At 43.9% G+C, this 55,638-nt stretch carries 61 protein-coding genes and 12 tRNA genes (1 of these 73 only partly in view); 62 read left to right on the top strand and 11 right to left on the bottom strand.

Translation table 11 applies throughout. The features are described 5' to 3' along the window. Both glmS and CGZ90_RS18375 read left to right on the top strand, forming a co-directional pair. On the top strand, window positions 1-1,569 hold the 3' portion of the coding sequence (gene glmS / locus CGZ90_RS18380; protein WP_094253983.1) for a glutamine--fructose-6-phosphate transaminase (isomerizing). Its footprint begins 234 nt before the window's first position; 1,569 of the gene's 1,803 nt are visible here — the last part of the coding sequence; its start codon lies beyond the left edge, outside the window; its stop codon occupies window positions 1,567-1,569. A gap of 111 nt (window positions 1,570-1,680) precedes the next feature. Then, a complete protein-coding gene (locus CGZ90_RS18375) occupies window positions 1,681-2,256 on the top strand; it encodes a GNAT family N-acetyltransferase (RefSeq protein WP_240515482.1) in 576 nt (191 codons plus the stop codon). Between the two features lie 55 nt (window positions 2,257-2,311). Here the strand turns inward: CGZ90_RS18375 and CGZ90_RS18370 are convergent, their stop codons facing one another. Further along, window positions 2,312-2,890 (bottom strand): YdhK family protein, encoded by a 579-nt coding sequence (locus CGZ90_RS18370; RefSeq protein ID WP_094253982.1) that lies wholly within the window; start codon window positions 2,888-2,890, stop codon window positions 2,312-2,314. Window positions 2,891-2,997: 107 nt separating this feature from the next. Here CGZ90_RS18370 and CGZ90_RS18365 point away from each other — a divergent pair, with 107 nt between their 5' ends. Beyond that, a complete protein-coding gene (locus CGZ90_RS18365; protein ID WP_094253981.1) occupies window positions 2,998-3,219 on the top strand; it encodes a hypothetical protein in 222 nt (73 codons plus the stop codon). Between the two features lie 328 nt (window positions 3,220-3,547). Next, window positions 3,548-3,901, top strand: a complete 354-nt coding sequence (locus CGZ90_RS18360; protein WP_094253980.1) for a VOC family protein — start codon at window positions 3,548-3,550, stop codon at window positions 3,899-3,901. A gap of 54 nt (window positions 3,902-3,955) precedes the next feature. On the opposite strand, the gene CGZ90_RS18355 is transcribed toward CGZ90_RS18360, so the two are convergent. Beyond that, window positions 3,956-4,315: a DUF4383 domain-containing protein gene (locus CGZ90_RS18355; RefSeq protein ID WP_094253979.1), complete on the bottom strand. Its 360-nt coding sequence runs from the start codon at window positions 4,313-4,315 to the stop codon at window positions 3,956-3,958. Window positions 4,316-4,488: 173 nt separating this feature from the next. On the opposite strand from CGZ90_RS18355, the gene CGZ90_RS21240 reads away from it, so the two are divergent. From CGZ90_RS21240 to putP, 3 genes are all read left to right on the top strand, one after another. Then, window positions 4,489-4,623: a hypothetical protein gene (locus tag CGZ90_RS21240; protein WP_276206775.1), complete on the top strand. Its 135-nt coding sequence runs from the start codon at window positions 4,489-4,491 to the stop codon at window positions 4,621-4,623. Between the two features lie 92 nt (window positions 4,624-4,715). Continuing rightward, a complete protein-coding gene (locus CGZ90_RS18345; RefSeq protein WP_094253977.1) occupies window positions 4,716-5,141 on the top strand; it encodes a pyridoxamine 5'-phosphate oxidase family protein in 426 nt (141 codons plus the stop codon). 174 nt (window positions 5,142-5,315) lie between these two features. Beyond that, window positions 5,316-6,779 (top strand): sodium/proline symporter PutP, encoded by a 1,464-nt coding sequence (putP, locus tag CGZ90_RS18340; protein ID WP_094253976.1) that lies wholly within the window; start codon window positions 5,316-5,318, stop codon window positions 6,777-6,779. 73 nt (window positions 6,780-6,852) lie between these two features. Here putP and CGZ90_RS18335 read toward each other — a convergent pair whose 3' ends face one another. Both CGZ90_RS18335 and CGZ90_RS18330 read right to left on the bottom strand, forming a co-directional pair. Continuing rightward, a complete protein-coding gene (locus CGZ90_RS18335; protein WP_094253975.1) occupies window positions 6,853-7,017 on the bottom strand; it encodes a YjcZ family sporulation protein in 165 nt (54 codons plus the stop codon). 241 nt (window positions 7,018-7,258) lie between these two features. After that, window positions 7,259-7,618 carry an Mpo1-like protein gene (locus CGZ90_RS18330; RefSeq protein ID WP_094253974.1) on the bottom strand — a complete coding sequence of 120 codons (360 nt, stop codon included), beginning with the start codon at window positions 7,616-7,618 and terminating at the stop codon, window positions 7,259-7,261. Between the two features lie 87 nt (window positions 7,619-7,705). Between CGZ90_RS18330 and CGZ90_RS18325 the strand changes: the two genes are divergently transcribed. Continuing rightward, window positions 7,706-8,584: a metal-dependent hydrolase gene (locus CGZ90_RS18325; RefSeq protein ID WP_094253973.1), complete on the top strand. Its 879-nt coding sequence runs from the start codon at window positions 7,706-7,708 to the stop codon at window positions 8,582-8,584. A gap of 17 nt (window positions 8,585-8,601) precedes the next feature. Here the strand turns inward: CGZ90_RS18325 and CGZ90_RS18320 are convergent, their stop codons facing one another. Beyond that, the gene (locus tag CGZ90_RS18320; protein ID WP_094253972.1) at window positions 8,602-11,004 is read right to left on the bottom strand and encodes a transglycosylase domain-containing protein; all 2,403 of its coding nucleotides are present in this window, start codon (window positions 11,002-11,004) and stop codon (window positions 8,602-8,604) included. A 120-nt stretch (window positions 11,005-11,124) separates the two neighbouring features. On the opposite strand from CGZ90_RS18320, the gene CGZ90_RS18315 reads away from it, so the two are divergent. The 9 genes from CGZ90_RS18315 to uvsE all read left to right on the top strand — a co-directional run bounded on the left by CGZ90_RS18315 (window position 11,125) and on the right by uvsE (window position 20,971). Further along, window positions 11,125-11,424 (top strand): hypothetical protein, encoded by a 300-nt coding sequence (locus tag CGZ90_RS18315; protein WP_094253971.1) that lies wholly within the window; start codon window positions 11,125-11,127, stop codon window positions 11,422-11,424. A 59-nt stretch (window positions 11,425-11,483) separates the two neighbouring features. Then, complete coding sequence (locus tag CGZ90_RS18310; protein WP_094253970.1) at window positions 11,484-12,017, top strand: general stress protein; 534 nt, start codon at window positions 11,484-11,486, stop codon at window positions 12,015-12,017. A gap of 31 nt (window positions 12,018-12,048) precedes the next feature. Then, on the top strand, window positions 12,049-12,246 hold the full coding sequence (locus CGZ90_RS18305) for a CsbD family protein (RefSeq protein ID WP_094253969.1): 198 nt from the start codon (window positions 12,049-12,051) through the stop codon (window positions 12,244-12,246). Between the two features lie 231 nt (window positions 12,247-12,477). Next, the gene (locus tag CGZ90_RS18300; RefSeq protein WP_094253968.1) at window positions 12,478-13,389 is read left to right on the top strand and encodes a GNAT family N-acetyltransferase; all 912 of its coding nucleotides are present in this window, start codon (window positions 12,478-12,480) and stop codon (window positions 13,387-13,389) included. 77 nt (window positions 13,390-13,466) lie between these two features. Continuing rightward, the gene (locus tag CGZ90_RS18295) at window positions 13,467-14,081 is read left to right on the top strand and encodes a TetR/AcrR family transcriptional regulator (RefSeq protein WP_094253967.1); all 615 of its coding nucleotides are present in this window, start codon (window positions 13,467-13,469) and stop codon (window positions 14,079-14,081) included. A 475-nt stretch (window positions 14,082-14,556) separates the two neighbouring features. Next, window positions 14,557-15,102: an RNA polymerase sigma factor SigX gene (locus CGZ90_RS18290; RefSeq protein ID WP_094253966.1), complete on the top strand. Its 546-nt coding sequence runs from the start codon at window positions 14,557-14,559 to the stop codon at window positions 15,100-15,102. Then, window positions 15,089-16,249 (top strand): hypothetical protein, encoded by a 1,161-nt coding sequence (locus CGZ90_RS18285; protein ID WP_094253965.1) that lies wholly within the window; start codon window positions 15,089-15,091, stop codon window positions 16,247-16,249. Before CGZ90_RS18290 ends, CGZ90_RS18285 begins: the two co-directional genes overlap by 14 nt. 266 nt (window positions 16,250-16,515) lie before the next feature. Further along, complete coding sequence (locus CGZ90_RS18280) at window positions 16,516-19,554, top strand: efflux RND transporter permease subunit (RefSeq protein ID WP_094253964.1); 3,039 nt, start codon at window positions 16,516-16,518, stop codon at window positions 19,552-19,554. A gap of 451 nt (window positions 19,555-20,005) precedes the next feature. After that, the gene (gene uvsE / locus CGZ90_RS18275; protein ID WP_094253963.1) at window positions 20,006-20,971 is read left to right on the top strand and encodes a UV DNA damage repair endonuclease UvsE; all 966 of its coding nucleotides are present in this window, start codon (window positions 20,006-20,008) and stop codon (window positions 20,969-20,971) included. Window positions 20,972-20,987: 16 nt separating this feature from the next. Here the strand turns inward: uvsE and CGZ90_RS18270 are convergent, their stop codons facing one another. Further along, complete coding sequence (locus CGZ90_RS18270) at window positions 20,988-22,862, bottom strand: LTA synthase family protein (RefSeq protein WP_240515481.1); 1,875 nt, start codon at window positions 22,860-22,862, stop codon at window positions 20,988-20,990. 221 nt (window positions 22,863-23,083) lie between these two features. On the opposite strand from CGZ90_RS18270, the gene lepB reads away from it, so the two are divergent. From lepB to CGZ90_RS18255, 3 genes are all read left to right on the top strand, one after another. Continuing rightward, window positions 23,084-23,671, top strand: a complete 588-nt coding sequence (lepB, locus tag CGZ90_RS18265; RefSeq protein ID WP_094253962.1) for a signal peptidase I — start codon at window positions 23,084-23,086, stop codon at window positions 23,669-23,671. A 64-nt stretch (window positions 23,672-23,735) separates the two neighbouring features. Then, the gene (locus CGZ90_RS18260) at window positions 23,736-24,242 is read left to right on the top strand and encodes a DNA-3-methyladenine glycosylase I (protein WP_094253961.1); all 507 of its coding nucleotides are present in this window, start codon (window positions 23,736-23,738) and stop codon (window positions 24,240-24,242) included. Between the two features lie 38 nt (window positions 24,243-24,280). After that, complete coding sequence (locus CGZ90_RS18255; RefSeq protein ID WP_094253960.1) at window positions 24,281-24,616, top strand: L,D-transpeptidase; 336 nt, start codon at window positions 24,281-24,283, stop codon at window positions 24,614-24,616. A gap of 129 nt (window positions 24,617-24,745) precedes the next feature. On the opposite strand, the gene CGZ90_RS18250 is transcribed toward CGZ90_RS18255, so the two are convergent. Continuing rightward, window positions 24,746-26,740 carry an IucA/IucC family protein gene (locus CGZ90_RS18250; protein ID WP_094253959.1) on the bottom strand — a complete coding sequence of 665 codons (1,995 nt, stop codon included), beginning with the start codon at window positions 26,738-26,740 and terminating at the stop codon, window positions 24,746-24,748. Window positions 26,741-26,940: 200 nt separating this feature from the next. Here CGZ90_RS18250 and CGZ90_RS18245 point away from each other — a divergent pair, with 200 nt between their 5' ends. Together CGZ90_RS18245 and CGZ90_RS18240 are read left to right on the top strand one after the other, a co-directional pair. Beyond that, window positions 26,941-28,662, top strand: a complete 1,722-nt coding sequence (locus tag CGZ90_RS18245; RefSeq protein ID WP_094253958.1) for an IucA/IucC family protein — start codon at window positions 26,941-26,943, stop codon at window positions 28,660-28,662. 2 nt (window positions 28,663-28,664) lie between these two features. After that, entirely contained in the window at window positions 28,665-29,762 is a 1,098-nt protein-coding gene (locus tag CGZ90_RS18240; protein ID WP_205727422.1) for an alanine/ornithine racemase family PLP-dependent enzyme, read from the top strand. 186 nt (window positions 29,763-29,948) lie between these two features. On the opposite strand, the gene CGZ90_RS18235 is transcribed toward CGZ90_RS18240, so the two are convergent. Beyond that, window positions 29,949-31,202, bottom strand: a complete 1,254-nt coding sequence (locus CGZ90_RS18235; RefSeq protein ID WP_094253957.1) for a helix-turn-helix domain-containing protein — start codon at window positions 31,200-31,202, stop codon at window positions 29,949-29,951. Window positions 31,203-31,427: 225 nt separating this feature from the next. On the opposite strand from CGZ90_RS18235, the gene CGZ90_RS18230 reads away from it, so the two are divergent. From CGZ90_RS18230 to CGZ90_RS18175, 12 genes are all read left to right on the top strand, one after another. Continuing rightward, entirely contained in the window at window positions 31,428-32,312 is an 885-nt protein-coding gene (locus tag CGZ90_RS18230; protein ID WP_094253956.1) for a hypothetical protein, read from the top strand. Window positions 32,313-32,388: 76 nt separating this feature from the next. Next, entirely contained in the window at window positions 32,389-32,805 is a 417-nt protein-coding gene (locus tag CGZ90_RS18225) for an NUDIX hydrolase (RefSeq protein ID WP_094253955.1), read from the top strand. Between the two features lie 47 nt (window positions 32,806-32,852). Then, window positions 32,853-33,155, top strand: a complete 303-nt coding sequence (locus tag CGZ90_RS18220; RefSeq protein ID WP_094253954.1) for a hypothetical protein — start codon at window positions 32,853-32,855, stop codon at window positions 33,153-33,155. 25 nt (window positions 33,156-33,180) lie between these two features. Next, the gene (locus CGZ90_RS18215; RefSeq protein WP_094253953.1) at window positions 33,181-34,122 is read left to right on the top strand and encodes a magnesium transporter CorA family protein; all 942 of its coding nucleotides are present in this window, start codon (window positions 33,181-33,183) and stop codon (window positions 34,120-34,122) included. Window positions 34,123-34,359: 237 nt separating this feature from the next. Further along, the gene (locus CGZ90_RS18210; protein ID WP_094253952.1) at window positions 34,360-35,595 is read left to right on the top strand and encodes a D-alanyl-D-alanine carboxypeptidase family protein; all 1,236 of its coding nucleotides are present in this window, start codon (window positions 34,360-34,362) and stop codon (window positions 35,593-35,595) included. 164 nt (window positions 35,596-35,759) lie between these two features. After that, window positions 35,760-35,945, top strand: coding sequence for a hypothetical protein (locus CGZ90_RS18205; protein ID WP_094253951.1), 186 nt, complete (start codon window positions 35,760-35,762; stop codon window positions 35,943-35,945). 156 nt (window positions 35,946-36,101) lie between these two features. Continuing rightward, window positions 36,102-37,169 (top strand): HD-GYP domain-containing protein, encoded by a 1,068-nt coding sequence (locus CGZ90_RS18200; RefSeq protein WP_094253950.1) that lies wholly within the window; start codon window positions 36,102-36,104, stop codon window positions 37,167-37,169. Window positions 37,170-37,226: 57 nt separating this feature from the next. Beyond that, window positions 37,227-37,712, top strand: a complete 486-nt coding sequence (locus CGZ90_RS18195; protein ID WP_240515480.1) for a DinB family protein — start codon at window positions 37,227-37,229, stop codon at window positions 37,710-37,712. Window positions 37,713-38,505: 793 nt separating this feature from the next. Next, complete coding sequence (locus CGZ90_RS18190; RefSeq protein WP_094253948.1) at window positions 38,506-38,811, top strand: antibiotic biosynthesis monooxygenase family protein; 306 nt, start codon at window positions 38,506-38,508, stop codon at window positions 38,809-38,811. After that, window positions 38,808-39,194: a hypothetical protein gene (locus CGZ90_RS18185; RefSeq protein WP_094253947.1), complete on the top strand. Its 387-nt coding sequence runs from the start codon at window positions 38,808-38,810 to the stop codon at window positions 39,192-39,194. The genes CGZ90_RS18190 and CGZ90_RS18185 overlap by 4 nt, the downstream gene beginning before the upstream one ends. A gap of 3 nt (window positions 39,195-39,197) precedes the next feature. Further along, window positions 39,198-39,848, top strand: coding sequence for a cobalamin B12-binding domain-containing protein (locus CGZ90_RS18180; protein ID WP_240515479.1), 651 nt, complete (start codon window positions 39,198-39,200; stop codon window positions 39,846-39,848). Next, window positions 39,838-40,614, top strand: coding sequence for an STAS domain-containing protein (locus CGZ90_RS18175; protein WP_094253945.1), 777 nt, complete (start codon window positions 39,838-39,840; stop codon window positions 40,612-40,614). The genes CGZ90_RS18180 and CGZ90_RS18175 overlap by 11 nt, the downstream gene beginning before the upstream one ends. A gap of 11 nt (window positions 40,615-40,625) precedes the next feature. Here the strand turns inward: CGZ90_RS18175 and CGZ90_RS18170 are convergent, their stop codons facing one another. After that, the gene (locus CGZ90_RS18170) at window positions 40,626-41,222 is read right to left on the bottom strand and encodes a rhomboid family intramembrane serine protease (protein ID WP_094253944.1); all 597 of its coding nucleotides are present in this window, start codon (window positions 41,220-41,222) and stop codon (window positions 40,626-40,628) included. Window positions 41,223-41,301: 79 nt separating this feature from the next. Here CGZ90_RS18170 and acpS point away from each other — a divergent pair, with 79 nt between their 5' ends. From acpS to CGZ90_RS18100, 14 genes are all read left to right on the top strand, one after another. Beyond that, window positions 41,302-41,661, top strand: a complete 360-nt coding sequence (gene acpS / locus CGZ90_RS18165; RefSeq protein WP_094253943.1) for a holo-ACP synthase — start codon at window positions 41,302-41,304, stop codon at window positions 41,659-41,661. A 105-nt stretch (window positions 41,662-41,766) separates the two neighbouring features. Then, window positions 41,767-42,780: an outer membrane lipoprotein-sorting protein gene (locus tag CGZ90_RS18160; RefSeq protein ID WP_094253942.1), complete on the top strand. Its 1,014-nt coding sequence runs from the start codon at window positions 41,767-41,769 to the stop codon at window positions 42,778-42,780. A gap of 233 nt (window positions 42,781-43,013) precedes the next feature. Continuing rightward, the gene (gene alr / locus CGZ90_RS18155; protein WP_240515478.1) at window positions 43,014-44,186 is read left to right on the top strand and encodes an alanine racemase; all 1,173 of its coding nucleotides are present in this window, start codon (window positions 43,014-43,016) and stop codon (window positions 44,184-44,186) included. 146 nt (window positions 44,187-44,332) lie between these two features. Then, window positions 44,333-44,614 carry a CopG family ribbon-helix-helix protein gene (locus CGZ90_RS18150; RefSeq protein ID WP_094253941.1) on the top strand — a complete coding sequence of 94 codons (282 nt, stop codon included), beginning with the start codon at window positions 44,333-44,335 and terminating at the stop codon, window positions 44,612-44,614. 3 nt (window positions 44,615-44,617) lie between these two features. Next, a complete protein-coding gene (gene ndoA / locus CGZ90_RS18145) occupies window positions 44,618-44,968 on the top strand; it encodes a type II toxin-antitoxin system endoribonuclease NdoA (RefSeq protein WP_094253940.1) in 351 nt (116 codons plus the stop codon). Window positions 44,969-45,561: 593 nt separating this feature from the next. Further along, window positions 45,562-46,392: an STAS domain-containing protein gene (locus tag CGZ90_RS18140; RefSeq protein WP_094253939.1), complete on the top strand. Its 831-nt coding sequence runs from the start codon at window positions 45,562-45,564 to the stop codon at window positions 46,390-46,392. Between the two features lie 16 nt (window positions 46,393-46,408). Further along, window positions 46,409-46,765 (top strand): STAS domain-containing protein, encoded by a 357-nt coding sequence (locus CGZ90_RS18135; RefSeq protein WP_094253938.1) that lies wholly within the window; start codon window positions 46,409-46,411, stop codon window positions 46,763-46,765. Window positions 46,766-46,767: 2 nt separating this feature from the next. Beyond that, window positions 46,768-47,169 (top strand): anti-sigma regulatory factor, encoded by a 402-nt coding sequence (locus CGZ90_RS18130; RefSeq protein ID WP_094253937.1) that lies wholly within the window; start codon window positions 46,768-46,770, stop codon window positions 47,167-47,169. Window positions 47,170-47,180: 11 nt separating this feature from the next. Beyond that, the gene (locus CGZ90_RS18125; RefSeq protein WP_094253936.1) at window positions 47,181-48,188 is read left to right on the top strand and encodes a PP2C family protein-serine/threonine phosphatase; all 1,008 of its coding nucleotides are present in this window, start codon (window positions 47,181-47,183) and stop codon (window positions 48,186-48,188) included. Between the two features lie 61 nt (window positions 48,189-48,249). Continuing rightward, window positions 48,250-48,582 carry an STAS domain-containing protein gene (locus CGZ90_RS18120; protein ID WP_094253935.1) on the top strand — a complete coding sequence of 111 codons (333 nt, stop codon included), beginning with the start codon at window positions 48,250-48,252 and terminating at the stop codon, window positions 48,580-48,582. Further along, window positions 48,579-49,061 (top strand): anti-sigma B factor RsbW, encoded by a 483-nt coding sequence (gene rsbW, locus CGZ90_RS18115; RefSeq protein WP_094253934.1) that lies wholly within the window; start codon window positions 48,579-48,581, stop codon window positions 49,059-49,061. The genes CGZ90_RS18120 and rsbW overlap by 4 nt, the downstream gene beginning before the upstream one ends. Next, window positions 49,027-49,818 (top strand): RNA polymerase sigma factor SigB, encoded by a 792-nt coding sequence (gene sigB, locus CGZ90_RS18110; RefSeq protein ID WP_094253933.1) that lies wholly within the window; start codon window positions 49,027-49,029, stop codon window positions 49,816-49,818. Before rsbW ends, sigB begins: the two co-directional genes overlap by 35 nt. Beyond that, entirely contained in the window at window positions 49,815-50,426 is a 612-nt protein-coding gene (locus CGZ90_RS18105; protein ID WP_094253932.1) for a PP2C family serine/threonine-protein phosphatase, read from the top strand. The genes sigB and CGZ90_RS18105 overlap by 4 nt, the downstream gene beginning before the upstream one ends. Before the next feature lie 105 nt (window positions 50,427-50,531). Then, window positions 50,532-50,726: a hypothetical protein gene (locus CGZ90_RS18100; protein ID WP_094253931.1), complete on the top strand. Its 195-nt coding sequence runs from the start codon at window positions 50,532-50,534 to the stop codon at window positions 50,724-50,726. Window positions 50,727-50,912: 186 nt separating this feature from the next. Here the strand turns inward: CGZ90_RS18100 and CGZ90_RS20840 are convergent, their stop codons facing one another. After that, complete coding sequence (locus CGZ90_RS20840) at window positions 50,913-51,071, bottom strand: hypothetical protein (RefSeq protein ID WP_165766907.1); 159 nt, start codon at window positions 51,069-51,071, stop codon at window positions 50,913-50,915. 138 nt (window positions 51,072-51,209) lie between these two features. Between CGZ90_RS20840 and CGZ90_RS18095 the strand changes: the two genes are divergently transcribed. After that, on the top strand, window positions 51,210-53,405 hold the full coding sequence (locus tag CGZ90_RS18095; protein ID WP_094253930.1) for a Tex family protein: 2,196 nt from the start codon (window positions 51,210-51,212) through the stop codon (window positions 53,403-53,405). Between the two features lie 19 nt (window positions 53,406-53,424). Here the strand turns inward: CGZ90_RS18095 and cmpA are convergent, their stop codons facing one another. Continuing rightward, on the bottom strand, window positions 53,425-53,559 hold the full coding sequence (cmpA, locus tag CGZ90_RS18090; protein ID WP_094253929.1) for a cortex morphogenetic protein CmpA: 135 nt from the start codon (window positions 53,557-53,559) through the stop codon (window positions 53,425-53,427). 92 nt (window positions 53,560-53,651) lie between these two features. On the opposite strand from cmpA, the gene CGZ90_RS18085 reads away from it, so the two are divergent. The 13 genes from CGZ90_RS18085 to CGZ90_RS18025 all read left to right on the top strand — a co-directional run bounded on the left by CGZ90_RS18085 (window position 53,652) and on the right by CGZ90_RS18025 (window position 55,514). Further along, on the top strand, window positions 53,652-54,110 hold the full coding sequence (locus CGZ90_RS18085; protein WP_094253928.1) for a SprT family protein: 459 nt from the start codon (window positions 53,652-53,654) through the stop codon (window positions 54,108-54,110). Window positions 54,111-54,263: 153 nt separating this feature from the next. Beyond that, a tRNA-Asn gene (locus CGZ90_RS18080) sits at window positions 54,264-54,338 on the top strand. 6 nt (window positions 54,339-54,344) lie between these two features. Further along, window positions 54,345-54,435 (top strand) — tRNA-Ser (locus tag CGZ90_RS18075). Between the two features lie 3 nt (window positions 54,436-54,438). Continuing rightward, a tRNA-Glu gene (locus CGZ90_RS18070) sits at window positions 54,439-54,513 on the top strand. A 32-nt stretch (window positions 54,514-54,545) separates the two neighbouring features. Beyond that, window positions 54,546-54,621: transfer RNA gene (locus CGZ90_RS18065), tRNA-Asp, on the top strand. 29 nt (window positions 54,622-54,650) lie between these two features. Then, a tRNA-Gln gene (locus tag CGZ90_RS18060) sits at window positions 54,651-54,725 on the top strand. Window positions 54,726-54,804: 79 nt separating this feature from the next. Continuing rightward, window positions 54,805-54,880, top strand: a tRNA-Lys gene (locus CGZ90_RS18055). A gap of 15 nt (window positions 54,881-54,895) precedes the next feature. Continuing rightward, window positions 54,896-54,979 (top strand) — tRNA-Leu (locus CGZ90_RS18050). A 64-nt stretch (window positions 54,980-55,043) separates the two neighbouring features. Further along, window positions 55,044-55,129: transfer RNA gene (locus tag CGZ90_RS18045), tRNA-Leu, on the top strand. Between the two features lie 58 nt (window positions 55,130-55,187). Continuing rightward, a tRNA-Arg gene (locus CGZ90_RS18040) sits at window positions 55,188-55,264 on the top strand. A 3-nt stretch (window positions 55,265-55,267) separates the two neighbouring features. Beyond that, window positions 55,268-55,344, top strand: a tRNA-Pro gene (locus CGZ90_RS18035). 8 nt (window positions 55,345-55,352) lie between these two features. Further along, a tRNA-Gly gene (locus CGZ90_RS18030) sits at window positions 55,353-55,426 on the top strand. An 11-nt stretch (window positions 55,427-55,437) separates the two neighbouring features. Then, a tRNA-Ile gene (locus tag CGZ90_RS18025) sits at window positions 55,438-55,514 on the top strand. Window positions 55,515-55,638 lie beyond the last annotated feature (124 nt).

Here is a 55,638-nt window from a genome sequence, read left to right as displayed (position 1 = left end):
CCAAGCAAAGTGAATTCTCACCCGCATCAAAGCACAACGAGCCGCTTTACGCTCGTTCACAACGGAGTTATCGAGAACTACGAACAGATCAAGAAACAGCAGCTTGCTGGCGTAACGTTTGTTTCTGATACAGATACAGAAATCATCGTTCAGCTTGTTGAGAAATTCGTAAATGAAGGCATGGAAGTAGAAGCGGCATTCCGCCAAACTCTTTCTGACCTGAAAGGTTCTTATGCCATCGCTCTTCTTGATAACGAAAACCCGGAAACCATCTATGTTGGAAAGAACAAGAGCCCGCTTCTCGTCGGACTTGGCGAAGGCTTTAACGTTGTAGCAAGTGACGCTATGGCGATGCTTTCTCAAACTGACCAGTATGTTGAGCTTAATGACAAAGAAGTAGTTATTTTAACAAAAGACGGCTACACAATTCTTACGCTTGACGGCGAAACTGTAGAACGCGCACCGTACACAGCTGAGCTTGATGCGAGCGACATCGAAAAGGGAACGTACCCTCACTTCATGTTAAAAGAAATTGACGAGCAGCCATTCGTAATGCGTAACATCATCAATAAATACCAGAACGAAAACGGCAAGCTTAAGCTTGATGACGACATCCGCAAAGCAATGACTGACGCTGACCGTGTATACATCGTGGCATGTGGAACGTCTTACCACGCTGGTCTTGTCGGCAAGCAGCTGATCGAAAATATCGCAGAGATTCCGGTTGAAGTGCACATCGCTTCTGAATTCGTGTACAACATGCCGCTTCTAAGCAAAAAGCCATTGTTCATCTTTATCTCACAGTCCGGTGAAACAGCTGACAGCCGTGCCGTACTCGTTGAAATTAAGAAACTTGGCCACAAAGCATTAACGATCACAAACGTTCCAGGATCCACGCTTTCACGTGAAGCGAACTACACGCTGAACCTTTATGCTGGTCCTGAAATTGCGGTTGCATCAACAAAAGCATACACAGCTCAGATCGCTGTTCTTGCTATCCTTGCTGTTGACTCTGCACACGCGAAAGGCATCGAGCTTGATTTCAACCCGATGCAGGAGCTTGCAATCGTTGCGAATGCGATGGAAACACTTTGCAACCAAAAAGAGCAGATGGAAAACATCGCACGTGAATACTTGGCGGTTTCCCGCAACTGCTTCTTCATCGGCCGTTCTGCTGACTTCTATGTATGTCTAGAAGGAGCACTTAAGCTGAAAGAAATCTCTTACATCCAGGCAGAAGGATTTGCCGGTGGAGAGCTTAAGCACGGAACAATCGCGCTTATTGAAGAAGGAACTCCAGTAATCGCGCTTGCAACGCAAGAGCACGTAAACTTGAGCATCCGCGGAAACGTAAAAGAAGTTGCAGCACGCGGCGCTTACACTTGCATCATCTCTATGGATGGAATGCAGGATGAAGAAGACCGCATCGTACTTCCAGCGGTTCACGAATACTTGACACCGCTCGTATCTGTACTGCCATTGCAGCTCATCTCTTACTACGCAGCGCTTCACCGCGACTGTGACGTAGATAAGCCGCGTAACCTTGCGAAGTCAGTTACAGTTGAGTAAAAAACAAATATGATTTTAATAGCACACACTTTTGAGCATCAGTTGAAGCTTTAAAGTGTGTGTTTTTTCGTTTGAAATGAGAATGCTCAAGAATGAGAAAAGGGAACAAACATGCAATACATGAAAGAATCACCCACTTTAGCAGGGGACAAGGTTACCTTACGAAAGATCGACCCTGAAAAAGATAAAAGGGATTTTTATAAGATGTTCAAAGAAGCAGATATGCATCTATGGACGGGGAACAAGATTTTTAAAAATGAAGAGGAAGCTCATAATGAATTGAAAAAATATCGTGATTTAGAAGGATTAATTGCATGGGCGCTAATTAAAAATGAAACAAATCAGTTTATCGGGACCTATTGGATTGCTCCGGCTATTATAGACGGTAAAAAAATTATCTCTGCGGAAGCACAGAGAATAGATAAAACCTATTGGAGAAAGGGATATACGAAAGAAGCACGGAAGCTTGTATATGATTATGCATTTCACGTATTAGAAGTTGATGAAATCTACGCGCAGGCATGGGAAAACAATCGAAATTCATGCCTTTCCATGGAGAAAGCAGGGTTTGTTTTAACAGACTCAGTGGAAAGGGAATTCTCAAAATACGGAGAAAGATACATAGAAAATCATTATGTTTTGAAAAAAAGATTATGGTTAAAAATGAAGGAAAGCCTCCAAGGATAAGGCTAACGTTAAAGAAAGCTCTGTCTAGTAACGACAGAGCTTTCTTTAACGTTTTTTATTCAGCTGACAATTCGCTCTCTGTCACCCATTTATGATTCTTGACCTTTTTTCCGCCTGTGGTCGGTGTATAATCTACCATGTAAACCGTTGTCTGTTCAGCAGAGTCGATTACTGCTTTTGCTCCCTTCATGCCTTTCATATGATCTGCATCAAGAGTTACTTCTGAACCCGGTTTTAAAGGCTGATCACCAGCATCCTTCAGTTCTTCATGGATGACCCATTTGTGGTCAGTGACTTTTTCACCGCCTGTTGTCGGTGTATAGGTAACAGTGTAGACGGTTGTATCAAATGCACCGGAAATCGTTGCTTTTGCTCCGTCCATTCCTGCCATATGGTCGGCGTTTATTACTGCTGTACTGCCAACTTTAAACTCAGGATTTTTTGCCTTCTCAAGTCCTTTCGGAACATCCCCTGAACCGGAGTGATTCATTTCACCATGATCCATTGATCCATGATCTTGCTCAGCGTCTTCGTGTTTCTTTTTTTTTTCATCCATTCCTTTTTCATTGTTCCCACATGCAGCGAGAAGTAAGGAAAGTGCAAGAAATACAGAGCCAAATGCCTTTTTGTTCATATCAAGAACCTCCTAGTCGACCTTATTAAAATGCTTAGATTATAAAGAGTTAAAAATGAGACAAAACTCTTTACTTGTTCATTATAATTAGCAGTTATGAAGAAGTTATGAAGAAAGAGGAGATTGACCGTTTATATGGAAGTTTATTTGAAGAGAAGAAGTTCTCTGGGCGATTACAAGTTCAGCAAGAAATTCAACTGGCTGAATTGTTGTTCAGTTCGGGGGATCATGGCAGTTTTTTCTTCTTAAAGACACAAGGAGCGGGTAGAAATAAACAGTCCGATAAAGAACCAAATCAATACAATATTCGTTCATGTGAGCAATCTTGAAATCGGTTCAATGGTATTGTGCACTGCTCAGCCAGCTATGCTACAATGCCTACTCCTTAAGTATTGCTTTAAATCTATGTTTAATTGCCTTAGCTTACTTTAACATCACAAATTCATAATCATCTTGAATCCTTCATTGATAAAGTTGATCGTAGTGTAAGGTGCCGACTCCTGCGGGACGAGCGGGAAGGTGAGACCCTTTAGGACGCAAAGCGGCAAAGGGGCTCACCGCCTGCCCCGCGGAAAGCGTGCACCTGAAACGAAGATCAACCGCTTCTTTGAGTTCTTTAATATCTAGCTGCCAAAAAAAAATAAAAGGGTGAGGTTTATGAACAGTCCTGTTTTAGCTCAGATTGGAACAGTTTTCATGCCAGTAAGTAATATTGAGGCAGCACGCGATTGGTACTGTGATTTGCTTGGGATAGAAGCTGATGGAGAGGTTCAGTTCGGCCACATTTATGTGATTCCGCTAGAGGGAACGAACCTTGTATTGGACAGCAAAATTTATTCTGAGGAAAAGATAGTGCAGATCCCGCTGTTTCACTTTAATACGGAAAACATTGAAGATGCTTACCTGTTCATGAAACAGAAGGGGATGGACGTGATCAATGATATTCAGCATGGCCATTATTTTAACTTCAGAGATCCTGACGGTAATATGTTGATGATATGTAAATGCTAAAAGCCATTAAAAAACGAAGCCGTTAAAATAACGGCTTCGTTTTTATCATTTTTATTACTGTGAGACTGTTCTATTTGAGGATTTGGAAGCGCCGTAAATGAATCCAACATACAGGGATGCAAACGCGATAATAAAGTGCAGGATGTTATCGGCTACCAGGAACATGATGCCCATAAACTCATGCGTGAACAATCCAAGTATACCTACTAGCAAATAGACAAGGCCGAATACTTTTGAGAATAATACGGCTTTTGCTTCTGAACTGCTCATGATCAGTCCAACGATACCAGAAGCAAGGTGGACGATATTATGAACGGGCGTCAGGTGAAAGATACTCTCCATCGGGAAAACAAAACCAATAATACCTAAAGCGAGAAAAATAATGGATAACGTTTTAACAAATGTCTTTGCCATGTTTGTCGCCTTCCTTTCAAAAATTATTCTTTCATTAAAGCTAACGTAGGAAGTTTTATTTTGGATCACTAAAAAATAAAATAATTTTTAAGGAGTTTTTTAGATTGTTTATCGTTATCACTTTAGGGCTATATAACAATACGCAGCAAAATACCAAAGGAGGCTTAAAGCTAATGATTACATTTCTGAAAAGAGTGTTAGGGCCGAATGTGCTGGTGTTGATAACATTATTGTTGCTGCCTGTTTTTCTCGTCACAGATAACGTAGCTTTGTTGGAGCAGATGATTGAATATATGAACAAAGATTGAGCTCTCAAGAGAGAGCTTTTTCTATTTGTTCGTGTTTTATTTTTTAATAGCTAAGGAATAGTAAGAGGTAGAACAAAAAAGGAGTGGATTGTGTGAATCAGCAGGAGCTTAAAGAAAACATTTTAAAGGTATTAAAAGAAAGCCGAACCGGAACGCTGGCTACGGTAAAAGGAAACAAACCGCATTCGCGCTATATGACGTTTTTCAATGAAGAATTGACACTGTACACACCAACGAGCAGCGAGACGCATAAAGCGGATGAGATTGAAGCGAATCCAAACGTACATATCCTGCTTGGATATGATGGGGACGGTTTTGGCGATGCGTATGTGGAGGTTGAAGGGACAGCGGTGATTAAGGATGATCAAGGTCTGAAGGACAAGCTTTGGAACGAGCATATGGAGCATTGGTTCGACGGAAAGGATGATCCGAATTATGTGGTGCTGGAGATTAAGCCTTCTGCTATCCGATTGATGAACAAAAGCGGTGTGGATGACGAAAAGCTGCTTGAGCTATAACAAGGTTAAGGCTTCCCATTTACTTGGGAAGCCTTTTGTGTGAAACGAGATTCGACAAAAAACATTCCCTTTTCGACAGTATCTATTTATAATTAAAATTGTTACTTTTATGAAAGTACTGAAAATTGCAAGGGCTTTCATTCAGCGAGAGAGTTTCAGAAGGGGAGAGGGATAATGGAATTTGGGGTTGTTTTTTCAATTGCTGTTTATATGATCGGCATGCTTCTGATCGGCTGGTACGCGTATAAGCGAACGGCGGACTTATCGGATTATATGCTTGGAGGCCGTAATCTTGGGCCTGCTGTTACAGCTCTAAGTGCGGGTGCATCTGATATGAGCGGCTGGCTCTTGATGGGTCTGCCAGGCGCGATGTATGCCACAGGCTTGAGCGCAGGCTGGATCGTTGTCGGATTAACGGTCGGTGCTTATTTAAACTGGCTTTATGTAGCACCACGATTGCGCACATACACGGAGGTTGCGAATAACTCTATCACGATACCTGATTACTTTGAAAACCGCTTTAAAGATTCATCCCGTATTTTAAGGCTGACATCAGCTTTTGTTATTCTTGTCTTTTTTACCTTTTACTCATCGTCTGGAATGGTATCAGGAGGACAGCTGTTTGAAACTGCGTTCGGAATGAACTACCTGACAGGCGTGCTTATTACAGCAGGCGTTGTTATACTGTACACGTTATTTGGCGGATTCTTGGCTGTAAGCTGGACAGATTTCGTTCAAGGAGCAATTATGTTTGTCGCGTTAATTCTTGTTCCGATTGTTGCCATCATGAATGTCGGCGGATGGGATGCGACTTTTACAGAGATTGAAAGTGTAAAGCCGTCCCTTCTTGATGCGTTTAAAGGGACGAGCTTGATCGGTATGATCTCATTAATGGCGTGGGGACTCGGTTATTTCGGACAGCCTCATATTATTGTCCGCTTTATGGCAATATCATCTGTAAAAGAAATGAAAACTGCGCGCCGTATCGGAATGGGATGGATGATTTTCTCTATTGTCGGAGCGATGTTTACAGGTTTAATCGGAATTGCGTATTTCAGTGAACAAGGAGCACCACTGAAAAAAGCTGAAACGGTGTTTATCGTTTTGTCTGAAGTATTGTTTCACCCAATCATAACCGGTTTCTTGCTGGCAGCTATCTTGGCTGCTGTCATGAGCACGATTTCCTCACAGCTCCTCGTCACAGCTAGTGCAGTGACAGAAGACTTTTACAAGGCGTTCGTAAAGCGTTCAGCAAGCGATAAAGAGCTTGTCCTGATTGGGCGTCTGTCTGTTCTTGCGATTTCTATCATCGCATTTGTGATGGCATTGAACCCGAACGATACAATCCTGAACCTAGTCGGTTATGCATGGGCTGGTTTCGGAGCGGCTTTCGGGCCGGTTGTCCTGCTCAGCCTTTATTGGAAGCGCATGACAAAATGGGGCGCACTTGCTGGTATGATTACAGGTACGGTGACCGTTGTAGTCTGGGAGCTCATCCCTGCATTCAAGGATGTGTATGAAATCATTCCAGGCTTTATTGCATGCGGAATTGCTATTATAGTGGTGAGTTTGCTGACAGCGAAGCCATCTGCTGACATTCGAAAAGAATTTGAACAATCCGCACAATTGACACTATAGAAAAGACGCTGCCGGTTTAAACGGAAAATGTCAAAAAAGCTGATCTTAAAAAAGATCAGCTTTTTTGCATTCTTTAAAACTTCCAAGCTGCACCGACGATAATGAGAAGGATGAAAAGCACGACAATGATAGCAAATGACGAACCATATCCGCCGCCGTATCCGCATCCGTAATTACAGCCGTATCCATAACCATAGCCAGGGTAGCCCCAAGCACGCTGTTGTTTTTTGCCGAACATGCATTTAACCTCCTTTGTATCATGACATCACTAGCAATATAGTGTATGTCCTAAGGAGTGGATTGGCATAGACAAACTCCTAATTTCAGCAAAAAAATATGGCAGGCTGCTGTCTTGAGGATCGGGGGTCCGGTACTCTTTCTCTTAAACGTGATGATTACGGTGTTTATAAGAAAGAGTACCGGACCCCAATGTCGAATTTCCCCGGAAATAATAAAACAGACTCGAAAGGAGAGTCTGTTTAAAGTCCATGTTTCTTTAGTTCCTTCGGCAGCTGGCCGAAGAGTGTCAGGAAATACATCTTAAAGTCGGCGATAAGCGACCAGAATGGGTGGCCGAACGTGGCTGGCTTGTTGCCTTCAATAAAGAAGTGGCTGTACCAGGCAAGACCGTAGGCAGTCACGGGAGCAGCAAGCAGGAACAGCGGATGTTTCCATATAGCAAGAAAGATAAATAAAAATACTAGACTTGTGCCTATAAAATGCCAGAATCGGGTTTTCGGTTTGCTGTGCTGAGACAGGTAAAAGACCCAGAATTCCTGAAAGCTATGAAAAGAAGGGCGCGGTTTATGTACCGGTTGTCCTTTTTGTAATTCAGCCATATTAATAGTCCTCCTGTGTGGTTTTATTATACAATTCGAATGAAAGAGGATAATTCCTTTTACTAACTTGAAAAGCGGGAATAAAAAATGGATACAATCACACATACACTGTTTGGTTTGACCCTTTACGGCGCGATCGATAAAAAAGACATGTCTCCTCAGCTGAAAGCGAGCCTATTTGCGGCAACGCTTGCTGGCAGTCAGATTCCGGATATTGATGTGCTTGTTAATGTGACGGAATACGGCAGAGTGATGCAGCAGATGTGGCATAGAGGAATCACACATTCTATATTCCTTGTGCCTGTATGGGCATTCTTGCTTTATTTTATAGCTCGTTTAATCTGGAAGGTTGATGATAAGAGAGTATTCTGGTGGGCGATGCTCGCTGTGTTTATTCACGATACAAGCGATCTGTTCAATACGTGGGGGACCGGTTTTCTCGAACCGCTTTCTGCACATCGGATCACGTTTGGAGTTATTCCGATCGTTGATTTTGTGTTTTGGTTCATCATGCTCACAGCATTTATTGTCTCGAGGAAAAAAGCGGCTGAAAAACGCTTCAACGTATTCCGTATCGCCTGGCTGGCCATGCTTCTGCATGTCACGCTACAGTCGTTACAGGGGTATGTGCTGTATGATGAGGCTAAGGAGAAGTACGACGAAGTGGCGCTTGCTGCAGGTTTCGTTCCAACACAGTTTCAAGTAATTGGCAAAAAGGATGATACTGTTGAGATATCTAAGGACAGCATCTTTCTTGCTCCTGAAAAGCAGGCAGTGCTGAAGTCAAAAGATGACGCCGATCTGACGCCTCTGTTTAAGCAAAAACCAGAAGCAAAGACGCTTTATGACTGGTCTCCATTCGTTGTTGTGGTTGAAGATAACGGCAAGCTTGGTATATATGATCCGAGGTTTTACCGGAACGGAGAATCATTCCTATATGAATACATTGAAAAGCAGCCCCGCTAGCAGGGCTGCTTTCATGTTTATTCAGGCTTCTCATTGCCGCCTGTATCGCCTGGAGGTGGATCGGTTGTATCATCTGCAGGCGGAGGGGGATCAGCCGGTTCACCCGTATCGCCGCCGTCATCATCGCCACCGCCATCACCACCGCCATCATCCGGCGGCGGAGGTGGAGGATCTTCTGTATCAGGTGGAGGTGGAGGCGGATCAGCTGGTTCGCCTGTATCGCCGCCGTCATCTCCGTCATCGCCACCGTCATCATCTGGCGGAGGAGGAGGGGGTTCTTCTTTATCCTTCTTGTCGTCTGGTTTTTTCTTTTCTTTCTTAGGCGGCTCACTCTTAGGCTGTTCTTTCTTATCTTTCTTATCTTTCTTATCTTCTTTCGGCTTTTCTTGCTTCTTTTTTGGTTTCAGCGCTGGCTTCACAACGTCAGTAAGAGAAGTGCCTTTTACCATAAGCTCTCTTGAAACGTTTGAGTCGTAGCTGTTCTTACTGAGTGTGCCTGTGTCTTCGTTTACGTAAATTTCTTCAACCGAGCCTGGTTTTACAAATGGCTTCGTTTTTTTGTTTTTCGAAGCAAGTGTCATGATTTCACGGAAGATGTCTCGTGAAATCGCCTGATCGTTTTTCGTTAAATAATGATCTTTATCTGTCTTGTTATAGCCTGTCCAGACAGAAGTTGTGTAAAGTGTCGTGTAGCCAACGAACCAGGAGTCAGAGGCGCCTTTTTCATCGATGCCTTCTGGAAGGTTGGTGGTGCCAGTCTTACCAGCCACTTCAAGGCCAGGTATGCGGGCTGAATAGCCAGTACCTTCTTCTACAACAGTTTTCATCATATCAGTGATCATATAAGCAGTATAATCCTTCATCGCTTTCTTGCCTTTGTTCTCAATCTTTATTTCGCTGCCGTTAGGATAAGAAATTTTACGCAATGTTGTTGGCTTATGATAGATTCCTTCGTTTCCGAATGCGGAATACGCGCCAGCCATCTGAAGCGGTGAGACTCCCTCGTTAAAGCCGCCGATAGCATAGGAAGGATACAGGGTTTTAAATTCAAGGCCAAGACCAGATGCAAATGCTTTTGCCTTTTTATCTCCAACTTCCATAAATGCTTTAATGGCTGGGATGTTGTAGGACATTTTCAATGCATGGCGCATCGTTACATCGCCGTGGAATTCATCGTCCCAGTTCTTGAATTCTTTGCCGTTGATCTCAAGCGGCTCATCCTTCAGCTTTTTATAAGTAGACCATTTCAAGTGCTCGATCGCAGGACCGTAATCAAGGATCGGCTTAGCAGTGGAGCCAGGCTGCCGTTTGCTGTCGGTGGCGTAGTTAAAGCCTTTTTGGACCTTTGCGTTATCTGGCTGCCGGTTTCCGCCGAGTGCACGGATTGCACCAGTCTGTGTATCAATGACCGCAGTTCCTGCCTGAAACTCTGCATTTGGGTAAACAATGAACTTATCAGAAGATAGCACTTGTTCAGTGTGTTTCTGGATAACTGGATCAAGGGTTGTATAAATTTTCAGGCCGCCTTCGTAAATCTCTTTATCAGAGAGGCCCTTGCTGCGGAGGTCCTTTATGACCTGCTGAATAAAAGCTTCATACTTTCCTTCTGTTTTTGCGGGTTTTGAAAGCATTTCTTTAACAGGAATACTTGTTGCTTTCTCTTTTTCAGAAGAAGATATAAATCCGTGTTTGTGCATGAGAGAGAGAACAATATTTCTTCGTTTCTCTGCTTTTTCTGGGTTAACGTAAGGATTGTAATCACTTGGACGCTGTGGAAGGCCTGCGAGAAGCGCAGCTTCAGCGATCGAAAGGTCTTTAAGCGGCTTATTAAAATATGTTTTTGATGCGGTAGTGACGCCATACGCCGCTTCTCCAAAATAAATTTTATTCAGATACATCTCGAGGATTTGATCTTTGGAGTATTCCTGTTCAAGCTGTACAGCAAGATACGCTTCTTGAACTTTTCTTTTTATCGTTTTCTCGGAGCTTAACACGCTGTTCTTCACAACCTGCTGAGTGATAGTGCTCGCTCCTTCAGATCCAAACCCGTCTCGGACATTAGCCAGCGCCGCACCGAATACACGGCGGACATCAACGCCGTGGTGTTCACGAAAACGGACATCCTCTGTTGCAATAAACGCGTTTTGCACATGGTCCGGAATATCCTGTATAGGCGTGTATTCTCGGGTTTCAGTACCAGCAACATACGTTACGAACTTATTGTTCATATCATAAATCATGGATGAGCGGGGGATGCGGAGGTCATCCTCATTTAAGTTTGGCGTTTCATCCATATATGCATAAATCATGGCGCCGCCTGTCATGGCGCTTAATACCATCATCAGTATAGTGATGATGGCAGTACGGCGCACCCACAGGAGTGCTCTTTTTCTTTTCCTTATTGAGACCCTGTCAGCCACTCAGATTCCTCCTTCGTTTTAATATAAAAATGATGGCAGGGTATCTTTACCCTAGCTTCTGGAAAATCAAACCGTTTAACAAAGTGCTGAAAAAGGTATGGACTATTAAGAGGTGAGAATATGAAGACACAGACGAAAGAGCGGATACATCTGCTTATTCAAGACCTGGACAAGACTAAGAACAATTCGAGTGCTGATGAAGAAACGTGGAATACGATAACAGAGATTGCAAGGCTTCTTGAAGAGGACGTAGAAACAGGCAGCAGGACGCAGGGAGTTTTATCAGATATAAGTGCGTTTGGCGAGGATTTGCTGAAAAAGGATCAGACAGAAAGAGATCAAATGCTTCAGGAAAGAATGCCAGAGATTGATGAATATGTTTCCCATTTGAAAAAAGAAGCGGACCGCTCGGGTGTTTAAAGAAATATAAAACTGGGAAAGCATACCATAGAATTCATTACAAAAAAAGGAGTGACACGATGGAAAAGCAAAAGGTTGTTGGAATTTTCCGTACAGAAGATGATGCGATTCAAGCAATTAAACAGCTTCAGCAGCAGGGATACAGCTCAGAAGATATTTCAGTTATCGCCCGTGAAAAAGAAGAAGTAAGAGCGGTAGCGAAAGAAACGGGCACTCATGCAGCTGACGGAGCGGCAGCAGGTATGGCTACAGGAGGAATCCTCGGCGGTGTAGGCGGTCTGCTTGTTGGTCTAGGTGCGCTGGCTATTCCTGGTGTTGGTCCGATTGTTGCTGCAGGTCCTCTTGCAGCAGCACTTGGCGGGGCAGCTGTTGGAGCAGGAGCCGGCGGACTAGTCGGTGCGCTCGTCGGTATGGGCATACCGAAAGATCAGGCTGAAGAGTATGAGGATTATGTCCAGCAGGGAGATATTCTTGTACTTGTTGAAGCAGAAACTGACAGAAGAGCGAACGTCTATGACACGTTCCGTACGTACAAAACAAGAAATGCTCATCACTATGATGACAGGCTGAATGACCAGCCGCCAATCGTTTAAACACATTATAAAAAAGGAAGGGTGACGTAAAATGAATGAAGATCGTTTTCAAGGACAATGGAAACAGTTAAAAGGTGAGGCTCAAAAGCAATGGGGCAAGCTGACTGATGATGATTATGATCAGATCCAGGGTGACAAAGAAAAGATGATCGGGAAGATTCAGGAACGTCACGGTCATACAAGAGAGCAAGCCGAAAGAGAGTACGATGACTGGCATAGAAAACTATAGTATGGAATAAAGCGGCTGCCTAGGGGCAGCCGCTTTTTTATGAGTTCATTGAATGGGGGGGTACGGTACCATTTGAAGCAAAAGCGTCTCTGGCGCGCTTCCTTCAAAATGGTACCGTACCCCCGATATTATGCTTAGTTTTTGTCGAAGGATTTTTATAGCCATAATATTACATTTGTTTTATAATAAACTAACCAGTCGTTTTAGATTATAATTAGGGAGTTGAACAGTATGTTGATAAAGCGTTTTTCTGAGTTGTGTTTTGAAGAAGCACTTTCTTTATGGAACGAGGCATTCAGCCAGTACTATTCTGATCTGACAATGGATTTGGAACGTTTTCTTCTGAAAATCACGAATGAAGGATTGTCGCTTGAACATTCTGTTGCAGCTGTCCATGAAAACAAGCTAGTTGGATTAGTATTGAACGGTTTTCGCGAGATAGACGGCAAAATGTATGCATGGAACGGCGGAACGGCCATCCTGCCAGAATACCGAGGCATGAAGATCGGGGAAAAGCTCATTCAAGCTTGTTTGGACATTTATAAAGAGAAGAATGTAGATATCGCTCTGCTTGAAGCAATCAAAGAGAACAGCAGAGCTATCAGGCTTTATGAAAAGATGGGATACACAACATTTGAAGAGCTCGCTTTTCTGCACCATCAAGGTGAGCTTAATGCTCCTTTCCCTGTGTCATCAGACTTTATAACAATACCTGCACAGCCTGAAGAATTGGATAAGCTAACGTTTTTCAATAAAGTCACTGCCTGGCAGACACAGATTCCTAGCATAAAAGATGCCCGAGTCGTGCTGCTGAAGTATAGGGAAGAAACGGCAGGCTTCGCAGTTTACCGCCATGTGTATCAAGGCGGCGCGCTGTCAGGAATCATGCTGTATCAATGTGTTGTGTCGCCTGAGCTTCAACATCGTGAAAAAGAAGCGGCACAAACGCTGCTTGACAGCGTCTTTTCTCCAATCAATGCAAATTGCCGCTGCATTACAATGAATCTGCCTGTCACGAATAAAGCGGTCTATGACTCTCTCATCGAAGCCGGTTTTGCAGTAATTGTCGGCCAGGTTCATATGCAAAAAGCGATACAGCAAAAAAATGCTGCAGTCGCAGGAAGTGAAACAGCCGCTTTATAAAAAACGAAGCCAGGCATAAAATAGCCTGGCTTATTTGGTATACTAATGGTGTAATAAGCAATTAATGGAGGAACGTCATGCCCAAGGTATCAGAACAGTACAAGGAAGAAAAGCGGAATGCCATCTTAGAAAGCGCATTAAGGTGCTTTGGACAGAAAGGCTATCAGGCTACCATTATTGATGATATTGTTGCGGATTCAAAAATCAGCAAAGGCGCGATCTATAATTATTTTGCGAGTAAAGAGGAAATCTATCTGCAGCTGCTGCAGAAAAGATCAGACGAGTTTTTTACCGATGCGGAACAAAGATTTACAGATCTGCCTAATGCGATGAGCAAGGTCAGATTCTTGTTTGAACGGTTCAGAAAGCAAGTATTAACAGAACAGAACAAACAAGCCACCAGAGTGTACATTGAGTTCTGGCTATACAGCTCAAGGCAGGAAGACCTCAGGAACGTGATGGAACAGCGTTATGAACAGTTCATTTCATATATTAAAAGCATTATAGAAGAAGGACAGAAAACAGGGGAATTTAAACAAGACCTCGATTCAACACAAATGTCCCAAATATTCTGGGCGATGCGAGACGGCAGCGGTCTGCATTACTCATTCTTAGGCGACCAGAAAAAATACGAACAAACCTGGAAAGTCCTCGAAGAACTGTTCGTACAGTACATATCAGAACGCCCATAAGCAGCCAGCAGCAGAAAAAAGCAGCCCGCTGCTTTTTTCTTTGGCCCTACTCTATAAAGTAATTGCTATTAAAGGGTTTGTTTTGTTGTAGTGTTCAGCAAAGGTATTCTGAGAGTGTAAGTTAAATTGATATCGCTGATTCTTTCATCAAATAGCTGGGGTCATCTTGAATCCATCCTTGATAAAGTTGATCGGAATGTAAGGCGCCGACTCCTGCGGGACGAGCGGGAAGGTGAGACCTCTCAATGGCGCGTAGCGACGAGAGGGCTCACCGCCCGCCCCGCGGAAAGCGTGCGCCTGAAATGTAGATCAACTACCTCTCTGACTTCTACAATAACAACATGGTTTACGAAAATTATCGAAGACTTCTCCTTTCACCTCATGAACTTTAGCGTTACACTTAAAAAGCATAGACTTGTAACGTTTTTACATAATGTGTCGACAATCAATATAGAGAGACAGGGGGCTAATTCGCGTGCAGAATGTGTTCGACCGTTTGTATGAAGAATACCACCACTCACTGTTTCAATTTATCTTTTACATGGTCAGAAGCAGAGAAACTGCTGAAGACCTGGTGCAGGAAGTATATATCAGAGTCTTAAAGTCTTACGAAGGTTTTGAGGGCAAGAGCACTGAAAAAACGTGGCTTTATTCCATTGCCCGCCATGTCACCATTGACTGGCTCAGGACCCAGAACCGCCGTAAAAAAAGGTTTTTACTGTTTGATATTAAGGAGACAGAGAACTACTTAAAAGATGAAGATCCCCTGCCGGATGAATTCGTGGCGCAAAAGGAGTCGGTGAAGCAGTTGTATCAGGTGTTAAAAACGTGCTCTGTTGAGCATCAGCAAGTGCTTATACTGCGATTTATTCAATCCTTATCCATTGCTGAAACTGCCCAGATACTTAACTGGTCCGAGAGCAAAGTAAAGACTACTCAGCACAGAGCCATAAAAGGACTGCGAAACCTTCTAGAAAAGCATCCTGATATGGAGGAGGAGTTGAAAGATGGAACACTCTAAGTGGAATGAAGAACAAATTCAAAAACATCTGGAAAACATGCCTTCTTTCAGGGACAAACGTTCTAAGGAAGCAATTTTTCAGAAGGTGCAGCTTCGGCTCGTCCAGAGCGATAATAAAAAGAAAAAATCAATAAAAGTTTGGGGAATCCCCGCTTTTGCTTCAGCATGTGCAGTGGCTTTGATGATCATCCTTTCTCCTGCAGCAATTAAACCGTTCCAAGAGCGAGCTGAGAACGATAAGCAGGAAGCAAAATTTGTGAAGGAAGAAGTCAACCAAGCCACGAGCAAGAAGTCTGCAACAGGATTTACAATGAACAACCAAAAGGAGGCTGACTTGAAAGAAGCCCCAAAGTATCACGCCCCAATCTTAGCTACAGAACAGGAACAGGATTGGGTGACAATCGCTTATATGGATGAGCAGGCACAGCTTTTAGTGCCAGTATCCTTTTTCGTCGGAGGCGGAAATTCCTATCTCAGCCAGTTTCAAGAAGAACTGAAGAAATTTCAGCCGGGTCCAGCAGGTCTTGCACCATCTCCGTTTGAAAATATGAAGATTAGCGAAAAAGATGATTCTCTTGTTTTTGACATCGAGCCAGGAACTCTTACTGAAGCAGATACCAAGTTGTTTGAACAGATGATTGATCTTACCTTCGCAGATGAATATACGGATGCTTATCTGTTCAGTAACGGTGTGGCAGGATATGAGCTTGGCAACTATGGCAAGAAAGATAAATTTGAAAATTTAGGAGTCCCTGGTGGTCCGCATTTTATGTATGTATCAGGAACACAGGATGAATACCTTGTCAGCTCGTACGGCACAGGGTTTCATAAGGGATATAAAAGCCTGGAAGAAGCGCTGAACGCCATGGACGAATTGCCAGGAGATCCAATGCTAAGACCTGTACTTCCTGCAGGAATGGTCTTAAAAGCAGAAGAAACGAAGGGCCTGACAACGATCATTTTCCCAGAAGGAACAGAGCTTCAAGATAATGAAGAGACAAGGAAAATGCTTGATGCCATCATGCTTACTGCCAACAGCTATGGCAGTTCTGCCGTTATGTTCAAGAACAGCGGCGCCGAGCAAATCGGACCGTATCCGATGGAAAAGCCGTTTGATGGTGTTAAAGGCATCAACTTTATACAATAAATGAGCGCCGGGCAAATCCGGCGTTTTTTTATTTGGAAGAAACGCGCTGTTTAAGCGCAAAGCGCTGCTATAAAGAGGCTCGTATAATGTCTAAAGCGGGCTTATTTTTTTTATAAAAAATAGCGAAAAACGCTGACGAAAACTATTAAGTGAATAATTGGTAAAAACTTGGTTAAACCACTTGTATTTCCATTTATTGCATACTACAATATGCCTTGTGCTACATATTTGTAAGCCTTTAGTTTTATAGGGGCGAATAGGGGTGTATGAAGAAAATGTTAAAGCTTACCTGGTTTTCGCTTAAAAACCGATCGGCCATCGTAATCATGGTGTTCCTCATTTCCGTAATGGGAGTTATTGCAGGAACAAAGCTGCCGATGGAATTTTTACCGAGCATTGATAACCCGATGGTGACGATCACCACCCTTGCAGACGGCATGGATTCGGAGTCGATGACAGATACAATTACAGCACCGATGGAGCAGGAACTGCGCAAAGTAAAGAATGTGGATTCCGTCACATCCGTATCGGGGCAGGGAATCTCCAAGATTGACCTTATGTTTGACGCTGACACCGACATGAAGGAAGCGGCTGCCGAAGTAGAGCGCGTAACGAACAGCTTTCCGCTTCCAGAGGGCGTCCGCAAACCGTTCGTCATTCAGCTGAACACATCTATGATTCCAATCATGGACGTTACCGTTAATAAGGACGGTGAGTTCACAACAGAAGATTACAAGCTAATTGAAGAAGAAGTGATTCCTAAGCTTGAGGGAGTAGAAGGGATTTCAGATGTTGCGCTTTACGGAAAAGCAACACGAGAAATCACCCTGAAACTCGATCAGGCGAAAATGCTCGAGAAAAAAGTAGCTGCACCTCAGGTTATGGCTGCTTTTCAAGGCAAGGACATTTCTCTTCCTGCTGGAAACGTAACTCTTGAAGATAAAACGAACTCTCTTCGTGTCATCGGAGAAATGAACGATCTTAATGAATGGAAAGAACTTGTGATCGCACCAGGCGTGATGCTGAAAGACGTTGCTGTTCTTGATGAAGTAAACAGCTTGGAATCGATCACGCACGTTGATGGAAAAGAAGCGATGTATCTTTCTATTACGAAAGAAGCAAGCGCCAACGCAGTACAGATCAGCAGTGATTTCAAAGAAAAAATGAAGGGAATCAACAAGCAGTACGGCAATCAGTTTAATCTGACTGTGTTTTATGCAACCGCAGATTCGGTATATGATTCCGTGATGAGCATGGCAAAGGAAGTAGCGCTTGGAGCATTATTTGCCTCCATCGTAATACTGCTTTTCCTGCGTCACTTTAAATCTACGATTATTGCGGTTGTCAGTATCCCGCTTTCCATTTTCCTGACGCTGTTTTTGCTGCAGCAAACCGGAATTACGCTAAACGTCCTTACACTTGGCGGTCTAGCCGTAGCAGTCGGACGTCTCGTCGATGACAGTATCGTAGTTATTGAGAATATATTCAGAAGGCTGCAGACAGGGGAACGTTCGCAGGAACTGATCGTTGATTCTGTAAAAGAAGTGGCAAAAGCCATCACGTCTTCAACGATTACTACGATCGCGGTATTCTTGCCTATCGGGTTAGTAGACGGTGTGATTGGCGTATTGTTCATGCCGTTTGCTCTGACGGTTGTTTATTCGCTGCTTGCCTCGCTTATCGTGGCACTGACAGTCGTGCCGCTCATGAGCTATGGCATGCTTAAGAACGTGAAGCCGCACACACCAAAACCGCCTGTGCGCTATTTGAAAATCCTGTCTTGGTCACTGAATCATAAATTTATCGTCTGTCTTCTGAGCTTCTTGCTTTTCGCAGGATCGATCGGGCTTTACATGGCTCTTCCGGCCGGCACGATAGCATCAGCAGATGAATCAATCGTTCAGCTGAAGATGGAGTATCCGGAAGACACTTCGTTTGAGGATGTTAAGGAAGGTGCTTTTAAACTCGAAAAAGAAATGATGGACCAGGATGAAGTGGCAATGAGCTATTCTCAGATCGGTACATCCAGTGAAATGGCTCAATGGGGCCAGGCGCAGAGCAATAATATTGTAAGTGTCGTTGCAAAACTTAAAAAAGGTACAGATCAAGCTGCATTTACCGATAAAATGCTTGCACTGGAAAAAGAATATGCCCCTGCCGTCATCACTGGCGGAGCGCCAGATTTTATGGGGGGAAGCGGTGCTGCGGTAGCGCTCAACATAACAGCAGAAAGTCAGAGCGATTTGGCTCCTATGGCTGAGAAGCTTGTTCAGGAGCTGAAGGATGTAAAAGGACTTGAAAACGTTGAGTCCAATGCAGAAGACTTAAAGAACGAATGGGTGCTGAAGGTCGATCAGAAGAAAGCCGCGGCTGCCGGACTGACGCCTGCAGATATCGCACAGCAAGTACGCGGTCTGACTGGAAAGAACCCTGTCGGCCAGATCAGCCTTGACGGCGTGAAGCTCCCTGTAATGATGAGTTATGATCTGAGCGATGTGAGCGACAGAGAAGACCTTCTAAGCCTGCCTGTGATGTCAATGGTTAAAGGACCTGTCGCACTGAAGGATGTTGCAGATATCACACTAGAACCTGCTAAAGCTCAAATTTTCCGTAAAGATGGAAAAGAGTATTTGCAGGTCACAGCAAACATCACAGATAAAGACGTGAAAAAAGTAAACTTGGAAGTAGCAACCCTTATTAAGAAGCTCGAAAAACCGGATGGAGTGAAAGTAAGCCTCGGCGGTGCCGGTGAAGAGATGAACTCTCAGTTTGGTGATTTGTTCGCTACGATGGCTGCAGCGATCGGAATCGTGTATCTGATCATGGTCATCACATTCGGCCAGGCACGAGCGCCATTTGCGATTTTGTTCAGCTTGCCGCTTGCTGCTGTTGGAGCGATTCTCGCACTTGTTATATCGCGCATACCGCTCGATATATCGTCCATGATCGGCGCCCTCATGCTGATCGGTGTCGTGGTAACGAACGCAATCGTGCTGCTCGACCGCGTGCAGCAGCAGAAAGAAAAAGGATTGCCGCTGCGTGAAGCGATTCTTGAAGCGGGAGCGACACGACTTCGTCCAATCATCATGACAGCCGTTGCCACAGTATGCGCGATGCTGCCGTTATTGTTCGGTGAAGCGAATGGAAGTCTTATTTCGAAAAGCTTAGCAATCGTCGTCATCGGCGGACTGACCGTCTCAACACTGCTGACACTCGTTGTCGTGCCCGTTATCTACGAAATGCTGATGAACTTTAGAAATGTGTTCCGACGCAAAAAGAAAAAAGCCGTTACAGAGGCTGCTTAAACATTGAACCCCCTGGAGCTTGTGCTTCGGGGGTTTTTCGTGGCGGGAGCTGGACTGGGGGTCGTGTTGATAGACGGCGGGTTCGGGGAGAAAACGCTTCAATAATGAATCAATTATGGGAGCGATGCTTCAATAATGAATCAATTGGTGTAAAGAGTAGCTAAAATGGTTTAAAGGTTTGCTGAATTGCTTTAAAAAATACCCGAATTGCTTTAAAGATTTCCTGAAATGATCTGAACATGCCGTATTCGTTAATGAAGTGTCCGCTCACGATGGAATATCGATGCTAAATGTCTATATCGAGTACCGTACCCCAATAATCTCCAAGAATCCCCAAGAAATCCCCAAGAACTCCCCAAAAACCAGCCCGAAAATTAGTCAAAAACCTCATCACATGCTTCAAAACACTATAAGTTTGTCCATACTGTTAACAGAAAAGAGGTGACTCGTTATGACAATCGTCCGCTTGGGTTATGTGGCGATGAGCATGGAGCTTGTGAATGCATCGCCATCTCAGACAATGACACATGCGCAGTTCAGTAAAATCGAAGACAGGGAAGCGGCTATCCGGAAGCTGGAACGGATTGCCTCTTCTAATCTAAATAACATGTTGCGGCTGTTAAAGCATAACGCCGCACATGATATACACTTTTACAGGATGACATCCAGGCTGATCCCCCTTGCTGACCATCCGGACCTTCCAGGGTGGAACTATATCGCTCCTTTAAAAGAAGAGCTGAAGAGCATCGGCGATTTCGCGTCAAAGCATAAGATGAGGCTTGATTTTCACCCGGATCATTTTGTATTAATCAACTCGACAAAAGAAGATGTGCTGAAGAACTCGATCAAGACGCTGCAGATGCATCATCGCCTGCTCGAGGGAATGAACATTCCGCCTGAGCACCGGTGTGTTATGCATGTTGGCGGAAATTACAAAGAGACGGATGTCGCGCTTGAGCGGTTTGTGCATAACTGGATGTTTGTGCCGAACCACTTGCAGAAGATGATCATGCTTGAGAACGATGATAAGTCCTTCTCTATGACCGACACGCTCTATCTATGCGAAAAGCTTGGCATACCGCATGTGTTTGACTATCATCATCATCTTGCACATCACCAGGAACCGGATTGGGAAGCGCATTGGGAGCGGGCTATTGGAACATGGAGTCAGTCGCCGCTTCCTATTAAAATGCATATTTCCTCGCCTAAAAGCGATAAAGAGTTTAGAAGCCATGCTGACTTCGTGGATACCGACATGTTTTTCCGCTTTTTACAGGGCATTAAAGGAAGTGTGGAGCAGATCGACTGCATGATCGAGGCAAAGCGTAAGGATGAAGCGCTGTTTAAGCTGATGAAGGAAGTCCGAGAAAGAAATGATGTAGAAATAATAGACGGGGCAAGCTTCCGCCTAAAGTAAAAGGCTGCCGAACGGATTATCGTTCAACGGCAGCCTTTTTTTCATGTTGAGGATCTAAAAATCGGAGCAGATCTCCGTAAATGATTTCATCTGAACGGTCCAGTTCTTCCTCGCCTTTTGTTGCGAGCGGCTCGCACAGGGCGGAGTCGGTCACTTCGCCTGTCAATTTGTCGTAGCAGGCTTCATCCGTATAGATTAAATCCTTTGATATGACGGTTCCGTTGCGGAAGATGGCTATCTCATCGCGTTTTTTTGAAAACAGATCCGATCCGAAATGATAGTCGCCTTTTAAGTTAATGCCAAGCAAGTGAAGAAGTGTTGGCTTGAGGTCAATTTGTCCTCCGACTGTGTTGATCTTCTTGCCTTCCATACCAGGAACGTGAATGAACAGCGGAACTCTTTGAAGCTGAACATTATCAAACGGTGTAAGTTCAAGGTCTTCGCGGCCAAGAACTTCTGCCAGTCCTTCTTCATGGCGCTCTGAAATGCCGTAATGATCGCCATAAATGACAATAACTGAATTGTCGTAAAGACCCGCTTTCTTCAGTTTGCTGAACAGCAGCTTGATCGACTCATCCGCATAGCGGACGGTCGTGAAATAACGGCTTACTATAGGATCTATAGAAGGAAACGGGTCGATCATCTGCTCTTCTTCATTCAGCAAATAAGGATGATGGTTCGTCAGAGTAATAAGCTTTGCGTAAAATGGCTGCGGCAAATCCTTCAAGTACGGAACGGTCTGCTCGACAAACGGGATGTCCTTAAGCCCGTAGTTAATTGAATTTTCCTCAGTAATGTCATAGAATTCCTCGCTGTAATACTGGTCATATCCGAGCGTCTGATACATGACGTCGCGGTTCCAGAAGCTTTTGTTATTGCCGTGGAAAACAGCAGAATAATAGCCTTTATCTTTTAAAATTTCAGGTGTGGCTTCATATTCGTTCAGCGGGTGCGTCTGGAAGACTGCGCCTCTTGGAAGAGGATAAAGCGAGTTGTCTGTAATGAACTCGGCATCGGATGTCTTGCCTTGTCCTGTCTGATGGTAAAAGTTTGTAAAATAAAAACTGGAGCGTGCGAGCTTATTAAGAAAAGGCGTCACTTCTTTTCCGTTCACCTTATAATCAATAACAAAATTCTGAGTCGATTCGAGCGAGATAACAATCAGGTTCTTGCCTTTAGCCGCTCCAAACAGCTTCGGGTTGTTAACAGGATCCTTTTTAACCTGCTTCTTAATCTCGTCAGCATCGACACTGCTGGCCATGGCCTTCTTCATCGACGATTTAGAGTGCAGGACGATATCGTAAAGATGATAGTTAAACGTACCAAGGTTTTTCACGAGCAGCTGGCGGTCGAACGTCCTTGTTAATAGCTGCGGACGCTGTGTTTCTGCGAGAGCCAGATGAAGAGCAAGCAGAACGAGTCCTGACATAAAGAGAAGGCGTATGCTTTTAGCTGTTACGGGAGCTGCGCGGAAAAATGGTTTTTTTAACAGCACATAAAGCAGAACAGTATCTGCGAAATAGAACGTGTCGCTGAGATAAACGAGTTCATAAAGACTGTTGCCGATATCTCCCGCATTTTTTGTTTGGAACAATACCGGTACGGTTATGAAGTCAGTAAAGAACCGATAATACACGACGTTCGCATAAAGGATGATGCTGTATATGAGTGAAAACAGAAATACGGCTCTATTTCGCCGTTTAACAGATATAAAGTATGTAAGTCCAAAATAAAAGATTAAGAAGCTTACAGGATTAATAAACAATACCAGCTGCTGCACAGTGTTTCCGCCTGGCAGGTTAAAGGACAGCTGATAAACGATATATGTCTTAAGCCATAATAAGAGCACGGTGATACTTAACGCAGGATGTTTTCTTATAATTGCCGGCACAAATGCAGCCCTCCTGTCTATAGCAGCTTTAATAATATCGGATTCCTTAGCGGAAATTAAACCCAATGCCTATAAATATAGCTGGAATGTTCCTGCTGATAATCTCTTATACTAATAAAAGGGGCATCTCCTATATGATACCATCCATTAAATAGAGAAACACATAATTTTTCCAATTTTTGCTTTGGCGATAATACGTAAATCGGTTACAATATTCCTATATGAAAGTTTGGAGAGACAGGGCGAAAGGAGTGTTCAGCTTGGAAAAGAAAACAGAAAAGAAAAGTGAATGGGTAAGCTGGCTGAAGGCAATTGTTTTTGCACTCGTTTTTGTCTTTATTACGAAAACATTTATCATCGCGCCATATATGGTTGAAGGAGCTTCTATGTATCCTACGCTTCACGATCAAGAGAAGCTTTATGTGAATAAAATTGTTTATACGTTCAAAACACCTGAAAAAGGAGACATCATCATTATTAAAGGTGATGACAAACGATATGTAAAAAGGCTGATAGGTACAGAAGGCGATATGGTAGAAATGAGAAATGACATTCTGTACGTTAACGGCAGCCAAGTGAGAGAGCCATACTTAAAAGAAAATCGTGTGCAGGCAGAGAACCTGGGAATTTATTTGACTGGTGATTTTGGTCCGATTAAAGTTCCAAAAGGAAAAGGCTTCGTCATGGGGGATAATCGCTTAAACAGCAAGGATTCCCGAAACGGTCTAGGACTGATCGACCTTGATTCTGTCGAAGGCCGTTCAGAGGTTGTTATCGCACCGATTAAAGACATGCGGCAAACAAAATAAATAAACATACAAAAACAAGAGGTCCTGTTCCTCTTGTTTTTTAGTCAAGAAAGGGGTTATTTCATTGATACGCTGCAAATGGAGTGAAGAAAGTGAGCTTCTTCAGGATTACCATGACAACGAATGGGGAGAACCGGTAAACGACGATCAGAAGCTGTTTGAGTGCCTGATACTTGAATTGTTTCAATCTGGATTAAGCTGGCGGACGATTCTTCATAAAAGAGATAACTTCAGAAAAGCTTTCTCCCATTTCCAAATTGAATCGGTCAAGAACTATAGTGAAGCAGATGTCGAGCGTTTGCTGCTGGATGCGGGAATTGTACGCCACCGCAAAAAAATTGAAGCTGCGATCAAGAACGCGTCGGTCGTTTCTGAGATTGCTGCACAGTATGGCAGCTTCTATCAATATTTGGCACAGCTGCCGGATAACGTGGAAGAAAAGAAGAAGATCTTGCAAAAAGCTTTTCATCACTTTGGCATGACAACAGCCGAGAGTTTTCTAGAAGCAACAGGCTTCATCCCGGCTTCGCATGACTTGTCATGCCACAAATCGTTAAAGAACCCTTCCTAAACAGCCGCATATGCTGTGTTAAAGAGGGGGGATGGGCGATGCCTTATGAAATTATCATATCTCTGTCGAGGCATAGTCTGGCACTGCTGCTCGACGGAAAAGCCGTAAAGCGGTACCCGGTGGGAGTCGGAAAGATGCTAACGCCAACCCCGATCGGCACTTATACGATTATTAACAAAGCGCCTAATCCTGGCGGTCCGTACGGAGCCTTGTGGATGGGCCTGTCTAAGCCTCATTATGGCATTCACGGGACAAATAATCCCTCATCTATAGGAAAAGATGTATCAAAAGGCTGCATCCGCATGCAAAACAAAGATGTATTAGAGCTGTCCAGCAAGGTCCCAATTGGTACGAAGGTTTATATTCGGGCTTGAATGAGGCAGGCAGGCAGTTTGCGGGCAAAAAATAAAATTTGCAGGCAAAAATCAGGTTTTACGGGCAGATTTTAAAAATTGCAGGCAAAAACCGAAATTTACGGACAAAGTGTCATAATACAAAAAACCTTAGGAGCCAAAGCGTCCTAAGGTTTTTGTAGCCATCGGATTATCTACTTTCGTATAAAAATAAGAATGAGCCTCGCCAGTCATCCTCATTAAGGTGACGGCTTTGTAGTCGATCTCGCTTGCGAAAAACACGTTGGCATCCTCTTCGGCGGCGTCGCAGGAATGAGCGTCGTCCATCAGCTCCCCAAAAACGTTCACCATTATATCTCTCACAACTTTCCATAAATCTTTTTCCAAAATTCCAAAGTGCTTTGAAACTGAGAGGACAATCTCAGCAAAGTGGTTCTGAACGACAGAATAAAATACTTTATTTCTAACGCTTTTCATATCATCCACTAGAATCCGGGATTTGGGGTGAAACCGAGAGAGCGGGACGCCGGAATTGGCGAGTCTCTTGCTATGAACGCGGATACCTTCCCAATCACGCATAAGGACACGATCCGGAGTTCCGTCTTTTTTAAAAACGATGACCGAATTCTGCAGATGGCCTTCAACACCAATTCCGTACTTTACCATCAGCGGAATGCAGCCTGTAAGCATGTTTTCAGCATAACGGGTAAGGAACGCGGTAACGGCAGCTGAATCCCCAGAAATTTTATGCGTCTGCTTAAAACGTTCGATCAGCTCCGCGATAAGCGGACTAGCTGCACCATGTACTCGTGAAACAAGCGCAGAACCTACGATCGCCCATTCGTCCTCTTCAGCTAAACTCTCTATGTTCTCTCTGATTACAAACGAAAAACTTTCGCTGCGCTCTGTTTGGTGATCCTCTTCAACATCCTCTGGATGAAGAAAATAAGCCCCCGCCTTTTCCATAACCGGTACGAAACGCGTTTCATCAATATACCGGTCATTCTGGACAAAATCAGAGATCAACGCACTCATGAGCGGTCCGTTATGAATGGTTTGCTCAGAAAGCGTGCGGATTTCTCCGGTAAGGTGGACACTGACAGGCAGCTTGTAATGAGGCTTATGCTGATCGGCTGCAGCAGGAAACAACGTTCGGAACGACATGCCTGGGACATATGCAGAGGTATAAGGAATCATCACTATATCGCCACGCTCCAACTCCCGCTTATAAAGATCTGGAAGGATATGCTCGGCTTGCCAAGGGTGAACGGGGAAGAGGGTATACATGCCTTCCCAGTCGCTTCCTAACAGTTTGTCAGCCTCCTTCTTTATGCCAGGCTCGGATGTGAGCAGATCTTCGGTCCAGCTGCAGCACTCCATCTGCTTCATATAAACGAATTCATTTTTTACAGCCGCGAATGTCAGGGCAACAGTTTCCTTAAACTCTGCCGAGTAGCTCCAGTTTTCACGTGCAGAAAGACCTTTTCTCATTTTGGCGCCAGGATGTGTTGGATGCCCTTCAATAACGAGCTGCTCAAAAAATGAATAGTGATCACTTGATGCTTCTGCTGCTTCGAGTGTTGAGACACCGGACTGCTGCGCATGAAAGGCCATTGCGAGCGCCAGGTTGGCTGCAGAATTGGCCACATCATCCATAAACATCTCAAAATGCTCACGCGGACCGTCATAGCCGTCCTCAAGCAGAAGCTGCAGAATATCGTTTGGATGCTTTAACTCGCTTTCATTTCCGTCTTTTAACAAAATAAAAGGAGGTGATAGGATGGGACGGAAAAAGGAGGCAGTCTGCTCGGCAGGCACGATCAGCTTTGTATCCAGCTTTTGAAATTTCAGGATAAATAAGCTGCCAGTGTGCTTGAATAGCTGCAGTCTGTTAACGGTTTGCAAAACATCCTCTGGCAGTCCGCCCGGCTGATCTGCAGCGGCAAACAAAGCTCGTTCTCTATGGTTCATAATATTTTCTCTTAAAAGGGAGGAGATCAGACGGCTAAGAATGCCGTCGCGTCCTTTTTGAATGCAGCGCTCAAACTCCTCAACTAGCAACGGCTTTTCATTTTTTAAAAACGTTATAATTTGCTGTTCTTCTGGATGAAGTCTATTAATTGTTGTGTCAGCATTGGGTGTCATCTAACATTTCACCTCTAATATTCATGTATACAAACGCAAAGCATAAACTGATATGCACGGGTTTGCACTGTTTTTATTATATGCCCGCCAGCTTTAGTGCCGCTAGTTAAATTAATTTCTGGCAAGCTGCTAGTAAACCGTTTAGGATGACAAAGGTGTATGATAGAGTCATATTTTAAATTAAAGAAGGTGTGCAACACTTGCTGACATCAACGGAAATTATAATCTCAGCAAAAGCCAATCATGGCATCATGAACAGGCTGGGCAACGCTCTTGTACGAGAGAAGCTGCTGCCTGTTATTGAAGAAACAGAAAAAAAGCTGTTACTGCTGTTAAACAGCAGCTGCCAGCTTGTCTTACCCTATACATACAGTGGAGCTTTTTCCCGCTATCAATTTGAAACGCCTTTTTATATAGAGAAAAACGGGGAAACAATTCCTGTAAACACGTGCGAACAGCTGTTATTACTGCTGAAAGTGGAATCAAGTCTTCAGATTACTGATGAACTGAGGGAAGAACTGATCAACAGCCGTGATAATCTGAAGCTTGCATATAAAAGTTATGAACAGAAGGTACTTATGGCCGAGCGGGAACAGATAAAATCGATGCTTCAATTTTTATCAACGCTTCAAAATGGTGACCTTCCTTTTTCGGAAGCACTTGTGACAGAAGGACATCCGCTGCATCCTTCTACAAAAACAAAGCTGGGTTTGTCAGAGGATGAAGTCCAGCGATATGCGCCTGAGTTTCAGGAAGAGCTTATGCTAAAGCCGGTACTTGTTCATCGAAGCTATGTGGTGACGAGCGAACAGGGCGAGCCGCTTCTTTACCAGGAGTGCCCAGCTGTTAAAAGTGCTGCGGAACAAACGGTGTCTTTGCTCGGAGAAAGGATCGAAGACTATCACCCTTTTATTGTTCATCCATGGCAGTTTGAACATGTCCTGCCTGTTATTTTTTCAGAGGAGCTAGAAAAGGGTGTCATCATTCCGCTCGCAGCAGACATCCCATCATCCGCCACTCTGTCGTTTAGGACGATGTCATTAACAAGTACAAAAGTGCACGCGAAATTACCTGTAAATGTGCAGGCAACGAGTGCGGTAAGAACCGTCTCTCCGGAAATTTCCGTAAACGGACCGCTGCTAAGCGAACGGCTTGTGCCGCTGATGAACAGCATCGACGGGCTGACCTTTTTGCCTGAAGCAGCGGGTGCTTATTTTGGCAGCAAAGTGCCTGAACCCCGCAGCCGCCAGCTTTCTTATATTTTGCGTCAGTCACCGGATACGTACAGGAAAGAGGGAGAAGTGCTGCTTGTCGGTGCAAGCCTGACATCATTGAATCCATTAAGCGGCGAACCTGTTGTAATGGACTTGATCAGAGATTTTACAGGAAAAATAGAAGCTGCCGCAGAAGATGTATACACATTTGCGAGGCATTATAGCGAGAAAGCTGCGATTCCATTATTAAAAGCGCTGCTGCAATACGGAGCCGGCCTTGAGGCACATATGCAGAATACGATTCTTGCCGTGAAAAACGGACAAATTACAAATGTTATCATGCGTGACCTTGGCGGCGTACGGATACACAAAGAAACGATCAGCCATCATATCTCACTAGAAGGCATACGAGACGCTTCAATCTTTACGGATAACATTAGCGAGGCAAACAGCAAGTTCATACACGCCTTCGTTCAGAACCATCTGGGAGATTTATGGTTTACATTGTCTCTTACAATCAAGGGTGTTACCGAGGATAAGCTATGGGATATCACCTCGAAAACTTTACACTCAATTGCGGACGGCAGTCATGAAATTTTTGCGGAAAAAGTAAAAACGAAGGCACTTTTATCGATGAGGATGAAGAAAAGCGCTAGCGATTATGAATACAGCACATTTGCGAACCCATTAGACAGCAGGGAGGGATAAACGTGTACCCGGCCATTACAGTTAACGTGACGAAGCTCGTTCATAACGCATTATGGATTGATAAACTGTGCCAAACGAATGGTATTGAGAACTATGTGGTGACAAAAGGGATTGGCGCCGATATGACAGTTATAGAGGCTCTATTTCATGCAGGCATCCGGCGGTTTGCGGACTCACGATTGCAAAATCTAAAGAAAATACGAAACATGTTCGGTTCTCACGTCTCTCTCATGATGATTCGCACGCCATCACTGTCGGAAGCAGAAGAGACGGTGGAAATAAGTGATGTGAGCTTAAATACAGAGTATAAAACACTGGCGGCGTTAGGCAGTGCAGCAGCCAAGCAGGGAAAAGTGCATAAAGTGGTGCTGATGGTGGAAATGGGGGATCTGCGGGAAGGAGTTTTACCTGAAGAACTTCCGTTACTTGCAGCCTCTGCAGCCCAGACAGCAGGTATTGAATGCGCTGGGATAGGAGCAAACTTTACATGCTTTAGCGGTGTCATACCGACTGAGAAAGCGATGAAACAACTAACGCAGCATCTGGATACAGCAGAAATCGCTTATGGATCAAAGCTCTCTGTCCTCTCGGGCGGAAACAGCTCAACACTTCGGCTGCTGCTGCAAAATAAGCCAATAAACGGCGTCAATCAGCTGAGGATAGGGGAAGCGATATGGCTTGGAAAAGACCCGGGGTACGGTACTCCAATTAGCGGTCTATATCAGGATGCCTTTACCTTAAGTGCGGAAGTCATTGAAATCCAGACAAAGCCGACGATGCCAACGGGGCTCATAGGAGTAGATGCTTTTGGAAAAACGCCTGATTTTCAAGACCGTGGCGACAGACTTAGGGCGATTGTTGCAATAGGCAGGCAGGATATCGACATCGACAGCCTCACACCGCTTGGATTGAAAGCTGTGATCATGGGCGGAAGCAGCGACCATTTAATACTCGATATTACGGAGTGTCAGGAGCTTAGCGTTGGAGATACAGTAGATTTCGCGCTCGGATATGGGGCCCTGCAGAGCGGGATGCTGTCTCCTTTTATTGAAAAGAAGATTGTGCAGGATAGCGTGGGGCAGAGGGTGATTGCTCTATAGGATGGTTGTATAAAAATAAAAAAGCTCTCCTAACTTGGGAGAGCTTTTTCTTAAGAAAGCTTTACAGATTTTATTCCAGGTGTTGAATCAGTAGCAATATCTGAAGAAGTAAATGAAACGACAGATAGGATTCCTGCTACAACTAATAGACCTAAAAGTTTTTTACGCATTTTTCATCCCCTCCTTTCAAAAAATATTTTTTCGGGCATTATTAGCTAATCGGTAATAAAGACTAGCTTTTTTATATAGTGATTGATCAAAATATAAATCTGCTAATAGCTCACTGTAAGTTGAAATATGTTCAAATTGATCTTGATTTTCAAAGAATGGTATTGCTTCTTTTCTTAAAAATTCTTCTAATCCGGACTTATTATCATGTATTTGATAGTTCAGAATACTGAAATGGTGGAAAAATGAAGGGTTAATAGAATTTTCAACATGTTGTATTCCTTTTTCAATCCATTTTATAGATTCTTCTAAATTATTTATATAAAAATACTCTTTACTAAGTAACCAGAGTGTGTTCATAACATTATCAGGTGATTGGTGTTGTCTAAGTTCTACACTCTTTAGCAAATACTTTATTGCCTTTGAATGCTCGTTTTTTGTAGCGGCTATATTCCCTAAGTTATGATAAATAATTCCTTCAGTATTATCATCCTTAAATGTTTTAGCATATTTTAAAGCTTGGTCTAAATGATAAATTGCCTGTTCATAGTTTCTTACTCTTCTATTTGCAATAGCTAAAATTATTTGGCAATCCGCACTACGACTATAATTATATTCTTTATCAAAAATTGTAATTGCTTTGTAGGCATAAAAATTAACTATAGATACTTTTGAAAGTTCATTATAAGTAATAGCTAATTGAAAATAGATTACGGCAGCCTCGATGTCCCTTAAATTACTTTTTTGATGATATTCTTCTGCTAACTTATAATGTTTTAAAGCGTTTTGAGGCTGATACTTAGTAGAGAAACACATCCCCAAAAATTGATTGTAATAAAATTGCAAATCAAATAAATTATCTTTAGGGATAAGTCCATTTATTTTCTGAAGTAGTAGAAATGCCTCATCAAAGTTGTCATAACAAACCATAATGCATCTACAATTAAACAACTCATACCTCAGCAAGATATTCGGATCACTCACACCCTGCATCTTTTCCTGAACGGTCTTCTGAAACTCTCCAGCTTCATCGAACCTCTTGTTCACCATCATCATATTCCACTCATCAAGCATCTCGAGTATTTCGTCGTTGTTGGCTTCGTTGGGGGATATTCCTAACCGGTCGCAGAGAAGGTTAATGACTTCATCACTGGACTTGGCGTCTCCTTTCTCAATTTTACTTAAGTAGGAAACAGAGCAAATGCCTTGGGCCAATTCTTCCTGTGTAAGCCCTTTAACTTTCCTGTAATATCTTATTCGTTGACCGACCATAAAATCCCCCTTTCCTAACTTGGGAAAATTGTCATGGTAGACACATCCTGAGCAAGGTCCATTTCTACCACTTTTCCCAATACAGATTACTCGGTATGTTTGTTAAGATAAATATAACAGAAAATATAGAGTTTTTGCTAGAATTACACTATTTTTATAATTTGTGATAAGCAAGAGCCGCCTGACTTTGGCGGTACCGGCTGTAAAAATAAGGAGGAGAGTAATATGGCCAAAATGTATAAACTATCATCGAGAGCTGCAGACAAAACGGGTTTGGTATATGCCTCGCAAATTCCTGCAAATGCCGGAAGTGTAGTAAAAAATGCTGATGAACAGGAATTGTTTTCTGAGATCCTCATGGACAGCCATAAGAACTACTGGTTCGCAAAACAAAGCGAAGAAGGAAGCCTATCATATAAATTGTTTATTTTTGACCATCATAAAGGCGTTTTGAAGTCACATCCGATCCAGGGTCAGCCGAATTTTTATGAATTCGACTCATGTGTGGTTGTTGCCTGTGAAGGAGATGGGTCAAAAGGCTCGGTTCTTGTATTTAGTAAAAATGAGCCTGAGCTGATAAAAGAATGGAAAGTGAACGGATTTCTTTGGGAAGTGGAGATGGAAGGCGACAATCTCTTTATCTCTACTTATATTGCGGAAGAAAACCAAGCTGTACTATATATTATTGCTGACGGAAAGAAAAAGCGTGTGAATCTAGGAAGTAACTTCGCACCGACTGACATTCTGTGTGTTAACGGACGCATTCATATATCCTGTGCGCCAGTGCTGTCAGGAGATCCGAAAAAGATTATGGTACTCAACTGCAAAGGCAAACTGGTGAGCGAACATAAGCTTTCCATCTCGCCTAGAACGATTTATCAAGTTGGGGACGAAATCATGATTTATGAGCTCGATCTTGCAACAGGAAAGAGCGAGAAAATTGTTTATTTGAACATAGAGACAGGCGAGCAGAAGGAGCATACGATTCCTCACTCACAAGTGGTGGAATGTACAGGCCAGTCGCTTTCACTCATACAGCCTGACTCAAACACACTTTTCACATGGGATCACAGCAACCGTAAAATCGTTGAAAGCAGAAAAGTCATATAACAGACAAATCCTTCATCTACACGATGCAGGATTTTTTTTTGCACTTTTTGAAGTGTTTATAAAAGGGGGAGTCAGTATGGAAACGTGGGTAGGAGCGGCGTGTATATGTATTCAGGACAGCAAGCTGCTAATGGTGCTTCAAGGGAAAAAAGACGAAGATAAAAAGTGGACGATCCCATCTGGCGGTCTTGAAAGCTATGAAACAATCGAACAATGCTGCATCCGGGAAGTGTTTGAAGAAACCGGGTACGCAGTAGAGCTTACCGAAAAGCTGCACGTGAAAAGAGGCATTACGTTCGGCGTACCTGTTGAAGTTCATTACTACAAGGGCCGAGTGCTTTCAGGTGTTCCTGTTATACAAGATCCCGATGAGTTGATATATGAAATAAGATGGGTGGATGCGGCTGAACTTTGCAAGCTATCTCTCTCCTTTCCAGAAGATAAAGAGCTTCTTTTGCAACTATTAGGTGAAGCAAGAGACCATGCCGTTTAGGAATACCGTTTTAGGGGGAAAATCGGAATAGACGATGGAGGGATGGTATGGAGTTCCGAAAAGCAGGAAGAGGGGACCATGAATTGCTGACCCCGCTTGAAGGCGAAATTAAAAAGCAGACAGGTAAACATCTGGATTTTTACAGCGGCCGTGAAGATATCGGGCTGTTTGTTGCCGTGGAAAATGAACAGCTATGCGGTGCGCTGATCGCTAAGCTGCTTCCTTCGGAGAACAAGGGGCAAATCGTTTTCCGGCATGCCGTCAGTACCCATCCTGAAGCGGAGCAGAAGCTTATGCAAAATGCCCTTAAGTGGATGAGAGAACATAAAATAAACGATTTTCATTTCTAAAAGCACGGTATTAGGAGGAGACACTATGAGGCACACAATGCCCCACAACTGGACATGGCACGATTTAAAGGGTGACTGTGACAGTAAACAGCTTAGAGAATTGACCGCTAATAACGAAGGTTGTTCAAAATGGGCCGAGCATGCGGCCAGCCAGAAAACGAATTACCTTCAAATTGATCAGGACAGCAGCGGAAACTATATTTTAAGGGGTTCGCTGATCTATACACAGAATCCGGAAGATCAGGATGAATATAAAGTGGTTCACTTTTATGTGACAGAAAAACTTTTGATTACGGTAAACCTCGACCTCAATTCATTTGTGCGAACGACAAAAGAACAGCTCGCGTGCTTAATGGAGCAAGTGGAAACGGCTCCCGAGGGATTCTTTGTTCTGCTTGGGGAAGTACTAAATCATTTTCTTGATGGTGTTGATGAACTGGAAACAAAGTTAAAAGAGCTTCAAAGCGATGTGCAGAAAAACAATCATACAAACCTGCTGAACCAGATTTATGACCGCCGTATTGAACTGATCAACTGGAGCGACCTGGCGATTGCGGTTGAAGATACGAGACTGGCGGCTAAGGAAGCGTTTCTTGAAAAAGTAACTGAAACAGATGCTTATAAGAGGACGCATACAAGAATTGACCGGACACTCACACTTGTAAGAAACTATCGAATGGACATCGATACATTGCTTAATTTAGAGGAAGTGCTCTCTTCTCACCGAGGCAATGAAATCATGAAGACGCTGACCGTGTTTACAGTTATCTTCACACCAATGATGGGATTCGGCGCAATTTGGGGAATGAATTTTGAGAACATGCCTGAACTAAAATGGAAGCTCGGTTATCTTTATGCCATGCTATTGATTGGCGGTTCTACAATCGGTGTCTATGTCTGGCTGCGCATGAAAGGCTGGACAGGGGATCTGCTGCAAGGAAAAAAGAGAAGAAAACATTTTGATTAAAAATATTTTCATATGCTAAAAGGAATCAGGCAGAATTTGTCGAATAGGCAAAAAGCCTGATTTTTTTATTGGTAAGAAAGGCGTACAGCAGTTCCCGTAAAAGGACTCCGAAACAGGCTTATGCCGCTTTCTTAATTGGTTTGTAATGTTTGTTAAAGAAACGTAAGAATTCGACCAATATGACCGATACATACAGTGCGAAAACTTTAGAAGAATATTATATTGGGAGTGTCCGGAATGAAAAAGAACATCTTATTTCTGCTGCTGAGCCTTGCTGTCCTCTGTCTGCCGATCGAGCAGCGTGCTTTTGCTGAAGAGAATAGCAATGCACCGAAAATTGAAAGTGAAACCGCAGTTGTTATTGACGGAAAGACAGGCAATGTTTTATTTGATAAAAACAAAAGCAGACAGATGTATCCGGCCTCTATCACGAAAATTGTAACAGGAGCAATCGCTGTCCAATCAGGCAAGATGGATGAGATGGTGACGATCAGCAAAGACGCTACTTTTGCTGAAGGAACAAGAGTATACCTAGTTGAAGGCGAGCAGATGCCTTTAAGACAGCTTGTGCAAGGACTTATGGTTAATTCAGGGAACGACGCTGCCATCGCGATCGCAGAATTTTTAGCAGGTGATGTGGAAACGTTTGCCGGGCAAATGAATGAGTTTGCGAAAGAAGCGGGAGCTGTACAGACTAACTTTGTGAACCCGAACGGACTTTTTGATGAAAACCATTATACAACTGCAGAAGATATGGCCAAAATCACTCAGCGTGCCATGGAGCTGGAGGAATTCCGCCAAATTGTTGGTACGAAGCAGCTGGATTGGAAAGGCAAAGAATGGGAGACGACCCTGCAGAATCACCATCGTTTGCTTTGGGATTACGAAGGAACGACTGGCGTTAAGAACGGATATGTGGATGAATCAAAGCATACACTTGTCACGAGTGTCACGCGCAACGGAATGGACATTATTATGGTCGTGATGAAAGCTCCCTCTAAGAGAGCGGCATATTGGGATACAATGAGCCTTGGTGATTATACCTTTGCGAATTTTGAGCGGCAGACTGTTACAAAGGGTACAGAAATTGAAGCAGCGGACGGAAAAAGCTACCCTCTAAATAAAGATTTAACCGTTACACTTCCTAAAGGAGAAACACCGGTGCAGTCTGTCACTGAGGATGGTGAACTTGTTCTTCAATCAGCAGCAGGGGAAAAACTGGCCGCTGAATTGCTTTATGATCCAGAAAAGTTAAAGAAGAAAGCCATCGAGCATGCTGAGAAAACAACTGAAGAAGTAAAAGAGTCGACCTTTAGCGGTCATGCCGTTAAAGTACTGGTCTTCGGTTATGGCGGATTCCTGCTGCTCATGTCACTGCTTGTGATTAAAAGAATGAGAAACGGACGCCGCAGGGCCCGTGCTTTGAGAGAGAGCGCCAGCCGTTATTCCCGCTATCCGTATGTAGGCAAATAAATAGGAAACCCAAAAGCCGATTTTCGCATTTGCGATGATCGGTTTTTTTAGAAAGGGCTGACTTCAGGTTAGCCCTTTTCCGGTTTAAGAAATTCGCCTGACTTAAAGACATATAGTCAGGCGAATTCTCTTTATTAACAAGCGTAGAAATGAAGGTGAATAAAATGTCAGAAGAAAATAAACTCAAGGTAATGGTCGTTTTAGTTTTTCTGCTGCTGATGGTAAGTGTGCTGTATTTTTTTCCTTTTCAGCAGAATCACGGCGATGCGAATAAATTAAATACAGCGGATTTTTTAAAGGGACCAAACAGGGATAAAGCGCAGTATGAACCCGGCATGGGCAGAACTTAAAGCTGGCCATTAAGCTTAAGAAGAGGCTGGATGAAAAGTTTAGGATGACAGCTGTAGAGTACTGGGAATAATTATGAGGAAATTTTAGATATGGAAAATTAAACTAATAGGATATAATAGTATTAAATTACATTATTCGACAATTGATGGTGACTTATGAAACGTAATCTTATTATTGCACAGACTTTTATCATGATCAGTGCAATAACCCAGACATTGAACCATGTGTTTGTCCAGCCAGTGGATAACTATTATCCTTTTATTTTACTTTTCACAATCGGTTTCATTCCAGCATTTATTCTCAATGAACTATGGCCTTCTGCTACAAAATACGTATTTATGTTTAATAGTCTTTATATCGTGTGCTTATCTTATTATTTTATTGAACTGCCGGTCGTGGAATCTGCCTACTTCTTTTTGCCTGTCGCGGCATTGCTCATGAACGACAAAAAGGTATATTGGGCAGCATGTGTCAGCGGTATGATCGGATACTTAGTGATATCAGATAATCCGGCAGATGACCGATGGATGTTCGTTTCGATCTATATCATTTTTATTCTGCTGCTAGCTATTGTACAGAACAGAGTTGAGCGGAATATTGCAGAAAAAGAAGCGATACAGCAGGGAATCAAAGCATTCTCGATAGCTGTTGAGGCGAAAGACGTTTATACACAAGGTCATTCAAGGCGTGTTGCACAGTATTCTCTTATTCTGGCAAAACATATGAAGGAATCAATAGATTTGGCTGAACTTGAGCTCACTGGCGTACTGCATGATATCGGAAAAATCTCTACGCCTGATGCGGTGCTTTTAAAGGAAGGAAAGCTGACGCAGCAAGAGTATGACGTGATGAAGCGCCATCCGCGGGACGGTATGCAGCTGGCAAAATCGCTTGGGTTTTCTCAAAGGGTATTGAACGGCATCATGCATCACCATGAGCGCTATGATGGAAAAGGATATCCTTATGGGCTAGCTGGCGCAGACATTCCGCTTTACAGCCGTATTCTCGCTGTGGCAGATTCGTTCGATGCTATGACGAGCTGCCGCGCCTATCGTACAGCTATGACACCTTGGGATGGGAAAATGGAGATCGAGCGCAATAAAGGTCTTATGTATGACCCAGAGCTCGTTGAAGTCTTTAAAGAGGCGTACAGTGAGATGCTTGTTGTTTATGAGACGAACAATCAGAGGATAAAAGAACTCACAGAGGCTGTTCACAGCTAAAAAGGATTACTGTTTCTTTTGCCGAACAAATAGTCAAACCCTTTAGGAGGAATGACAATGACAAACGCAGTTGTGAGCCTTCGTGATACTTTGTTGGATGAATTCTATATAGCTGTCAGAACAACACATGCTTTATTGGAAAAAGCGAACCCTGAAGTATACAGCTATCAGCCGGCAGAAGGCATGAGGACGTTCATGGAGCTGGCTAATCATCTTGTACAGATTCCGCAGATCGACCTTGCTATTCTTCAGGAAAAGTCAGAAAGCGAAGTCAGGGAACTTGAGGCGCGCTTAAGCTCAGATACAGTCCGTGACCTTAAGCTTGTGATGGAAGAGGGTTACCACCTTTTAAAGTCATACTTTAACTCCCTGAACGACGAAGACTTCTTGACAAAAGAATCAAAAGCCTTCTATGCAGAAAAGCCGCACACACAGATCAAGTGGCTCACAGAAATCGTCACACACGCCTACCACCATAGAGCCCAGCTCTTCACATACCTGAAACAGACCGGCCATGAAGTGAATATGTTTGATCTCTACTAAAACATCCCATTTCAGTAGGGACACAAATAACAAGTTTGGTGCGGTGATTTCCGCGGGGCGTGCGGTGAGCCCCTTTGCCGCTACGCGACCTAAAGGGTCTCACCTTCCCGCTCGTCCCGCAGGACAAGGAAGGCTTCGGCAGCAAGACCTCGCACGAAGAAAATGCGATTTTCATTTTCGAGGAGTCTCGCACCCTTCCGCTCCAATCACGACATGTTTTCATGAAAAATTAATAGAAACAAACCACAATAAAGGGTCAAACTAACTCGGAATGTCGAGGAGGTATGCTCCTTTTTCTATATATTAAGGCAAAAAACAAGGCTCCGCATGAATATTCATGTGCGAGTCCCTTGATTTCCACTTGCTCTTGAATGATTTGTTTTGTAAGAAAGTTCAGCGGTTTTCCTCTGAAAATGATTTGGCTTATTTTTCACCACTATCGCTTAATCATCTTGAATCCATCATTGTTAAAGTTGATCGGAGTGTAAGGCGCCGACTCCTGCGGGACAAGCGGTCAGGTGAGACACTCAATGGCGCGTAGCGGCGAGTGGCTCACCGCCTGCCCCGCGGAAAGCGTGCGCCTGAAACGGAGATCAACTACTTCTCTGAATTCTTCATGGATATCTTTTTAACTGCAACAAGCATGATTTTCCATCCATTCCCTCAATGAAATAGCCCATCCAGAGAGCGGAAAACTTTTTTTTCATAACAAGTATGTCATAATGGATGGAAGCAGAAGGAAGATTGATAGTTTTGTGGAATATACGAAATACTCGTGAAAGAAGGTGGATGTATGTACATGGTCCATTCTACGTTTCTCGTCCCAGATGAGAAATCCGAAGAAGTGGTGAACATTTATAAAAATCGCTCGCGCAAGGTTGATGATGCAGAGGGCTTTATTGACTTTCTTTTATTGCAAAATGATAAAAGACCGGGTGAACTGACTGTCCAGCTTACTTTTCAATCCAAAGAAAGCTATCTGAAATGGGTACGAAGCGAAGAATTTAAAAAAATTCACGACTTAGAAAAGAAATATCCAGATCAAGAACTTGCTGCAGTCATACCGACTGTATCTCAATATAAAGTGGTGGCACGATGAAAAAGCTGCCAATAGAAGAATTAGCGATTTCCGTAACGGAAGTCATGTATGAAAATGATCCGACACTGATGGACCGGTACGGCGATAAAGGCAGAAGAAAATGCATTGAAGACAACGAGCATCACTTTAAGCATCTCCAGACTGCTTATGAGCTTCAAAACGGGCAGTTTTTCACAGAATATGCTTTATGGCTGAACGGCATCCTGTCAAAGTACGGCATGACAGAGGAGCTGCTCATTGAAAATTTCAAACTGATTGATGACCTTCTAGAACGGGAATATAAGGAATACGAAGCAACAAACGATTTACGGAATTACCTGGCATCAGCCGTTCAATCTTTGCAGGAAAGTGCCTTAACAGCTGCAGAAAAAGGGAGAGGGTAACTGGTGAACCAGAACTCAAGGGAATTAGCAGGCTTTTTCTTGGAAGGAAATATAGACGAAGCTCTTCGCATTGTGCGTGAATGCCAGCGAGACTCAACTAGTCTGGAGGTTTTCTCAAGTCTCTTCACTCCAGCAATGAATTATATAGGGGAGCTTTGGGAAAACAGCGAGATTAACGTTGCAGATGAACATCTCGCCACTGCAGTATGCGATATGGTTCTTTCGCAAGTTTTTCCAGGTTATGTTAAGGGTGAAAAAGTAACGAAAAAAGCGATGCTGCTTTGTCTCGAAGGTGAGCAGCATTACCTTGGATTGAAAATGATCAACCGTTTGTTTGAAGAAAACGACTGGGCAACAAAATATTTTGGATCTAACCTGCCGCTTGAATATGCGGTAAGCACCGCAGTGGAATGGAAGCCAAGTGTCATTGCGCTGTCAGTGTCCATCGTATATCATCTCCCTAAATTAAAGGAATATGTCATGGAACTCGAGAGCCTGCCTCATAAACCACTTATAATTGTTGGCGGACGTCTTGCGGGTAAATATGACCTTCGTCCTTATTGCAGCGAGAATACTTTGATCATGAACGATATTACTACTATTGGCAATTGGCTTGGTCAGTATCAGTTGGGAGAGAAGGTTAATGCCATATAATGAAAAATATCTGCCGGTTCCTTATATAAAGATCGATGAATATGGAAACATCCTGAACTATTCAGATGAAGCAAGAAAGATTTTTTCTTTTGAAAAAATGAACGTAGCTTCACTGCTGGATGAAGAAAGTGTTCAAAAGCTCTTGAAAAATTCAATACCATCTTTAGATAAAAAATGCTTTGAACTGAATTTTAAAACGTTTGACAGTCCATTCGCACTGTATGATGTACATTTATCTTGGGATCATGATCATATCGGCCATCTCGTTGCAATGCCAAAAGACAGCGGCAGTGTGAGAATTGTTAATCAGCTTTCATCTCTGCAGCAGCGTTTATCAAGCACGAATTTTGAGCTTTATGAAAAGAAGGAAATGCTCGAAAAGGCTCTTAATCGGATGAACATCCTCTCTGGTCCTTTTATCGGCATTACTGATCGAATCGCTCTTGTTCCGCTTTTCGGTGATTTGAATGGAGAGAAGATGATCGCGATCACCTCGAATGTAATTCAGCAGGCTTACGAAGGCGACTATGATGAAGTGCTGTTCGACTTTTCGGGTGTTGGAGACATTTTGGAAGACGGAATCAGCAAGTTCACTGAGCTTTTCAATATTCTAATGTGTATGAACAGCATCAGTATTCGAATAGCAGGAATAAAGCCTGTACATGCCCAAACAATGAACAGGCTTGGATTTGACCTCGAGGCATATTTTGATACTTCCTTAAAAGATGTTGTCAAAAATGCCAACAAGAAAAGCGCGGCCTTATAGGCTGCGCTTTTTCATTTACGTGCTCTTGGAGATCGAACAAGAATTGGACCGAGTGCGGCTCCAGCAATTAGTCCGAATAAGTGGCCGGCTATGTTAATTCTGTCATCCATAAAGGTCATGATCAAGCTCAAGACAAGAACCGTGAGCAATATTTGCCGGTTCGAGCGGTTTAAATATTCACGGCGGTTATATAGAATATAAACATAGATGCCGAACAAACCAAAAATAGATCCGGATGCGCCGATATGCACATAATCAAGCGGCATAAGCCAGAACGTCGCCACGTTGGCCAAAACGCCTGACAAGAGATAAGCAGCGAAGAAACGCACTTTGCCAAGTATAATTTCCAGCGCAGGAGCGAAAAGAACCATAGAAAACGAGTTGAACAGTACGTGGCTGAACGAAACATGAGTAATGATGGGGGTAACAAGCCTCCAGTATTCACCTGTTTCAATAAAGTAGTTGGAACCGGCAAACCATACGTACAAAGAACGGCCGAACGGAGCAAAATTTATGAGCAGATAAACAGCAATCTGCAGTGCGACTAGAAAGGTAACGACGGGGTAACGCTGAATAAAGGTTTTGAACGATTCATCTCGGACAAACATGGCACACCTCATTTATAGGGACAGGCAGGTATACCCTGTCACCATCTTTATTTTCATTATACAGCCTTGGAGGCAAATCATGATAATTGGAACTGGTATCGATATAATAGAAATTTCCCGGATTGATGCTGTCTTAAAGCGGCAGCCGCGTTTCGCTGAACGAATTTTATGTGAAGAAGAAATGGCACGGTATAAGACACTTGAGCAAAGAAGGAGAATCGAGTTTCTGGCTGGCCGGTTTGCGGCAAAGGAAGCTTTCGCCAAAGCTCTCGGTACTGGAATCGGCATTGAGCTTTCCTGGCATGACATTAAAATTATGCCGGATGAAAAGGGCAAGCCAGTCATTACTTCGAATTATCCGTATTCTAGCCATCTGTCAATATCACACTCAAAGGAATTTGCCGCAGCACAGGTGATTATCGAAAGCCTGTCAAGCTAGTCTGCATATTGTCCACACTTGTCTCATATATTGTATTGCGGTAGAGGGGCTGTTCGATTCTAAGCCCTTCTTTGTCAAAACAAACGGGACAAAGGGGATGGGAGAATGAAAAAAACTTTGTCATTGTCACTGATGGCATTGTTGATGGTATTTATGCTGGCAGCCTGCGGATCAAGGAGTCAAGAAGATGTTGTTGATTCCTTAGGCGAAAAGATGGATAAGATGACAGGGTATAAAGCAGACGCAAAAATGACGCTGAACACAGGCGAAAAGCCGATTACTTATGATATCGAGATCTGGCATAAAGAGCCTTATTTTTATCGTGTGAGCCTGAAAAACACAGCCAAAGATCAAAGCCAGATGATTTTAAGAAATAAGGAAGGTGTATTTGTTCTTACGCCTGCGCTGAACAAAAGTTTCCGTTTCCAGAGCGATTGGCCGGAAAATAACAGCCAGGTATACTTGTTCGAGTCTCTCGCAGCCGATATTCTGAACGATTCTGACAGAGGATTTAAAGAAAAGAATGATAACTATGTCTTCAACACAAAAACAAACTATCAGAACAAAAACCTGTATCAGCAGGAAATCACGCTGAACGATGATCTGGAGCCTAAGATGGTCAGAGTGATGGATAAAGATCAGAAGGAACTCGTGAAGCTGGAGTTCAGCAACGTGGAGTTTAACGCTAAATTTGATAAGAGTGCGTTCGATATGGAGAAAAATATGTCCGGTGCACAGATGAAAACACCAGTCATGGCTGTTGAGGACGGGGCAGACTTTGAAGTGATGTACCCGACATATACGCCGGACGGCATGGAGATCGCCAATGAACGTGAAGTCGGAATCGAGGACGGCTCTAAAGTTGTACTGAACTATGCTGATGAAAAGAACGGAAAATCGTTCACCCTCATTCAGCAGAAAACAACGGCTATCCAGACGACAAGGCTGACGCTGACGAATGGTGAACCTGTGGATCTAGGTTTTACAGTCGGTGCGATGACGGACAACTCGATTTCCTGGAACGATAAAGGAATTGACTACTTCCTCGCTTCAAGCACACTTAAACAAGAAGAAATGATATCAATCGCCAGGTCGGTAAACGGTCAGAGTGTGAAGTAAAGAATAAAATGAGGGAGCGGCTATGAGTAGCTACTCCTTTTTTGTTTGGGTTTTATCTGGGCTGGGGTACGGTACCATTTCACACTGCTTGCTCTATGGCGCATTGTTTAACGAAATGGTACCGTACCCCCGCAATGTCACACTTTAATCTCCTTGCCTGTTGCTATACAATAAGGTTTAGAAAACGCTCACAATTGGACATCATGGCAGACAACGAGACAGGAGGAGTTTTTTTGGACGGCGGGCACTTTTACAGAGATACATGGGCAGAAATTGATCTTGGAAGTATAAAAGAAAACATCACTTCGTTTAAAAAACATTTGCCGGCTGAGACTGGAATCATGGCAATCGTAAAGGCGAATGGCTATGGCCATGGAGCTTTCCAAACGGCACAGGCTGCATTAGAAGCAGGCGCACAGGAGCTTGGTGTTGCGACACTTGATGAGGCGATCGCACTCAGAAGGCAGGGAATCGAAGCACCGATTTTAATCATGAATCGGATTAGACCTGAATATGCTAACCTGGCGGCTAAATTGGGCTTGGCTGTGACGGTGTTTCATAAAGAATGGCTGGCAGAGGCGGCAGCAGAAATCGAAGAAGGTCTGACATTGTCTCTTCATGTTAAGACAGATACGGGGATGGGACGTGTCGGAACCAAATCTAAGGGTGAAACGGCTGAGCTTATAAAAGAAGCGGGTAAGGATGGCTGCTTTAAAGTCACAGGCTTATTCACCCACTTTGCAACAGCGGATGAACTGGATTCCTCACTTTTCAAACAGCAGCTTGCTGTTTTCAAAGAGCTTGTTCAAGAGCTTAAGCAGCTGGAGATTTGCCCTCCTGTCATTCATTGCGGGAACAGTGCAGCCTCCTTGATGGCTCCGGAAGAACTTTTTAATGTTGCGAGAATAGGAATTTCAATGTACGGACTCACTCCTTCTAATGAGCTTCTCCCTGTTCTTCCTTTTCAGCTGAAAGAAGCTTTCAGCCTGTATACGAGGCTGATTCATGTGAAGAAAATCAATCGAGGCGATACAGTCAGCTACGGCGCCACATATCAGGCGGAAGAAGAGGAATGGATCGGCACGCTTCCAATCGGCTATGCAGATGGCTGGATGCGCCGTTTCTCTCCAGGCGCAGAGGCTATCATAAACGGCAGAAAAGTGCCCATTGTAGGCAGGATCTGCATGGATCAATGCATGGTTAGACTTCCTCATGAGATGGAAGTCGGCACACTCGTGACACTAGTCGGCCAGCAGGACGATGAAAAGATTTCGATCGATGACCTGGCAAAGCTTGCAGGGACGATCAACTATGAAATTCCTTGCTTAATTTCTTCAAGAGTGCCAAGAACTTTCAAAGAAAATGGTCGAATTTTAGAAAATATGAATGTAATTTTAAATTTTTAGCAGAATATTAGCAGGACTATTCTTTTTATTGAAGAAGTTATACTCTGAAAATCACTTTGCAATAGGTGTTTTGCAGTGATAAGATTATATGTGGTGAAAAGGAACATGATCGTTCGTATATTAGCTTTGCGCTGGAGGTGTAGGGTGTGTCCGAATTAAACCTGAAGAGAATTGTGGTTAGTCTCCCTCAACAATTGCTTAGTGAGGTAGACCGTGTTATACAGAAAGAAAATTTGGACCGCAGCGAATTTATCCATCAAGCTACTGAAATGTATCTTCGAGAAAAGAAGAACAAAAGACAGTTTCGTGATGAGATGAGACAGGGTTATATGGAAATGGCGAAGATTAACCTTAAGATTGCATCGGAGGCCTTTCTTTTAGAGGAGGAAGCTGATCATACCTTGGACCGCTTAGTTAGCGGGGTGTAACCGTTGATTGTCAAACGCGGAGACGTATACTTTGCAGATCTTTCTCCCGTGGTCGGCTCAGAGCAGGGAGGGATCAGACCTGTTCTGATTATACAGAATGATATCGGAAACAGGTTCAGCCCTACTGTCATTGTAGCGGCGATTACTGCTCAGATCCAAAAAGCAAAACTTCCGACTCATGTTGAAATTGATGCGAAAAAGTATGGATTTGAGAGAGATTCTGTCATCTTGCTTGAACAGATTCGGACCATTGACAAACAGCGCCTCACGGATAAGATTACCCATCTTGACGAAGGTATGATGAAGCGGGTCGACGAAGCGCTTCAAATCAGCCTAGGGCTTGTTGACTTTTAAAACTCAATAACTTTACATTTGCTGCCTGATAAATATGTCAGGCAGTTTTTTTATAGAAAGTTCACGGATTTAGGTTTATAAGGTTTGGTAGACGGGTAATCAATGGTGTTATTATTTTAAAATGTTTCATTGAAGAGTGCTTTCTTATATAAAGAAGATTCTTCGAAGCTGGTGAGGTAAGTTTTCACTGTCTAACATTCTCCGCTTCATTTTTCACTCTGCTTTTTTTTCATTCGTATTTAGTTTGATCGTCTTGAATCCATCATTGATAAAGTTGATCGGAGTGTAAGGCGCCGACTCCTCGAAAATGGAAATCACATTTTCTTCGTGCGATGTCTTGCTGCGTTGCCTTCCTTATCCTGCGGGACAAGCGGTCAGGTGAGACCCTTTAGGACGCGTAGCGGCAAAGGGGCTCACCGACTGCCCCGCGGAAAGCGTGCGCCTGAAACGGAGATCAACTTCTTCTTAGAATTCTTTAGTAGCAACGAAGCCTTACATGAATCTCCAATAAATTGGAAACAGCTTTTCATTGCACAAAAAAATCATAAATGAAATAATGAAAGTATTATTTGAAACACGGAGGTGCAGGCGACATGGATTCATTAATAGTCAACGTCCTAACAAAGAACCAGGATGTCCTGCTCAAGAAATGGCTCATAGAACTTGAAAAAACTGATATTACGGGTCACGTAAAATTCGCGGCGACACCTAATATGCTTAGGGATACAAATGAAGAGTTCTTCCGGCTGCTCTTGAAGCACATTTCATATAACGACATCTCGCAGGATGGCAGCATTGAACGCTTTTTTGACCAGCTGCTGCAGACAGGCCTTCCTGTTAATTATATGACACAAGGACTGCAGGGAATGCGGCGCGTTATATTGGACGTGCTTCTGGATGATGGGAGCATTGATAAGGAAAAAGCGATAGAGCTTTACAATGATATCGATAGATGGCTTGACCCGATTTTAAACAGAGTTGTTGAAAATTCAGCTCAGATTTGGGAAAAGACCATTTCTATTCAGAAAAGTGCCCTCCTTGAGCTGACGGCGCCTCTCATTCCCGTGTTTCAGCAGGTCAGTGTTATGCCTCTTATCGGCACGATCGATACAGAACGCGCAAAGCTTATTATGGAAAACCTTTTGGACGGCGTGATCAAGTATCGTTCAGAAGTTGTTTTAATTGATATAACAGGGGTTCCTGTAGTGGATACGATGGTCGCGCATCATATTATCCAGGCAGCAGATGCTGTCAGGCTGCTCGGGTCAACCTGCATACTGGTAGGGATAAGACCTGAAATTGCTCAGACAATCGTAAGCCTCGGCATTGATCTGACAGCGTTCCCGACCAAGAGCACGCTGCAGAAAGGCATGGAGCGTGCACTTGAAATCACTAGCCAAGAAATTGTCCGCAAAGAAGATTGAATAGGGAGTGTAGAAGATGAGAATTCCTATTTTGAAATTGCATGAATATCTGCTTATAACGATTCAGGTAGAGCTGGATGACCAGACCGCCCTTCAATTTCAAGAAGACTTGCTCAGTAAAATTCATGACACTGGAGCAAAAGGCGTTGTAATAGACTTAACGTCTGTAGATATGATTGATTCATTCATCGCGAAGGTACTTGGCGATGTAGTACGCATGTCAAAACTAATGGGCGCACAGGTTGTGCTTACTGGAATACAGCCTGCGGTTGCAATCACTCTGATTGATTTAGGTATCTCCATGAGGGAGGTCCCAACAGCTCTTGATTTGGAACAGGGGCTTGATAAATTGCGTCTGGAACTGGAGGGATGATCATGGACATCCAATCCTGTGTAGAAGTGCGCAATGAATGGGACATCGTAAGCGCCAGACAATTAGGAAGAAATATGGCGAAAGAGCTTGGTTTCGGAAATGTCGACCAAGCAAGAATCACTACTGCCATTTCTGAACTAGCACGAAACATCTACTTGTACGCGGGAAACGGGAAAATTTGTATTCAGCCGATTGATCAGCTAGGTAAAAAGGGTCTGAAGATTATAGCCCTGGACAGCGGACCTGGAATAAGGGATATCCGTAGAGTCATGGAAGATGGATATACGACTTCTGGAGGACTTGGGGCAGGACTTCCTGGTGTGAAAAGGCTGATGGACGAGTTTTCGATTGAATCCACAGTGGATGTAGGAACAGAAATAAACGCAACGAAATGGCTCCGATAGGAGGAAACTGCTTGACTGGCAAAGACGCAATAATTGATCGCTATCAAGATTTAATAACAACTTATATAAAAGGCAAGTCGGAAACCGCTCTTTACAAAGGGCAGCAGTTCAGCCGAAAGCTTATCGAGCAGCAGATTTCACCTGAGGATGTCATTTCTCTTCATATTCAGGTGATGCATGACCTTTTCCCGGATATGGACGAGGATATGAGGGATTCATTCGACTTTCTTCTGGAAGTGATGATCGGCTACGGTTTTGCATACCGTGAGCATCAGTCCTTAAGGGATAAGCAGCAGCAGCTCGAATCAGAAATTGAGGTTGCCGCAAGCATGCAGCAGACATTGCTGCTTAGCGATGTGCCTGAAGTAGACTGCCTCGATATTGGCGTGATCAGCGTCCCGGCTAAGAAAATGAACGGCGACTACTTCAATTTCGTTAAAGACGGTAACGCGCTGAGTGTAGCGGTGGCAGATATCATCGGTAAAGGTATCCCTGCTGCTCTTTGCATGTCCATGATCAAATACGCGATGGACAGCCTGCCTCAGCAGCAGCAGAAGCCGCACTTGCTTCTTGAAAATCTGAATCATGTAGTAGAGCAGAACGTTCACCCGAACATGTTTATTACGATGCTGCATGGATTATATAATCCGGACAACCATACGTTCTCATATGCAGGCGCTGGACACGAACCAGGTTTTATCTATCGTGCATCTGAAGACCGCTTTGAAGACATGATTGCTAAAGGGATCGTTCTTGGTGTATCTCGTACGGCGACTTACCAGCCTTACGAGAAAGCGATTGAGATCGGAGACATGATCATTCTCCTTTCAGACGGTGTGACGGAGTGCCGGACTAGCAAAGGCTTTATAGAAAGAGACGAAATTGTCGCTCTCATCCGCAAACATATGGATCGTCCGGCGCAGGAACTCGTTCAATCTGTGTTTGAAGAACTTGAAAAGCTTCAGGAATTCGAGCTGAGAGACGATTTTACGCTAATTGTTTTAAAAAGAGTGGTTTAGCACATTCAAAACAAGGGTATTGTATTTTATCCGTTTTAAATTTAACCCTGGGGGGAAAATAATGAATTTGCAAATTAACCATCACACTATCGAACAAACTCATTCATTAAAACTAGCTGGAGAAGTAGACGCATATACGGCTCCCAAATTAAAAGAAGTGCTTGTTCCGTTAACAGAAAAAGAAGGACAGGAAATTATTATTGATCTGTCCGGGATTGAATATATGGATAGCACGGGGCTTGGAATCTTTGTTGGCGCTTTGAAATCTACAAAAGCTAACAACAGTTCTATGAAGCTTCGAGGCATGACCGAAAGGGTCCGCCGCATTTTTGAAATTACCGGCCTTACGGAAGTAATGGACATCGAGAATGAGGTAAAGGGGGAGGCCAAATGAATACAGCCTCTGACTATTTGGAAATGACCGTACCAGCAAAACCAGACTTTGTCGGAGTTGTGCGCCTGACGATCTCAGGAATCGCAAACCGAATGGGTTTTGCTTTCGATGAAATAGAGGATATTAAGATTGCTGTTTCTGAAGCTTGTACGAATGTTGTTAACCATGCTTACAGCGATGCAGAATTAGGCCAGATCCGCATTGGCTGCAATCTTCATGACGACAGATTGGAAGTTACAGTCGTTGACCAAGGAAAAAGTTTTGATTATAACAAGGTGACAGAAAACCTCGGCCCTGTTGACGGTAAGCCGGTTGAACAGCTAACCGAAGGAGGTTTGGGCCTCTTCCTGATTGAAACACTTATGGATAAGGTAGAAATCAGTGGTGAAGCAGGCGTCATGGTCATGATGACGAAGTATCTTCACAGAGATGAGGTGGAGGAAAATGTCGACCGGACCTCGCCAGCATCTTCACAGTAAAGAACAAATTTATGAATGGATTGATGAACTCCAGATTGATCCAACTAACGAGGAATTGCAGACACATCTCGTTCATCAATACGGAGATCTTGTTCATTCATTGGCTAGGAAATTTTCAAAAGGCAAAATTATTCACGATGATTTAGTTCAGGTTGGAATGATTGGACTCTTGGCGGCAATCCGCCGTTATGACAAAACGTTCGGCCGTTCATTTGAATCGTTTGCTGTCCCAACGATTGTCGGCGAAATCAAACGGTTTATCCGCGATAAAACGTGGAGCGTGCATGTGCCGCGCCGCATTAAAGAACTCGGACCTCGAATTAAGCGGGCAGTAGAGGAATTGACAACGAGCCTGCAGCGTTCTCCGAAAATCTATGAGATCGCTGATTATCTCGAGGTCACGGAGGAAGAAGTGCTGGAAACGATGGAGATGGGCAAAAGCTACCAGGCTCTATCTGTGGACAGCACGATCGAGGCAGATCAGGAAGGCAGCACAGTCACACTGCTGGATCTCGTTGGTTCAGATGACGGCGGATTCGATCAAGTGGACAAGCAGATGCTGCTGCAAAAAGCATTTGAAGTATTAACCGATAGAGAAAAAGAAATTCTGCAATGCACGTATTTTGAAAACTTGAGCCAGAAGGAAACGGGCGAACGTCTAGATATTTCGCAAATGCACGTTTCACGTCTGCAGAGACGTGCTCTCGAAAAGCTGCGTGAAGCGATCCGGGTTTCCCCTTCGGAGGCTTTGAAATGATCGAACACCATAGCTTCAACAAGGTCAAAGTGTCGGCTTTTCAGGTGCCTAAAGGCGGAAACGATCTTTGCGGAGATAGTTTTTTCTTTCTTGAAACACCGCAATATTTCATCTGTGCACTAGCAGATGGACTAGGCAGCGGCTCATTGGCTAAAGATGCATCCAAGGCAGCGATGAATATAGTAGAAGAGTATCACTCTGAGGAAATCAGCGACCTTATGGAACGCTGCAATACGGTTCTAAAGCAGACGCGCGGTGCAGTCTTAGCGATTGTTAAATTTGATTATGCAGCAGAGACCGTCAGTTATGCGAGTGTCGGAAATATCCGCTTTATGCTAGCCCCGAGAGATGAAAAGGTGGTTCATCCCCTTTCTACGCTTGGATTTCTAGCAGGCAAGCCGCAAAAATTCAAGATTCAGCAATTTTCTTATCACGGTGAAGCTGCTTTTATGCTGTACTCTGACGGAATGGAGATTCATACGCAGAGCCGCAACATTCTCTCGCGCATGGTATCCCCCGAGGATGCATTGTTTTATATTAGTCAGCTCCCGGTAAATACTGCTGATGACGCAACGTGTATTGTAGGAAGAGTAAAACCAGTTGAATAAAACGCAGCGACTTTTTTTATTTAAAAGGTCTCTGCGTTTTTTTGTTTCCTTAAAGAAATAATTTTGTTTCCCTCTCTATAAGATGAATAGAGAGGGGGCATCTAAATGGGCGCCGGCTTTTGGATTATGATCGCAATACTCATTCTTTACGCTGCTGTTAGGATTTTTCTTGGGTATGCGGAATATGATACCTCCCATCTTAAATACAGACAGACTGCAAAACGGAAAATGAGTGACGCCGACGATGAAGAGAGAAGCGGCACAGCTGAGCAAGAGGAGAAAAAAATAGAAACTTTTTAAGCAAAGGGCTTCCTCCTTAACCGGCAGGAGGTCCTTTTCGTCGTAAAGTAAAGAAAGTGCCTTTTCTAAAAGGTTGTTGTTGCGTGGTTTTCACTCAGTGGAAGGGCTTCGAGGGTGTAAGTTAAGCTTCAACGGCTAATTCATGTAGAATTGCTTGGCAGGCTAATCTTTCATAATATACGATATTCATCCTGCATCCATCTTTGATAAGTTGATCGGAGTGTAAGGCGCCGACTCCTCGAAAATGAACTTCACATTTTCTTCGTGCGATGTAGGGCTGCCGAAGCCTTCCTTGTCCTGCGGGACGAGCGGCCAGGTGAGACCCTTTAGGTCGCGCAGCGGCAAAGGGGCTCACCGGACGCCCCGCGGAAAGCGTGCGCCTGAAACGGAGATCAACCTCTTCTCTGAATTCTTTAAAAAAGCAACATAGGTGACAAAAACAGCTATAATAAAAGGGTGAATCAGAAGGGAGCTGTCGTATTAATGGAACAGGTGACCGAAAGAAAACCCGCTGCTGCGGGAAATGAAACTAGTGTGATCGCAAAGGAACTCGAAATAAAGCTAAAACAGGTCGAGAATGTTATCGCGCTTTTAAACGAAGGGAACACAGTGCCGTTTATTGCCCGCTACAGAAAAGAGCTGACAGGCGGCCTGGATGAAGTACAAATCAAGGCAGTCATGGACAGGTGGCAGTACCTTGAAAATTTAAAATCCAGAAAAGCAGAAGTCATCCGGCTTATAGAAGAACAAGATAAACTAACAGAAGAACTGCGCAATGACATATTAAAAGCATCCAAACTGCAGGAAGTGGAAGACCTCTACCGCCCATACAAGCAAAAAAGAAGGACAAGGGCATCTGCAGCAAAAGAAAAAGGACTTGAACCGCTGGCGTCGTGGCTTCTTCAATTAACAAGCGACCCGGTTAATAAAGAAGCGGCTGCTTACATCAATCAGGATAAAGGTGTTTCGACGGCAGAAGAGGCGCTTCAAGGGGCGATGGACATTATCGCTGAAACCGTATCAGATGAGCCGGCAACCCGTAAATGGATTCGCGAGCTGACATTTAAAAAAGGCGCAATAAAAACATCCGCCACCAAAAACGCAGACAAAGATGAAAAGAAAATATATGAAATGTACTACGAGTACGAAGAAGCTGTCAGCAAAATCGTTCCTCACCGCGTGCTGGCTGTGAACAGGGGAGAAAGAGAGGATGTTCTGAAGGTAGCAGTCACAGCGCCTGAAGAGGATATTATCTCGAGATTGCTACGCCAATTAATTAAGAAACCTCAGTCACCATCGGCTCAATACATAAAAGCAGCGATTGAGGACGGGTATAAACGCCTGATTGCTCCTTCTATTGAGCGTGAGATCCGAACAGAGCTGACCGAAACAGCAGAAGAGCGAGCCATTCACATTTTTTCTGAAAACGTTAAAAGCCTATTGCTGCAAGCTCCGTTAAAAGGAAAGATGGTCCTTGGAGTTGACCCGGCTTACCGCACAGGCTGCAAACTTGGAGTTGTGGACGAAACAGGAAAGGTTCTTCACATTCAAACGATTTATCCTACCCCGCCACGTTCAGAGGTTGAAAAGTCGGCCAAAATTGTCCAGCAGCTGATCGAAAAATACGGAATCGAGCTGATCGCCATCGGGAACGGAACGGCTTCCCGCGAGACCGAGCAGTTTATCGTCAACACGATTCAAAGCATCGACAGCAAAGTGGCTTATGTCATCGTAAACGAAGCAGGAGCAAGCGTGTACTCTGCGTCGCCAGTGGCAAGAGAAGAATTCCCTGATCTTCAAGTAGAAGAACGAAGCGCGATCTCAATCGCCAGAAGACTTCAGGACCCGCTTGCAGAGCTCGTAAAAATCGATCCGAAATCAATCGGAGTCGGCCAGTATCAGCATGATGTATCACAAAAACGCCTGAATGAAGAGGTAACGTTTGTCGTTGAAACAGCGGTAAACCTTGTCGGCGTTAACGTAAATACTGCATCGGCATCACTGCTGCAATATGTATCAGGGCTTTCTAAAACAGTTGCCCAGAACATCGTTAAACAGCGTGATGAAATCGGAAAGTTCAGCAGCCGCAGCGAATTGAAGAAAATCCCGCGTCTAGGTGCGAAAACATATGAGCAGGCGATCGGCTTCCTCCGCATCCAAGGCGGCAAGCAGCCGCTAGACGGGACTGGCATCCATCCTGAGAGCTATGATGCCGCGAAAAGAGTGCTGGAGGAAATCGGAGAGTCCGTTAAAACAATCGGAACCGAGACTGTTAAGGAAAAACTTTCTCAGTTGTCTGTAAATGACGTATCCGAAAAACTGAACATCGGCGTGCCGACGCTTAAGGATATTATTGAAGGGTTATCGCGTCCGGGAAGAGATCCGCGTGATGAACTCGAAGGACCAGTCTTGAAGACAGATGTATTGAAAATGGAAGATCTCAAATCTGGCATGGAACTCCAAGGAACTGTCCGTAACGTTGTCGACTTCGGTGCGTTCGTCGATATCGGAGTAAAGCAGGATGGGCTCGTCCATATCTCTAAGCTCACTACACGTTTTGTGAAAAATCCAATGGAAGTGGTAAGTGTAGGACAGGTCGTAACCGTTTGGGTCGACTCAGTTGATCTGAAAAAGGAACGCATCGCACTCACGATGGTTAACCCGCAAAAAAATAGCTAAAAAATAAAGCACTGCCTCTTTAAGGATTTTGACTCTCCTTTAAGGCAGTGTTTTTTTTGTTATAAAAAAACCAGCACTGGTTTAACAAGCGGATCTGGTAGCGGTCTTTCTGATAATACGCACGGCGAAGCTGACGTTTGAACCACACAGGCATGCGAATGACCTCCTTGCGAACCGTCTGATGTTGTGTTTTAGTTTATGTAAGAACGCTTGTTAGTGTGAACCAAAACTTGAGGTGGCGTGAACATGGATCAGCAGCAGCTGCAGCTTTTAACAGAATCAATTTCTAGAGACTTCTTTCATAAGCCGTTTCGGCATACCGCCCGGTTTAACAGCCGCTTAAAAACGACCGGCGGACGCTATCTGCTGCGGAGCCACGATATCGAGATCAATCCAAAGCAATACGAGATCTTTGGTGAAGAAGCGCTGGTCAGCATCATCAAACATGAGCTTGTTCATTATCACCTTCATATAGAAAGCAGGGGATACAAGCATCGAGACCCCGAATTCCGGCAGCTGCTGGAGGAGGTTGGAGGCGCGAGGTTCTGCCAGTCGTTGCCTGGCGCAATTCGAAAAGAAGCTTATAAACATCTCTATAAATGCACAGACTGTAATGTGTCGTTCAAGCGCAAGAGAAGAGTAAACACGGCTAAATATGTGTGCGGAAGATGCAGAGGAAAACTAATTCATATAATTTCTGAATAAGTTATTGACTACTGCATGCAATATGTGATAATTTAATTAAGTCGCTGTTGGACATTACGTAAAACACGCGATAACAACAAGAAAAAAACCTGTGAAAAACAGGTTGACATCTGAAGCTTAAAGTATTAAGATATTAATTGTCTTTAAAAGCATTCCACAGTAGCTCAGTGGTAGAGCTATCGGCTGTTAACCGATCGGTCGCAGGTTCGAGTCCTGCCTGTGGAGCCATATTACAGAGAAGTACCCAAGTGGCTCAAGGGGCTCCCCTGCTAAGGGAGTAGATCGCTAACGCGGTGCGAGGGTTCGAATCCCTTCTTCTCTGCCAGATGGCCCGTTGGTCAAGCGGTTAAGACACCGCCCTTTCACGGCGGTAACACGGGTTCGAATCCCGTACGGGTCACCATCAACTTACTTAATTTAGTTTCATATCATTGCGGATCCGTGGTGTAGTGGTTAACATGCCTGCCTGTCACGCAGGAGATCGCCGGTTCGACCCCGGTCGGGTCCGCCATTTATTTTTTAAAATTAAAACAACAACGATGGGCTATAGCCAAGCGGTAAGGCAACGGACTTTGACTCCGTCACGCGTAGGTTCGAATCCTGCTAGCCCAGCCATTTTTTCTTAAAAGCCATTGTGAATTACGGCGAGTTGTCTCGACGGATACACCGATTAATCCGACGAACATTATAGCATGAGCCATTAGCTCAGTCGGTAGAGCATCTGACTTTTAATCAGAGGGTCGAAGGTTCGAGTCCTTCATGGCTCACCATTTAATTTGAATAATGCGGGTGTGGCGGAATTGGCAGACGCGCTAGACTTAGGATCTAGTGTCATTGACGTGGGGGTTCGAGTCCCTTCACCCGCACCATTATTCATTTTTTGTTTCCATATAAGTTTTTAGTGCGAGACCAATGCGCAGCAAACTTTGCAGCGCGGTCGTGGCGGAATGGCAGACGCGCTAGCTTGAGGGGCTAGTGGGTGTATACCCGTGGAGGTTCGAGTCCTCTCGACCGCACCAAAATACTTATCACTTAAATTTGACGAACCGATGTGTTTCGCCAACATAATAATATAGTGCGCCCTTAGCTCAGCTGGATAGAGTGTTTGACTACGAATCAAAAGGTCGGGAGTTCGAATCTCTCAGGGCGCGCCATAACGGGAAGTGGCTCAGCTTGGTAGAGCACCTGGTTTGGGACCAGGGGGTCGCAGGTTCAAATCCTGTCTTCCCGACCATGATTTTTGCGGGTGTAGTTTAATGGTAAAACAAGAGCCTTCCAAGCTCTGGTCGTGAGTTCGATTCTCATCACCCGCTCCATTTCTTTTACCGGGCCTATAGCTCAGCTGGTTAGAGCGCACGCCTGATAAGCGTGAGGTCGATGGTTCGAGTCCATTTAGGCCCACCATTATTTTTTTGAAAATGTGGTTGACACGGATTCAAAAAAGAGGTATGATTGTTGAGCTGCTTTAAAAAGCAGTTAAAAAGGTTCTTTGAAAACTGAACAAAAGCATAGGTAAGGAATTAAATTA

The organism is Fictibacillus aquaticus, from assembly GCF_002245695.1.
GTDB classification, from domain to species: domain Bacteria; phylum Bacillota; class Bacilli; order Bacillales; family Fictibacillaceae; genus Fictibacillus; species Fictibacillus aquaticus.
This window is presented reverse-complemented; position numbering and strand designations above follow the sequence as displayed.

Bases quoted from the DNA above. Each gene is read 5' to 3' on its own strand.
- CGZ90_RS18375 (WP_240515482.1), top strand. From the start codon at position 1,681: ATGCAATACATGAAAGAATCACCCACTTTAGCAGGGGACAAGGTTACC.
- CGZ90_RS18370 (WP_094253982.1), bottom strand. From the start codon at position 2,890: ATGAACAAAAAGGCATTTGGCTCTGTATTTCTTGCACTTTCCTTACTT.
- CGZ90_RS18365 (WP_094253981.1), top strand. From the start codon at position 2,998: ATGAAGAAAGAGGAGATTGACCGTTTATATGGAAGTTTATTTGAAGAG.
- CGZ90_RS18360 (WP_094253980.1), top strand. From the start codon at position 3,548: ATGAACAGTCCTGTTTTAGCTCAGATTGGAACAGTTTTCATGCCAGTA.
- CGZ90_RS18355 (WP_094253979.1), bottom strand. From the start codon at position 4,315: ATGGCAAAGACATTTGTTAAAACGTTATCCATTATTTTTCTCGCTTTA.
- CGZ90_RS21240 (WP_276206775.1), top strand. From the start codon at position 4,489: ATGATTACATTTCTGAAAAGAGTGTTAGGGCCGAATGTGCTGGTGTTG.
- putP (WP_094253976.1), top strand. From the start codon at position 5,316: ATGGAATTTGGGGTTGTTTTTTCAATTGCTGTTTATATGATCGGCATG.
- CGZ90_RS18335 (WP_094253975.1), bottom strand. From the start codon at position 7,017: ATGTTCGGCAAAAAACAACAGCGTGCTTGGGGCTACCCTGGCTATGGT.
- CGZ90_RS18330 (WP_094253974.1), bottom strand. From the start codon at position 7,618: ATGGCTGAATTACAAAAAGGACAACCGGTACATAAACCGCGCCCTTCT.
- CGZ90_RS18325 (WP_094253973.1), top strand. From the start codon at position 7,706: ATGGATACAATCACACATACACTGTTTGGTTTGACCCTTTACGGCGCG.
- CGZ90_RS18315 (WP_094253971.1), top strand. From the start codon at position 11,125: ATGAAGACACAGACGAAAGAGCGGATACATCTGCTTATTCAAGACCTG.
- CGZ90_RS18310 (WP_094253970.1), top strand. From the start codon at position 11,484: ATGGAAAAGCAAAAGGTTGTTGGAATTTTCCGTACAGAAGATGATGCG.
- CGZ90_RS18305 (WP_094253969.1), top strand. From the start codon at position 12,049: ATGAATGAAGATCGTTTTCAAGGACAATGGAAACAGTTAAAAGGTGAG.
- CGZ90_RS18300 (WP_094253968.1), top strand. From the start codon at position 12,478: ATGTTGATAAAGCGTTTTTCTGAGTTGTGTTTTGAAGAAGCACTTTCT.
- CGZ90_RS18295 (WP_094253967.1), top strand. From the start codon at position 13,467: ATGCCCAAGGTATCAGAACAGTACAAGGAAGAAAAGCGGAATGCCATC.
- CGZ90_RS18285 (WP_094253965.1), top strand. From the start codon at position 15,089: ATGGAACACTCTAAGTGGAATGAAGAACAAATTCAAAAACATCTGGAA.
- CGZ90_RS18280 (WP_094253964.1), top strand. From the start codon at position 16,516: ATGAAGAAAATGTTAAAGCTTACCTGGTTTTCGCTTAAAAACCGATCG.
- uvsE (WP_094253963.1), top strand. From the start codon at position 20,006: ATGACAATCGTCCGCTTGGGTTATGTGGCGATGAGCATGGAGCTTGTG.
- lepB (WP_094253962.1), top strand. From the start codon at position 23,084: ATGAAAGTTTGGAGAGACAGGGCGAAAGGAGTGTTCAGCTTGGAAAAG.
- CGZ90_RS18255 (WP_094253960.1), top strand. From the start codon at position 24,281: ATGCCTTATGAAATTATCATATCTCTGTCGAGGCATAGTCTGGCACTG.
- CGZ90_RS18250 (WP_094253959.1), bottom strand. From the start codon at position 26,740: ATGACACCCAATGCTGACACAACAATTAATAGACTTCATCCAGAAGAA.
- CGZ90_RS18235 (WP_094253957.1), bottom strand. From the start codon at position 31,202: ATGGTCGGTCAACGAATAAGATATTACAGGAAAGTTAAAGGGCTTACA.
- CGZ90_RS18230 (WP_094253956.1), top strand. From the start codon at position 31,428: ATGGCCAAAATGTATAAACTATCATCGAGAGCTGCAGACAAAACGGGT.
- CGZ90_RS18225 (WP_094253955.1), top strand. From the start codon at position 32,389: ATGGAAACGTGGGTAGGAGCGGCGTGTATATGTATTCAGGACAGCAAG.
- CGZ90_RS18220 (WP_094253954.1), top strand. From the start codon at position 32,853: ATGGAGTTCCGAAAAGCAGGAAGAGGGGACCATGAATTGCTGACCCCG.
- CGZ90_RS18215 (WP_094253953.1), top strand. From the start codon at position 33,181: ATGAGGCACACAATGCCCCACAACTGGACATGGCACGATTTAAAGGGT.
- CGZ90_RS18210 (WP_094253952.1), top strand. From the start codon at position 34,360: ATGAAAAAGAACATCTTATTTCTGCTGCTGAGCCTTGCTGTCCTCTGT.
- CGZ90_RS18205 (WP_094253951.1), top strand. From the start codon at position 35,760: ATGTCAGAAGAAAATAAACTCAAGGTAATGGTCGTTTTAGTTTTTCTG.
- CGZ90_RS18200 (WP_094253950.1), top strand. From the start codon at position 36,102: ATGAAACGTAATCTTATTATTGCACAGACTTTTATCATGATCAGTGCA.
- CGZ90_RS18195 (WP_240515480.1), top strand. From the start codon at position 37,227: ATGACAAACGCAGTTGTGAGCCTTCGTGATACTTTGTTGGATGAATTC.
- CGZ90_RS18190 (WP_094253948.1), top strand. From the start codon at position 38,506: ATGTACATGGTCCATTCTACGTTTCTCGTCCCAGATGAGAAATCCGAA.
- CGZ90_RS18185 (WP_094253947.1), top strand. From the start codon at position 38,808: ATGAAAAAGCTGCCAATAGAAGAATTAGCGATTTCCGTAACGGAAGTC.
- CGZ90_RS18175 (WP_094253945.1), top strand. From the start codon at position 39,838: ATGCCATATAATGAAAAATATCTGCCGGTTCCTTATATAAAGATCGAT.
- CGZ90_RS18170 (WP_094253944.1), bottom strand. From the start codon at position 41,222: ATGTTTGTCCGAGATGAATCGTTCAAAACCTTTATTCAGCGTTACCCC.
- acpS (WP_094253943.1), top strand. From the start codon at position 41,302: ATGATAATTGGAACTGGTATCGATATAATAGAAATTTCCCGGATTGAT.
- CGZ90_RS18160 (WP_094253942.1), top strand. From the start codon at position 41,767: ATGAAAAAAACTTTGTCATTGTCACTGATGGCATTGTTGATGGTATTT.
- CGZ90_RS18140 (WP_094253939.1), top strand. From the start codon at position 45,562: ATGGATTCATTAATAGTCAACGTCCTAACAAAGAACCAGGATGTCCTG.
- CGZ90_RS18135 (WP_094253938.1), top strand. From the start codon at position 46,409: ATGAGAATTCCTATTTTGAAATTGCATGAATATCTGCTTATAACGATT.
- CGZ90_RS18130 (WP_094253937.1), top strand. From the start codon at position 46,768: ATGGACATCCAATCCTGTGTAGAAGTGCGCAATGAATGGGACATCGTA.
- CGZ90_RS18120 (WP_094253935.1), top strand. From the start codon at position 48,250: ATGAATTTGCAAATTAACCATCACACTATCGAACAAACTCATTCATTA.
- rsbW (WP_094253934.1), top strand. From the start codon at position 48,579: ATGAATACAGCCTCTGACTATTTGGAAATGACCGTACCAGCAAAACCA.
- sigB (WP_094253933.1), top strand. From the start codon at position 49,027: ATGTCGACCGGACCTCGCCAGCATCTTCACAGTAAAGAACAAATTTAT.
- CGZ90_RS18105 (WP_094253932.1), top strand. From the start codon at position 49,815: ATGATCGAACACCATAGCTTCAACAAGGTCAAAGTGTCGGCTTTTCAG.
- CGZ90_RS18100 (WP_094253931.1), top strand. From the start codon at position 50,532: ATGGGCGCCGGCTTTTGGATTATGATCGCAATACTCATTCTTTACGCT.
- CGZ90_RS18095 (WP_094253930.1), top strand. From the start codon at position 51,210: ATGGAACAGGTGACCGAAAGAAAACCCGCTGCTGCGGGAAATGAAACT.
- cmpA (WP_094253929.1), bottom strand. From the start codon at position 53,559: ATGCCTGTGTGGTTCAAACGTCAGCTTCGCCGTGCGTATTATCAGAAA.
- CGZ90_RS18085 (WP_094253928.1), top strand. From the start codon at position 53,652: ATGGATCAGCAGCAGCTGCAGCTTTTAACAGAATCAATTTCTAGAGAC.